We start from the raw sequence: 57370 nt of genomic DNA, 5'->3' as shown, positions 1-57370 counted from the left end.
GTTACCGCCCAAATAAAGACAAACCAGTTTAACGTGATAAAAACAGAGGCTGAAATCATGCCGATTGTTTGCTTTTTACTGGTAAGAAGACGTTTAACCTCTTGTACAAAAAAGCCAATCTGTCCTCTTAACGCTAAGATACCAACCATAAAAACAAGGGACCAAATTATTCTGTAGGCTAATACTTCCCCTGGAGTGACATGTTCAAGCTGTTTCCAGTAGAGAGGTAGGATTCCCCATAATATATAAGCAAAGATCGCGGCTGTAATCCCTATCTTTTGTTCTGAGTGCTGCGTATTAGATTGTTGCACCTTGTCACTGCCTTTCTATAAACATAACAGGTCTGACAAATGCCAGACCTGAATCGTACTTACCCTCTATTAGCTATATGCTTTAAAGGCCCGACATATTGATTAAGTCGGAATGAATGCTTAATAGCTGTGTTAACAAACTCTTTTGCTGTGTGGATCGCTTCTTCTACAGAGCGTCCTTTTGCTAGCTCTGCGGTGATAGCTGCTGCAAATGTACAGCCAGCTCCGTGAGTAAACGTTGTGTCAATCTTTTCTGATTCGAGCAGTGTGAAATCTTTTCCATCAAAGTACACATCGACCGCTTTCTCATGATCAAGTTTGCTTCCGCCTTTTACAACTACATGCTTTGCACCAAGCTCAGAAATGGCGGCAGCAGCTTCTTTCATTTCACCGATCGTTGTAATCGGGCCGTGTCCGCTTAGCTGTGCTGCTTCAAATAAATTTGGTGTTACCACTAATGCTTTTGGTACTAAAACATCACGCAGACAGGCATCCGTTTCTGGATTCAATGCCTCATCTGCTCCCTTACATACCATAACTGGGTCAACAACAAAGTTTGAAATAGTATATTGATCGACTTTCTTAGCTACGAGCTCTATAATTTCTGTTCGCCCAAGCATTCCTGTTTTCGCTGCATCAATGCCAATGCCAGCAAGAACTGTTTCAATTTGCTTTTCAAGCTGTCCCACATCTTGAGGAAACACTTCATGATTCCAATGATTGTGAGGATCCTGCGCTACTACTACCGTTAAGGCATTCATACCGTAAACGCCAAGTTCCTGAAATGTCTTAAGGTCTGCTTGCAGTCCTGCTCCGCCGCTTGTATCTGAACCCGCAATGGTTAACGCTTTTTTCATTGTCATAGATGTACACTCCTTTAGTATGCAACGATTCGATCGTTTTTACTTGTCCTCCATTATAAGGGAAAGTATGAAAGAGATAAATGGGAAATCTAAAACCATAAAGTGTAATGAGCTTTTCTATTGACGAATGAAAAGAATGTTACTATACTTTATTTAGTAAACAAAAAAGTATAGAAAGTTTATAGAGATATAAAAAGGGAGAGATAAACCAATGGCAACTGTATTATTTGTAAAAGGAAATCCAAGAACGAAAGAGGAAGCAGTCAGCGTAAAAATGTACGAGGAATTCCTCACAACTTATAAAGAAGCAAACCCAACTGATGAAGTTATTGAGTTGGATCTATATAAAGAAAATCTTCCTTACCTTGATGCAACAATGCTGAATGGACTGTTTAAGCCTATGCAGCAAATTGCTACAACTCCAGAGGAAGATGCGGCTCGTGAATTAAACGATCGTTACCTAGAGCAGTTCATTAGTGCGGATAAAGTCGTATTTGCTTTCCCACTATGGAACTTCACGATTCCTGCAGCATTACACACGTATGTAGACTACCTAAGCCGTGCTGGCAAAACATTTAAATACACACCAGAAGGTCCTGTAGGATTAATGGGTGACAAGAAAGTTGCGTTATTAAATGCACGTGGCGGTGTGTATTCAAACGGACCAATGGCTCAGCTTGAAATGTCTATGAACTACATGCGTACAGTGATGGGCTTCTGGGGAATTGAGCAGCTTTCAACTGTAATCATCGAAGGCCATAACCAAATGCCGGATGAAGCAGAGAACATTATTGCCAACGGACTTGAGGAAGTACGTAAGACAGCAAAAGCATTTTAATTATGAACAGTAAAAGCGCTGGGAGAGAAAATCTCCCAGCGCTTTTTTGATTACTAAGTGGAGTAATTTAATTATCTTTCAAAAGCAACCTAAAAGAAGGTGCCTCAAACAAGGGATAGCATAGTTGTCGCTTCTGAAATATGCTTCGCTTTCTGCGGTGAGCTGCTGAGCTTCCTCGGGCTTTTGCCCTGTGGGATCTCAGCCCTGCTCTAGGCACCGCAGGAGTCTCCACATATTTCATCCGCTTGGTTACTGCTTTGTGTAATTATTAAGTGGAATGATTTAATTATGGTTCAATGCAAATTATAAAAGTGAGTTCATCTGCTAGAGATCATTTAAAAGCTACTTATAATGGGGGTACTATACAACACCTTGCCTCCGTTGGTTGTAGCGGAAGGCACCGACACCCGGGAAAAGCGAGTACCTGCAGCGGAGATCAACAACTACTGAAAGGGTCGCTTTTTGTGTTCTAACGAGATACCCATACTTTCATTCACATTTAGCTATAATGCTCAACGTACAATTCTCCAAGAACCTTCGCAATTTCTTTCATGCCGAACTTACCGGCCTTTCGTTCTGCGTCAGGATTGTAGTTTGTGTTCGTATTAACGTCATACGTAAAGAGATTCCCCGAAGCATCACGAATAAATTCTATCCCGGCAAAATGAATATCATTAGCAAGCAGGAAAGCCTCATACTTATGAATAATTGGGTCATTAAAGTTTTCAATGATCTTAAACTTCTCTTTTGGCTCTGCGGTCGTTGGACAGAAAGCATCGCCAATCTGACAAGCATCAGCAGGACACAATTCGAAACCCTCTGATGTGTCTACCTCCACAGCATAAAAGAACCTTCCCCCAATAAATTCACAGCGAGTAATCGTTGAATCTGGTGATTGAATATATTGTTGCAAAAGAGTAATCCCATCAATCGGCTCTTCAAAATCCAGTCCTTCCACATACTTTTTAAGTGCGTCTGTATTCTCGAATAGCTGAACGCCAAGTCCTTTTCCTGCTCGATTATGTTTTGTAATAAATGGAGCATCGCCGAATGCTTCAGCCGCATCTATTATATGTTTTTTCCCGACAGCTGCCATTGTTTTCGGCGTTTCAATTTCAAAGGATTCAAGGGCTGTATATTGTGCGACTTTGCTCACTTCAAGCTTAAGGGCACGGCTTGTGTTAAGCACGATACGGCCATGAGCTTCAAGCCAATCAAGCACAGCCCCTGTAAATTCTGGTGCATATCTGTGTTCTCTGGTGTGAGAAGAAGCACTCATGCGATTATAAAAAATTCCTTGTGGAGGTTCTTTTGTGAGATCAATCATTCCTTGGTCCAGATGCCAAGTTTCAAATGGATGACCAAGAGCTTCTAATTCTTTTCGAAGCGGTTCTGTCCACTCCTCATTTTCGTGAATGACATATATTTTTGCAGTCATTAGTCAGCTCTCCTTTTAATCCTTATTATTCTTATATGATATAAAGATTATAACGCATTGGGGCTCTTTATGGTACAAGCTTGCTCAACATTAATAACATAGAAAAATACTAAGAAGTTGCACCGAGCGTCTCTCTGCGATACGATAACGCAGAGAAGAAGCAGGTACGATGCGAAAAAAAGGAGTTGTCTGTATAATGTCTGATCGTGATAAACAATTACGTGAAGCCGCTTATCAGGAAGTTGAAACACATAAATCATTAGTAGAAAGTGATCGTTTTCGCCTAGGGTATCACTTAATGCCGCCAGTCGGCTTGTTAAATGATCCGAATGGGTTTATTCAATACAAGGGTGTCTACCATCTGTTTTATCAATGGAATCCGTTTAAAACAGAACATGGCGCAAAATTTTGGGGACATTACACCTCGCGTGATCTAGTCAATTGGGAGCACCATGAGATAGCCCTTGCACCTAGTGATTGGTTTGATAAGAATGGCTGTTATTCCGGGAGTGCGATTGAACATAACGGAAAGATGTATTTATTTTATACAGGCAATGTAAAAGATGAACACAATAATCGAGAGAGCTATCAAGTATTAGTAGAATCAGAAGATGGTTTTACGTTTGATAAAAAAGGAGTCGTTGTTGAGCTTCCGGAAGGTTATACAGCTCATTTTCGTGACCCTAAAGTTTGGAAGCGTGATGATTATTTCTATATGGTAGTCGGGGCTCAAAGCGAGGACCTTACAGGAAAAGCTGCCCTCTTGCGTTCTAGTGATCTATACAAGTGGGAACATTTAGGGGCAATTGCTGGTGCGCACGTAGGGTCCTTAGAAGATTTCGGCTATATGTGGGAATGTCCAGATTTATTTGAGCTAGACGGCGAAGAAGTTCTAATCCTCTCTCCTCAAGGATTAGAACCTGAGGGAATGTTATATCAAAATATTTATCAAGCAGGCTACTTTATCGGAAAAATGGATTATGAAAACGCTCGGTTTGATCACGGTGAGTTTGTGGAAATGGATCGAGGCTTTGAGTTTTATGCTCCGCAAACGACAGAAGATGATCAAGGGCGCCGCCTGCTCTTCGGTTGGTTAGGGCTGCCTGAAGAACGCGAGGAAGACCACCCGACCATTGAATATAAATGGATCCATGCGATGACTTTGCCTCGTGAACTTAGAGTGAAAGATGGCAAGCTCTATCAACTGCCGGTAGAAGAGTTAAAGAAACTTAGACATGATGAAGTCATTTATCATAATGTGGTATTGAATGAAGAAGAGCAAGCTTTCGCAGGGATTGATGGAGAACGTTTAGAATATGAGCTCACGTTTAACGAAAATCCTTCAAGTGAAGTAACGATTCAGATGCGTAATCATGCAACGATTACGTATTCCCCTGAAAAAAAGCGCTTGACGCTGAGCCGAATCAGCTTTGTGGATGGCAAAACGATTGAAGAGCGTCATTGTGAGATCAGCGAGCTGAAAAATCTTCGTGTTTTCTTAGACTCTTCATCAATTGAGATATTTGTAAATGACGGGGCAGAAGTATTTACCGCTCGAATTTACCCGGCTGAAAACGAGAAAAATATTACCTTTAAAACAGGACAACCGACATCTGTTCAACTGCAAGCGTGGATGTTATACTAGGCTAGTATGATTAACAAGTGAACCAAGCCTGCACCTCATCAAGAGGGTGAGTGTGTAGGCTTTTTATTTTCTTAGAATAGCATAATTATACGGTGAGATGATTGATCACTCATCATCACTTTGCAGTCATATTAGATGTGGTTAGTTCGGAGGGATAGTATGGATTCATCTAATCAAGCAGAAAGAAAGAAGCGATTTACCGCTAAACATTATTTAGCATTCATCCTTCCTTCTTTGATTGGTATTTTATTATTTATGACACCGATTGTTATAGACGGAGATATTACGATTCCTGTAGCCTTTTTGGCAGGTATTGTAGAGGGAGCATTTGCTGATGTACTTCCGTTAGCAATGACGATTCTTCTTGTCCTCTCGGTGATTATGACAGTATTTGTTGTAGCAGCAAAGCCTGCCTTTGCGAAAAAAAGCGAGCTGGTCGAAGCCTTATTTGATGTAGGCTGGACGTGGACAATTATTCGAGTGTTTGGAGTGTTGTTTGCTGTTTTAACATTGATGGAGTGGGGGCCAGAGTTTATTTGGTCAGAAGACACGGGTGGTCTTTTACTGTTTGATCTAATCCCTATTTTATTTTCTGTATTTTTATTTGCTGGGTTCTTCTTACCTCTATTAATGAACTTTGGTTTAATGGAGCTTGTTGGATCCATATTAAACCGTATCATGCGTCCATTATTTACTCTGCCGGGACGCTCATCGATTGATTGTATGGCTTCTTGGATGGGTGATGGAACGATCGGGGTTCTGCTTACGAATAAACAATATGAAGATGGCTATTATACAAAACGTGAGGCAGCTGTTATTGGGACCACCTTCTCTGTCGTTTCGATTACGTTTAGTATCGTCATTTTGTCTTATATGAACTTGGAGCACTTATTCTTGCCGTACTACGGCACTATCGTATTAGCAGGGTTTGTAGCAGCGATTATTTTGCCGCGTATCCCTCCTTTGTCTAGAAAAGCAGATACGTATATTACAGATAAGAAATACGATGCAAAGGAAGAACGTCAAAGCATCGGAGCTTCCTTTAAGTCAGGGCTTCGTCAAGCGTTAGAGCGAGCGACAACGAATAACGGCTTCGCTTCAAATGTCAAAGGCGGCATGAAAAATGTTCTTGATATGTGGCTTGGAGTGATACCTGTAGTAATGGCTCTTGGTACAGCGGCACTTGTTGTTGCTGAATATACGCCTGTATTTGAGTGGTTAGGTGCACCATTTATTCCACTTCTTCAAATCATGCAGGTACCAGAAGCTGCAGCAGCTGCTCAAACAATGGTAATTGGATTTGCAGATATGTTCTTGCCGGCAATTATCGGCAGCGGCATTGAAAATGAAATGACGCGTTTCATTATCGCCTGCGTATCTGTTACTCAATTAATTTATATGTCTGAAATTGGCGGACTGCTTCTAGCATCTAAGCTGCCAGTATCGTTTACAGATCTAGTGATTATCTTTATTGAGCGTACGCTAATTACACTGCCGGTTGTTGTTTTAATGGCTCACTTGATTTTTTAATGGTTGAATGGATGAGTATTAAGCTATGCAGCTGAAACGACGCAATAACGTAGGATCTTGATACATTAAGACGCTCAACGCACACAATAAAGATCTCGACTGACGCAGTAGTAATCAATGGATGCATAAAAGGATTGTGGTGACGCAATCCTTTTCGTCTTTAATACAATTAACATGTGAACCAAAGCAAAACGGCTTAAGACTGACCCAATGGCAGCACCGAGCCTTCGAATAAAAACAAAAGCAGGTGAATCCTTATGAAAAAGCAGGTAGTAGCGATTACAGGAGCAAGCAGCGGATTAGGTGCAGCTCTTGCAAAACTTTATGGACTAAAGGGAGCACATGTCTGTTTGCTTGGAAGGTCGAAAGAAAAGCTAGAGTCTTCTTTTAACGGCCAAGAAGGAAGTTATTCAGCTCACGCGCTTAATATTGTGAACAAAGAAGAGGTAGCTTCCGTTTTTCATCAGCTGAGTGAAGAGTTTGGCGAAGTGGATATGCTGATTAATAATGCAGGTGTAGGATATTTTGGATTAGCAGAAGACCTTGGCACAGAAGAGCTTTGTACGATGCTTGATGTAAATGTAAAAGGAACAATCTACCCAACACAAGCGGTCCTTCCTCAAATGAAAAAACGTAACAAAGGAACGATTGTTAATATTGTATCGACTGCAGGGCTTGTAGGAAAAGCGAATGAATCGGGCTATGTGGCAAGTAAGTTTGCTGTTCGTGGATTTACTGAGAGTTTGCAGGCTGAACTCAGTGACACAATGATTCGAATCAGCGGTATTTATATGGGCGGCATGGATACTCCGTTTTGGGATGGCATATTCTCAGATGAAAAGCGTAAAATGTTAATGCAGCCAAAGGATGTGGCAGAAATTATTGTTCACAATCTTGATGAGCGAACGAACCTTTCCGTTGATGAGGTCATCATTCGAAATAAAAAGCCAAAAAAGTAAACAAAGTGTTTGACGGAAACTGTTGAAGCAGTTAAAATGTAAGCGAAAACATCATAAGTGGGATTGTTACTGATTATGCAGGCAAGACCTAAAATGGAGGAACGGGATACGTCTACCCAAATGACGGATTCTGACCATTTTAGGTCTTTTTTTGCATGGATTGGGTATTGAATGGATAAGGATTCTGCTTAGACAAAAACTATAGAGAGCTTAAATAAGGAGGAAATAAAAATGGATACGAAAAAAGTAGCCCATGAGCTTGTCGATCTGCTTGGCGGAGCTGACAACGTTGTAAGTGCCACACATTGTGCAACTCGTCTGCGAATTGTGCTAAATGATGATGACAAGCCGGATAAAAGTCAAATTGAAGAGTTAGACGGGGTAAAAGGAGTTTTTAAAGCATCTGGTCAATACCAAGTCATTTTTGGAACGGGTCTTGTTAATAAGGTGTACGCCGAGTTTGCTGAATTAACAGGACTAGGCACAAAAGATACAGACGGGGGAGAAAAGCAAGTAGATCACGCAGATGCTGCTAAAAAGAAGATGAATCCCCTCGCTAGGATAGCGAGAACTCTCTCTAACATTTTCGTTCCAATCATTCCGGCGATTGTAGCGAGTGGTCTTTTAATGGGTTTATTAGGGATGCTTCAGGCCTTCGAACTTGTTCCGCCTGACAGTCCATGGATTCTATTTTTAGATATGTTCTCAAGTGCCGCATTTATTATTTTACCGATTTTAATTGGTTTTAGTGCTGCCAAAGAATTTGGTGCCAATCCGTATTTAGGGGCAGTACTTGGTGGAATCATGACGCACCCGGCTCTGTTAAATCCTTGGACATTAGCCGATGCTGAACCGGAAACGATTCAATTTCTTGGAATGAATGTCGATCTTCTAGGGTATCAAGGTACGGTTATTCCGATATTATTAGTCGTTTATATTATGAGTAAAATTGAGCGCGGTGTACGTAAAGTCGTGCCAAATGCAATTGATTTACTCGTCACACCGTTTGTGACAGTCATTGTAACTGGTTTTATTGCGATGCTTTTCGTTGGGCCGCTTGGGACGATGATTGGAAATGGTCTAACGTGGGGTCTTGATTATATTTATAACACAGCAGGCATTTTTGCAGGTCTTCTGTTTGGAGGACTTTACTCAACAATTGTTATTACAGGAGTTCATCACAGCTTCCACGCAATTGAAGCGGCTCTGATTGCTGACTTTGGCATGAACTTCTTACTGCCAATCTGGGCAATGGCAAACGTAGCCCAAGGTGGAGCGGGTCTTGCAGTATTCTTCCTGACAAAGAACCCTAAAGTGAAAGAAATTGCGATCCCTGCATCATTCTCTGCATTCCTAGGTATTACCGAACCAGTAATCTTTGGTGTAAACTTACGCTTTATGCGTCCGTTTATCGGAGCTGCTATCGGTGGCGCTCTAGGAGGGGCATACGTTGTATTTACTAATGTTGTAACGAATGCATATGGATTAACAGGAATTCCAATGTTCGCGATTGCGGCACCTTTTGGAACAGCGAATATCATTAATTATGCAATTGGTATTTTAATCGCTGCAGGTGGTGCTTTTGTAGCTACGTTATTACTTGGTTTAAAAGAAGATGCTGAGAAGAAAAAATAATTTCGCATAAAAGAACAGGCCTGCTCATTAGAGCGGGCCTGTTTCGTCTATTTAATAGAGCTAGTTGTATATTCGGCATCCTCTACCGATACAACGCTTGATGATAATTTCAACAGCCCGCTTCCTTGTGCGCGGCGGCTGAAGTTAAGAGAAACGGTGTGTTTGATCAGTTGTGCGAAAATTTCTGGTTCCGTCAACTTTCTTTCAAACTCTTTTTCTCCTTGTTCAATTAACAGGGCTGCCGCACCGGATACATGCGGTGTAGCCATTGAAGTACCGGATAAGACAGCGTAGCCGTTGTTAAGATAAGTTGAAATAATTTCTTCGCCTGGTGCGACAAGGTCAATCGCACAATTTGTATTGCTGAATCTAGAGATCTCGCCTTCTAGATTGACAGAGCCTACTTGAACGACTTCCGGATAAGCTCCAGGGTAGGCATATTCATCTGTGTCATGATTGCCATCCCCTTCATTTCCAGCTGCACATACAACTAAAATATCCTCAGCTACAGCATCTTTTATCGCTTGATGAAGTTCAGGAGTATCAATTCTTCCCCCGAGTGACATAGAAATGACACGAACTCGTTCATTGTTTGGTCCACGCCAATTTATCGCATAACGAACCCCTTCAATGACCCATTTTGTATCTCCGTACCCTTGTCCGCTAAGCACCTTTACAACGAGCAGTTTCGCTTTTGGGGCGGTACCAATGACGCCCTTGTCATTTTCACAGGCAGCAACGGTTCCGCATACGTGAGTACCATGACCGTTAGAATCTTCTACATTATCAGGGTCGCTGTTATCATCTGTAGTAAAGTTACGACCGTCAATAATTTGATCCATAAATTCGATGTGGGTCGTTTCACACCCTGTATCTAGAACAGCTACAACAGTATTACCACCCTTATATCCAGCCTCCCATATGGCTGGTGCTTCAATCATTTCAATACCGGGCGGAATAACCTTTGTGTCATTTAGAACCTTCTCAACTTTGAATGGAATCAGGCTCACTTTACTCAATGCGACTCCCCCTAGTGAATAAGAATTTTTTTGATAAAAAGTGCTAAAATGCTCGACATATATCCCATTTACACTTACAATATAAATACACTTATATTAGATTGAAAATTTTGAAAGTTTGTTGTATAAATTAGTTTATTCGGTATTATACTTTACTCGTAGGCAAAAAAATCTCATATAGGCGATTTCCTCAAGGGAATCGTCTTCTCTTTTTAGGTTTCTTTTTAATCTCTTTTAAATGTTTGATACCTAACATGACGGTAGAGAAGCAAGTGGCAGCAAGTACGGACAACGTCAACAACTGCTCAAGCAACTCCATCACTTTTATCCCCCCCCTTTTTTACAAAAAGAGCCCTACACAGTAGAAGAACGACTGGTAGGACTCGTGTTATAAGAGTCTGCATAGGTGCATTATAAAGTAAGGATAAAACTGGAATATATGTCACTTTTGATTGTACCACAGCTGTAAAAATCTCACAATAATAGTTTGAATATTCGGTTATATTGTCCTGTTTGATCTTATAATTCGACAGGTGTGTCCTAATGCTTTTATACTACTTGTTTAGTGAGACAAAAGCATTTAGTTTGTCCCATGTTATACTACTAAAAAAACTTAGATATAACATGGAGGTAAACAGGTATGAGTATCTTAAAGAATGATTGGAACGAACTGCTTAAAGATCAGTTTGAGCAGCCTTATTATAAAGAGCTCCGCGAATTTTTAAAAAAGGAATACCAAGAGGAAATTGTTTATCCCTCAATGCACCACCTTTTTGAAGCCCTTCAATTAACATCTTACCGTGATACAAAAGTGGTCATTCTTGGACAGGATCCCTACCACGGACCTAATCAAGCACATGGACTAAGCTTTTCAGTGAGGCCTGATGTGCGCATCCCGCCATCTCTTCAAAATATGTTTAAAGAATTAAAAGAAGATCTCGGCGCTTCGGTTCCTAATAACGGATATCTTGTTCCCTGGGCAGAGCAAGGTGTTCTTTTATTAAATACCGTTCTATCGGTAAGGGGAGGACAAGCAGCTTCACATAAAGGTCGCGGCTGGGAGCTTTTTACCGATCGGGTGATTGACCTTCTGAATGAAAGAGAAAAGCCTGTCATTTTTGTGCTTTGGGGTAAGCATGCAGAAGCAAAAAGCAAGCGAATTACAAATGACCATCATTATATCATTACAGCTCCGCATCCGAGTCCCCTGTCAGCTCATCGTGGATTTTTTGGAAGCAGACCATTTTCAAAAATCAATAGGATATTAACAGAAATGGGCGAGGAACCAATCGAATGGCAGCTCCCCAATCGTTAAAAGACTAGGATGTAACGAAAAGGTTTAACTTAGAAGACGAACGAATCGCTAAATAATGTAACTCCCTTAGAAAAAGTTGATCTGAAGGGAGTTTTTCCTGCGCCCTTATAGTGGTTGTTGATCTCCGCTGCAGGCACACGCTTTCCACTGGCGTCACGGCAGCATTCTCATCGTCTTCACTCATAACAGAAATAAATACACTGGAAAATGGGTCCCCTTGCAGTAATTGTTGATCTCCACTACAGGTACTCGCTCACCGCGGAAAGCGAAGCATATTTCAGGAGCGGCAATTCTCCTCTAACATATATTTGTTTTCAAACGATTTTTGCCCCAGTTGCTCTTCTTTATTACTAGTTTGGTACGTTTGTTATGGGAATATTTTTAAAAATGAGCAAATGCCTTCAAATGGAATTTGTAAAAAGGTAGAATGGAGTAGATTGTACATACTATTTATTCGAACAGATCACAAATGACAGACCACAATAGAAAGGCTAAAAGCAAGATGATAAATAAACTAATTGGCATACTCATTGTTTTACATGTATTTATAATGACAGGCTGTACTAACCCAAATGATGAAGATGAACCGTTATATATTGCAGCTGCATCTGATTTGTATCATGCATTGACGGAGGCGGGGGAGGAATTTACAAATGAGACGGGGATTCCTCTTGAGTTTACGTTTGGTTCTACTGGATTGATTACTCAGCAAATCAACGAGGGTGCGCCTTATGATTTGTTTTTAGCTGCACATGAATCGTATATTGATGAGTTGATTGAGCAAGAAGCAATACTGGCTGGTTCAAAACACTATTATGCTATTGGCCGTAATGTATTGATGTATGAAGAGGAAAGTCTCTTATTAGAAAGCGGGCAAGCGCAGCAATATCTTTTAAGCGATGAGGTAGGGACCATTGCGATTGCTAACCCTGAACACGCGCCTTACGGAAAGGCAGCTAAAGAGACATTAGAGTCATGGGGAATTTGGGAGCAGATAGAAGAAAAGCTCGTCTATGCGGAAAATATTAGACAAGCCTATCAATATGTTGAGTCAGGTAATGCTGATGTTGGTATGGTAGCCTTGGCTTTAGTAAGTGATACAGATTATGAGTATCAACTTGTTGATGAGGCTGCACATGAGCCGATTATTCAGGCACTGGGAATTCCAGCTGTTTCATCAAAGCAGGAAGAAAGTAAGCAATTCATCGAGTATTTAACAGGAAAACGCGGACAAGAAATTTTAGTGAAATACGGGTTTGACCTGCCGTAATGGAGACGATCTTAACACCTTTACTGTTATCGCTTCGAATATCAATGATCGCCACCGCGTTTGCGTTCGTCATTGGAATGTTGCTTGCTTGGTGGTTTGCTTTTCATAAAAACAGGCTTACAAGACTGCTTTCTGTGTTAGTTACGATTCCTTTAATCGTTCCTCCAACCGTCCTTGGATACTATTTACTTATCTCGCTTGGCCGGAACAGCTTCATAGGTCAGTGGGTAGAAGGGTTAACAGGGGAACCGATTGTTTTTACATGGAAAGCGGCGGTTATTGCAGCTGCTATTGCGGCCCTTCCGCTCTTAATCCGCCCGATACAGGCATCGTTTGAGTCCATTTCCACATCGGTACTTGATGCGGCAAAACTAGACGGTGCTCATGGCCTTCAATTACTACGGTATATTATTGCACCGCTCGCTTATAAAGGGATTTTAGCAGGTCTTGTATTAGGGTTTGCGAGGGCGATGGGGGAATTTGGTGCGACGATTATGGTCGCAGGGAATATCCCCGGAAAGACGCAAACCTTGTCCATTGCCATTTATGATGCTGTTCAAGCGAACCGAATGATGGATGCCCATTTAATGGTTCTCGCATTAAGCGTTACAACGATCATTTTTTTAATTCTCCTGTCCAAATGGTATAAATCTTAGTTGAGAATAATTAATTTAAAAAGGAGCTGATAGTTATGAATGCAAGTACAGCGTACGCAACACTCAATAATGGAGTGAAAATGCCTTGGCTTGGTCTAGGGGTGTACAAAGCTGAAGACGGAGCTGAAGTAGAACAAGCAGTTATTAAAGCGATTGAAGCAGGGTATCGAAGCATTGATACGGCAGCTGTTTATTATAATGAAGAAGGTGTTGGCAGCGCCATTAAGAAAAGCGGAGTGGCGAGAGAAGAGCTTTTCATTACGACTAAAGTGTGGAATGACGATCAAGGATATGAGTCTGCTCTTCGTGCATTCGATCAAAGCATGAACAAGCTCGGGCTCGATGTACTGGATCTTTATTTAGTACACTGGCCGGTTGAGGGTAAATTTAAGGATACGTGGAAAGCGCTTGAGACGTTGTATAAAGCAGGAAAAGTTCGTGCGATCGGTGTAAGTAACTTTAATGTAACTCATTTAGAAGAGCTGCTAAAAACAGCTGAAATCAAGCCTATGGTGAATCAAATTGAGTTTCATCCCTATTTATTGCAAGAAGATCTAAGGAAGTATTGTAAGGAGCAAGGGATTCAAGTTGAGGCTTGGCGGCCATTGACAAAAGGCGACATCTTCTCTAATCCAACTGTCCAAGAGATAGCGAATGCTCATAACAAAACCCCTGCACAGGTCTTATTGCGCTGGAATATCGAACATGAAGTCGTAACGATCCCAAAATCTGTAACAGAGTCACGGATTATCGAGAACAGCCAGATCTTTGATTTTGAATTGACACAAGAAGAAATTAGAAAGCTTGATGAGTTAAATGAAGATAAGCGTTATGGTCCGGACCCGGAGACCTTTGACTTTTAATAGGACAGAAGCCTTCAATTAATGTGGATTGAAGGCTTTTCATCGTTAATTATATAAGGAGCGGTTTGCATGCTGCAAAAAGCAACTTTTCTTATCATTGCAGCCCTTGTTGGAGCTGCTTTTTCTTACTTGAATGTTCCTGCAGGGTGGCTATTAGGTTCATTAGTGACAGGTATTGTTAGTGCGTTTTATATTAAAAAACTATTCTTTTCAGATTCGCTTTTTAAAGTATCCTTAGCGCTAATAGGCGGAAATATTGGATTTATGGTGGTCCCCGAACAATTTCTTACTTACCACATGTTAATCGGGCCATTTTTGATTACCCTTATTTTAACGATTGTGGGCGGTATTCTTTTAGGGAGATTTTTATTGAAATATACAGGCATGCACCCCAACACGGCTTTCTTTTGCTGTATGCCTGGAGGGGCTTCAGAGGTGATTGCTCTGAGTAAGGAATATGGAGCGGACCAGCGGCTTGTGGCAGCTTTTCATACAACAAGAATTACTTTGTTTGTCTTCATTATTCCGTTTATAGTCGGTTTGAGTCATCCAGTGGTAAATTCCGGTCTTTCCGCAAACGGTGTATCGTTAACAAGCGGAAGTACAGCGATCGCTGCATTAATCGTTATTGTGATTATGACGTTATGGTTAGGTGCCAGAGTGAGGTTTCCGGGTTCTGCTTTGTTTTTTGCCATAGCTCTTGGTTTTTCAGTGCATCAATGGGTGATTCCCACGTCTGAGATGCCATTTTTTGTGACGGGTCTCGCACAAGCATTAATGGGCGCCATTATTGGGATGCGGTTTGATCGTGAAACCTTTCAGGAAATAAAACGGGTAGGCGGGGCAAGTGCTCTAACACTCGCTTTATACTTTTTGATGAGCTTTGGGCTTGCTGCGATCTTCTTTTTCCTCACTCCTATCAACTATTCGACAAGCCTCTTAAGCATAGTTCCTGCAGGAGCCGCTGAAATGGCTTCAACAGCTACAATGCTTGCTATTGAACCGACAATGGTCGCCACCTTGCAAATGCTTAGAGTTCTAGCCTTATTTCTTGTACTGCCTTTTTTGATCAAGTGGTTTGCCGAGAAACCTAAAACAAACCCGTAGTGAATTCTCACTACGGGTTTGTTTTATTGCATGAAAGGTTGTTGCTGTTGCTGCGTTTGATTTTCGCCGCTATTTGGCATTTGCGGCGGTGCGGTTGTTTTAGCATAAGCTTGTGTCATTGTTTGCATATCTTGCTGCTTTAACTGAGGTACTTGATAATATCCGTGTTTATTTTGGTATAAAAACACTTCATAAGCCATCTCAATCATATTTGGAACTGTATCTGCTAAAATCCTGCGCAGTACAGGGTTCGTCATCTCCACTGAAGTCATTGTCATTGTAGAGGCGGTTGTCTTAAGAAGTCCTAACATATGTGCAGATAAGCCAGCTTCTTTAATTTCTGAAATGGAGCGGTTAGGCTTTTTCGGCTGCGTTGGGCTGATACCGAATACGACATCATTGGATTGAGTCATTTTATATACATCTGTCGATCCGCCTTGTGGCTTCGATCCCATAGAAAATGCATCTACGATTAAATTATATTGACTCTCAATAAAAGCGTACTGGCGATCAAGAATGTCAATTAACTCTTGGTCCTTCATAAATGAACGGAACATCATATATTGATCAAGGACGTTAATCATTTCTGCGATAATCTCATGCGCATCAAATACTTCGTGGCCTCCGTGGCTCATGTTTTGCGGTAATTGATTTGACTGCAATTGGTTTGACTGCATTTGAGATTGATTCATCATTTGCTGTTGTTGGTTTAATTGATTTGGCTGGTTCATCATAAAACCTCCCTGTCTCTTTAGAGGAAGACGAAAATCCCCCTTTGTTACTCTTTCTCTAATCACATTTTTCATTCTGGTACTTTTAGTAAAATGACTGAAACCCCAATGTATTAAGCGTTTTCATGGTTGTGAGGGTAAACAGAAACCATGTCAGCTTATCTTACAAGACAGTAGATTCTGAATATTCAAAACGTATAATAGGACTTAACAACAGATGTTAGCTTACATGACGAACAGAGTAAGCAGCTTCAAAAACAAAGGGGGAGTCAGAAGATGGATGAATTATTTTTGATGAATAACCTGTGGGTAATGGTTTGTGCGGTGCTTGTCATGTTAATGCAAGGTGGGTTTATCTTGCTTGAAGCAGGTTCAACCAGAATGAAGAATGCAGGGCATATTGCAGGGAAAACCATTTTTACAATTGGGATTGCATCACTCGTATTCTGGGCAGTAGGTTATGGATTTATATATGGCGAAGGGAATTTATTTATTGGACTAAGTGATTTCTTCTTCGGAGATTTCACCACGATGTTTGATGGCTTAGCAGGATCGATTGATTTCTTTTTCCAGCTGGCATTTGCAGCTATTGCTTTAACGATTGCCTTCGGAGGATTTGCTGAGCGTGCGAAATTATCTGCATATATCGTATTTGCCGTATTATTCTCGGCATTTGTGTATCCAATTGTTGCGCACTGGATTTGGGGTGACGGCTGGTTAGCTGAGCTTGGTAAGCAAGATTTCGCAGGTTCAACGGTTGTTCATTTAACAGGTGCAATGGCGGCCCTTGCAGCAACGATTCTATTGAAGCCTCGTCTTGGAAAGTTCAATAAAGATGGTTCAGTAAATGATTTAGCAGGGCATAACCAGGTGTATACAGCATTAGGGGTTTTAATTTTATGGGTTGGTTGGTTCGGATTTAACGCAGGTAGTACATTAGGTGTAGACGGGGCATTCTTCGGATATGTTGCATTAAACACTCAGCTTGCAGCAGCTGCTGGTGCAGTAGCCGCTCTATTTATTGCCTGGGCAATTCTCGGTAAATCAGATGTTCCGACGATGTTAAACGGGGCATTGGCAGGTCTTGTAGCCATTACAGCATCTTGTGCATTCGTTGCTCCTTGGGCAGCAGTTATTATCGGCCTTATTGGCGGACTAATCGTATTCTTCAGTATGAAATTCTTTGATAAAGCAAAAATTGACGATCCAATCTTTGCGCTGTCTGTACACGGTGTTGCTGGTGTTTGGGGTACAATCTCAACTGGATTCTTTGCTACACCAGAACTAGCAGCATTAAATGGCGGAAGTGCCGGTTTATTTTATGGCGGTGGATTTTCTCAATTAGGTGTTCAAGCATTGAGCGTAGTCGTTTGCGGAGCATTTGCTTTTATAGCATCTTATGTATTGTTGTTAGTGACAAAAGCGATTGTCGGAGGCCTGCGTGTATCTGAAGAAGAAGAAATTCTTGGTCTTGATTTAAGTGAACACGGAAGCTATGGATATCCTGAAAGCATGCCGGAAAAAGAAGAAAAAGCAGGAGCATAGGATGTCTGTTTCCAAGAAGGTCTCTTTTATCGAAGATGAGCACCGTGATGAAGATTTAAGGCAATCAGCATTGAATGAAGTAAAACCGAGCAAGCTGCAAGATATTCATGAACGAATGATGGAGCATGCAGTGTGCCGGGCATTGAAAACTGTTGAAAGTGAGTGGGGAAGTCCTCCTGCTCACTTTGCTTTCTTTGTAATGGGAAGTGCAGGCAGGCTTGAGCAGTCTTATTATAGTGACCAAGATCATGGAATCGTCTATGACGATGACTCTAATGAATTTGAAGATTATTTTATGAGGCTTGGCGGTGAAATTACCTCAGAGCTGAAGGCAGCCGGCTATGAAGAGTGTGACGGTAAAGTAATGGCTTCAACAAAACGCTGGTGTAAGTCGAGGGCTGCGTGGCAAAAGCAAATCGATCAGTGGGTAAAAGAGGATACGTGGGAGACGCTTCGTTATGTGTTAACATTAGCTGATGCCAGACATTTTATGGGTGAAGCTGATTATATTATTGAGTTGAAAGAGCGGTTGCAGCATCATTTGAAAGGAAAACCAGATCTTCTTAAACGGTTAACGGAAAACACGGGGAGAGTAAAAAAAGGGATCGGCTTTTTCGGTCAATTATTAACAGAGCCAAAAGGAATTCACCAAGGTAAATTTGATCTCAAGCAAACGGTACTCTTTCCTTACGTGAATGGACTGCGCCTTCTTGCGTTAAAAGAAAACATTATGGCGACCTCTACCCTTGAGAGGATGAAGAAGCTTCCTGCGGCTTATGGTCATATAAAAAGCCATCAGCTTTCTTTTCAAGAATTGCTCACTCACCGGCTCTCTTTTCAACGTGGCCACAAAGAATATGCTGGGATTCACTTTGTTGATGTTGACCGCCTTTCTTCTTCTGACAAACAGCGTCTAAAAGAATGGGTGCGTGAGGGGCACGAGCTGTATCAATATATTGAAAATGTATTAATGAAGGGTTGATCCTCATGGTAATGAACCATATGGTGCAATTGGTTAAACAGCTATCGACTAAATTAAGTCCTAGTATGTATGCTTCTACCTTGCAAAGCTCACAAGCTGAAGGCTTAGCAAGGCTGAGGCAGATTCAAAGAGAATTAAAAAATGATGACGTACTCGATCAGCCTCTTCATTCCCTTTCTTTTATAGTTTTTGATTTAGAAACAAGCGGCTTCTTTCCCGACAAAGGCGACGAAATACTCTCAATAGGGGCCGTGAAGATGAAAGGAGCTGAGGTGCTTTTCGAAGAGAGCTTTTATTCTACAGTGCAATGTAAGAAAGAACCGTCTTCAGATGTATTGTCGCTTACAGGTCTTACGTTAGAAGAGCTCCAATCTTCAAGGCCATTAATAGAGGTATTAAATGATTTTTATGAATTTGTCGGAGGGGGGACCTTAGTTGCTCATCATGCTACTCATGAAAAACGTTTTATGTCCCACATGACGTGGCAGTTAATGAGGATGCCGTTTGCCCACCGAATTATTGATACAACTTTCCTTACAAGGGTGGTTGCTCACGATGAAAATCTTGTAACCTTAGATGAATGCTGCATCTACTACAATATCCCTATCACAACGAGGCATCATGCCCTCTATGATGCGAAAATGACAGCTGAACTTTGGGGGCAGTCCTTAAAGCTTGCACAAGAGAAAGGATTTTCGACGTTACGCGAGATTTATATTTATTTAGCAACATTAAAAAAATAGTTTTAAAAATATAGGGTTGGTAAAGGAGGGGAGGGTGTGGATCCGACGGTTTCTAAAAAGAAAGCCTGTTTTCCGATTCGTGTCGTGATGGAGATGACAAGTCTCACAGCAAGGCAGATCCGTTACTACGAGGAACAAGGATTAATTAAACCGGTGCGAAATGAAGGAAACCAACGAATGTTTTCTTTAGAAGACATTGAAAGATTTAGATTAATTAAATCCTATATTGAACAGGGCATTAATGTAGCCGGTATAAAGACTATTTTGGCAGCCAACGTGCAGGATGTGTAACCTGCGTGATGGTTGTCTTTTTATGTTCTCCATATGATAATATGGGAAGAGAAAAGAGAGGTGTCAGTTATGAATATTTCAGGAAAATCGATCGTCAATCAGATGGAAGAGCAGGTAAGTCGTTTGCGTGAAGCTGTTGATAGGGGCGATGTCTCGGCAATTCGTGAGTATACTGCCGTGATTGAATCTCATTGCCAGCTCATTAAAAGCGGAACCTCTGCCAAGCAGACAGAAATACCTGCGGCTTCATATGCACATACACCAGTTCAAGCTACTTATCCAAACGAGACAAAAATTATTTCAACTTCCGTGCAGCAAAATGAGCCAGCTCCGCCCAAAGATAATCTACTCGACTTTTAGTCAAACCTGCTCCAAGAAGAATGGGGCGGGTTTTATTTTGTATATAAAGGATTTATTCACCAAATATTGAAAAAAGTGAAACCGACAAGGAGGTTAATGCGTCTATATAGAGAAGCGTGATCTTATAGAGAGGGGAGCAGCCAACATACTATGGCTAAATGGTCTACTTTTCAAATTCTTGTCATCGCAAATGTAATCTTATTTATGTTTATGTTAGAGAGAATGGTGAGCTCTCGTACCATCCAGCCGCCTACTGCTGGTGAGCCAGCTGTTAACAGCAGCTTTTCTACTCTCATTGTCTACATAATTATTTTAATCGGTGTTTATTTATTATTTCTATTTGAAGCCAAAAAGAATAGAGACATTTTTCGTCATAAAGCATGGCTGAAAATGCCTCAAGTATCCTTTGTGATTGCAATTGCATCTACTGTTCTTTTTCTTGTGATGGCCACAATCGGCCCTTTATTTGCCTGGGTAGAACAATTTCGTTTTCTTCTCTACTTATTAGGCAGTGTGTTTTTGTTTATGACATACTTGTTTATCTTTTCACTGATCCATAAGAGCCGTTTTGATGAAAAGCGTGTGGAAGGAGCCGTTCACTGGTCGTTAATCTGGACAACCGTGTTATTTGCAGGAACATTTTATCTTTTTCCTAGCCTATGATTATAGTTTATTTTGCCATTCAACTAAAACCGCGTAGTCAAGAGACTCATCATCATCTAAATAATTCGGCAGAGCTTGCAGAGGAGTCAGACCTTGTTTGATCATGAACGATAAAACAAGGTCATGAATCTCGCCTGAATGTACCTTTTTAATGTAGGAATCAATATCTAAGTGCTGAGCATATTCATGATAATTAGGAACTCTGCAGCCAGCTAAGAATCGGGTGAGTTCAAGCTCTTCCACAACCTCTTTTCTTGCTTCGTACAGGGCACCTGCAATCCCTCGGCCACGGTAGCTAGGTCTTACACAGACATCAATTCCGTATAAGCTGTCCCCGTGTGGATTATGGTTGCGGCGAATAAAGCCATTGTCACTTACCTCATCCCAGGTGTGCGGCTCGCCAGTATATTGAATAATAAGGGAGGTAGCTGACCCGACGATTACTCCATCAATCTCAGCGACAAGAGCTCCCTTTGGAAATGTTTCCACATGCGATCTTATTTGTTCCTTGCTCCACCACAATTCCTCAGGAAAAGGCGGCGGGAATGCTTCTTTCTGAACATCAAGCAACCCTTCATAATCCTCTAATGTATATGGGCGAATGTTCAATTTACTCATCTAACTCCTCCTATTACTTCTTTTCTGTCAGTTTATCTGATTTTTCCAAATGTTTCACATGAAAAAACTTAGAAAATGGCAATTTGTTTAATTTTCACTTTGAAATTTTGTTTTAGACATTAGTATGCTATTCTTAAAACAACATTAGATTGTAATGGTAAGGAGTGTAAAGATGGCTAAACTATTCATTTTACTAGGCAGTATTGTGATGGCATTGTCTGTAGCGATTGGAGCATTTGGGGCACATGGACTTGAGCCGCGTTTATCAGAGCGTATGATGAAAAATTACCAAACAGGCGTGCAATATCATATGATACATGGGATTGGATTATTAATTGTTGGGATCGTAGCACTGAAACTGACTTCATCAAGCATGTTAAACGGGGCAGGCTGGAGTTTTCTTATTGGAATTATTTTATTCTCAGGAAGCTTGTATGCCATGGCGTTAACAGGCATTACTAAACTTGGAGCGATTACACCGATTGGCGGATTAGCATTTATTGTCGGCTGGGTGCTCTTAGGGGTTGCCGCTGTTAGAGGCTTGTAATAAATAGTTGATAGATGTATATACCTCATAAATAAAAACGCGCTAAGCTGCGCGTTTTTATTTATGTTTCATTAAGGCATAACGTTTCACTAAAATATATGCCAAGGAAAGGAACAGGGAAAGAGTAAGAAACATGATATAGGTGTTTAGGTTAAAATAGAGCTTATTTGTATGCACAGAGAGCAAAGAAGAAGTGATCTGCTCAATGTAATACCAATCAACATAGCCCCATTCCTTTTGATACGCCTCAGCCAAGACTTCACGATAATTATCAAATGCAGTACGTTGATAAGTTAATCCAACTAACCAATGAAGGAGTAGCGCCATCATCGTGATCGTAACTGCACGAATACTAACTCTAAAATGTTCGATGACCTTTATCATTGAAAAAATGAAACCAACGAAAAGAATAACTAAAATAGGTATAAGTAAAAGCATAGGATTTCTGTTTCCTGACACAGAACCAGGGGGAGGGGTGGATAGATTAAAGATATAAAAGAATAAACCGCTCATTAGAATGCTAATAAACAATAAAATAAAGTGTCTTTTCATTGCAGAACCTCATATCTTTGTATATTCATGTGACTATTAAATACTTCTTACAGTTTAGCATTTAATTCCAAATTTTGCGCGTATTTACAAAGTTAATAAAAAAAGACGCCTTCTTCAAAGCGTCTCGTTGTCTATTATTCTGGTCTTGGCGAATATTGTGCTAACTGGGCACCTTGGCCGCTGTTAAATGGATATTCATATTCAATCGGCTCATCAAAGGTTACATAATCTAAATTAACCATTAACAGTAAATAGTACATGCCTGTATCTGGGTCGCTGATCACAATATGATCACGGCCTGCTTCTTCTACACGCCCTCTAAAGATCATGGCATTCCACTCGGAATTATTTTCAAAGGTCATATAAAAAGTACCAATTTTTCCTCGGTTTAAACGTAGAATATTTTCTATAAATGATTGCTCAAGCGGCAGCATTCCCGTACCTCCAAATTGCTGCTGAACAAAACCAGGTACTTGATAGTTTTGAGCAGAGAAAAACTGTCCTGCTTGCGGCTGCATCGTTGGCTGTTGTTGCTGCATCATCGGTTGCTGTTGCTGCATTTGAGCTCCTTGCATTTGCTGGGTAAAAGCCTGTTGATTAATGAAGTCTTTATTATCTGGTTGCTGCTGTGGTGATTGTTGATTCCATGATTGATACACTATTTATCGCCCCTTTTCTCTTTACGTGCCTAGCTTTGGCTCCTTGCCTTGCGGGAAATAACGGTGCATCGAATGATGACAAAAAGCGTCTTCATATCGCTGCCCTAAGTTTTCGAATGCCAGAACATGCCCCTCCGCTTTTAATGTCTAGCTTCAGGGTTCAGGTAATCGGTGGCTTCACTTTGCCAAACGAAGCAAAGAGCGCTTCTCATTGTCAAAGCTCCATCCCCCTCATACCTAAACGAACCCCTCCGCTCTTCTCATTAATACGTTGAGTATACTTCTGGGCATTCAGATGCTAGTGGTGTATAGAAGCAATGTGCTTTGTAGCGTCCGGAGTTCCATTGACCCCACCACTGTGCTGGGCAGGCGCCGTCTGGCCTGAAGAACCATAATGCAAACTCTGCAGGATGTGTGCGTTCTCCTGCGACTGCGCGTCTTGCAAGACGTTTATCCCGTTCTCTCGCATGTTGATAGAAATAGCTTTTTTGTACCGCTTCAAAGCCACCTGGCGACTGAAAGGCCATTTGGGGGACTGAGGTAACATCTGTAAAGTCGAGACAGCCAACCCTCACCCTGTTAACCATGACATTTCCTGCTGCCATCATACCGATTTCTCCTTCACCTTCGGCCTCTGCACGCATCAGCCGAGCGAGCATATCAATATCGCTTGAAGACGTCTTTATCACTGCCATTTCTCCACCTCCATTCAAAGTTGATGTATGTCTTTTGAGGTTTTACTTCACTTCGAGGAGCGTTTTGTTGTGCCTCTATGTAGCAGAGAACACGACGATTGGCGAGGCCATTACCGTTACTTGACTATATGAAGCGTCATATGGGCTTATTCCAAAAACAACGAAAATAAAAAACACATTGACTATGAGTCAATGTGTTTTATTCGTCCAAACCTATTCAGTTACTGGAACTTGCTGTTTAGGCTGCTGCTTTAGCACCTTCTCTTTAGAAGGCTCTTCTCTTCTTCTAGCAATTTCGTTTTTAAAGTAGCTGATTACTCGTGCCGTAACGGCTATCGAGAGAACCGATGCGATACCGCGTAAGAATCCAACTGTATAAAAGCTTGTTAAAACAACCATGAAATCAAAGGCAAATGTCGTTTTGCCCGGGTCAATATTCCAGCGTTTCTGAAGGAACAATGCTAAAATGTTGGCTCCACCAAGAGATGACCCATTCATAAATAAAAGAGATAGACCAATACCAATTATAAATCCGCCGACAACCGCACCTACCCAGATCGGTACAGTGAAAGCAGGCAAAAAGTAGTCAAACCCTGTGACAACCGATAATAAGCTTACAGAAATAATGGTGGTAAACGTGAAATTCCAGCCCATTCTCATCATTGAGAAAATATAAAATGGAATATTAATTAAGAAGAACGTCACCCCGAATGGCAGGCTTAATAAGTATGCCACACTTAATGAAAGACCTGCTGTTCCGCCCGTAACAATATTTGCATGCTTCAAAAGAATAACACCTATACTTGTGATAACAATCGCAAGCAAGATCATCAGCCATTTCTTCATCTAATCACACCTTCCTCAATATAAATCCGCACTATATCATATTTTTAATTTTAATCGTTGATTGGACGTTTTTGCATAGTATAATGAAGGAATAAAACTTGTTTATCCTTCATTTAGAATAGATTGATAGTTGTTTTATATCAAAGTGTAAAGGGGAGATTGTGATGGACAAAATAGATATCAAAATACTCGAACTAGTGCAGCAAAATGCTCGGATAACAATCAGCGAATTATCAAAAGAGCTGGCCCTCAGCCGTCCGAGTGTGTCTGAAAGGCTGCAACGATTGCATGAAAAGGGAATCATTGAAGAATATTCGGCTCGTATTTCTTTTGAGGCTGTAGGGAGAGAAATTCTGCTAATTATTCTCGTAAGCGGGCTGAAGGTTCCGCTGCAAGAGTTTGAGGAAATGGTGAAAAGAGAAGAGAAAATCATTGAGTGCCATCGTGTGACAGGGGAAGTTAGTTATTTTCTAAAAGCAGCCGTACCTACGATGAATAGTATGAGAATCTTAATCGACACCTTAATTCCATATGGCAATATTAATACTTCAACGGTCATAGGTTCGCCTGTACCTTATCGCTCAATTCTGCCGATTAAAGAGAGTAAAGAATAAAAAAGAACGGCTTATCTCCGCCGTTTCTTTTTGTTTAATTCAATTAAAAAAAGGTATCTCATTAAATAAGTGTTGGTAGTGACGTGCAACGTCTGTTGGATTCAGGGGTGGGTGAAAAAGAAAGCCTTGGCCGATATGGCATTGATGTTCATTTAGAAAATCAGCTTGGGAAGGTTCTTCAATTCCCTCGGCAATAATTTTAAAATCAAGATTATGTCCTAAATCAATAATTGTCTTGGCGATCGCTGCCTTATTAGGGTTTGTCAAAATATGTTTAATGAATGAGCGGTCGATTTTTAAGATATCAATGGGAAGCTGGTCTAGAGCGCTCAAAGAAGAGTACCCAGTCCCAAAATCATCAATGGCTACTTTAATACCGTATTGCTTTATCAGCTGAAGCTTTTCAACTGTGTGCACAAAATGGTGAGTGGTGCTTTCTGTTAATTCAATTTCTAGGTACTGAGGGTGAAGCTTGGATTCTTTTAGTACATTCAATACGTTCCATACAAATTCTGGGTCTCTGAACTGCTGGGAAGAAACATTAATAGAAACAGGAACTCTGACAAATCCTTGTTCCTGCCATGCTTTGTTCTGGCGGCAGGCCTCTTTAAGTACCCAGGTTCCTATATCGGTGATTATTCCCGTTTCTTCGGCGATAGGGATAAATTCCTCAGGGCTTATCAAACCAAGTTCAGGGTTATTCCATCTGATTAAAGCTTCAAACCCTCTAAGTTCGTGGGAATTCAGATGAACTTGAGGTTGATAGTTCAAGATAAACTCCTTGTTTTTTAGGGCTGTTCTTAATTTGTTTTCAAGCAGGTGTCTTCTGCTTAAAAGACTGCTTGGTTCGCTTGAATAAAATTGAAAGTTATTTTTACCGCGCTCTTTAGCCATATACATCGCCGTATCGGCGTTCTTCATCATACTCTCAATATCATTTCCATCTTTAGGGAACATGCTGATGCCGATACTAGGTGAAATGAAAAACTCCTTTCCTGCATAAACGAAGGGGTAGGAAAGACAATCAAGAATACGTCCTGCAATCGCTCTGACTTCCTCTTCATTCATGTCCTCTAGTACAATGAGAAATTCATCGCCGCCCTGTCTGCCAATCATCCCGTTTTCACAAATCGTCTGAGAAAGCTTTTCTGCTACTTCCTTTAACAAAAGGTCCCCAACTTGATGACCGAGTAAATCATTCACAAGTTTAAAGCGGTCTAGGTCTAGATACAGAAGTGTGAGGGAAGAGTTGTTTACTTTGGCGTACTCAATTGAACGCTTTAAATATTCTTCAATATGATAACGGTTAGGCAGTCCTGTCAACGCATCGTGATAGGCTTGGTGTTCAATCCGTTTCCGTGCTTGATTAATTCGTATGTTCATTTCATTAAATTGAGTCATTAACTGCCTGATTTCTGGATAGGCAGCCATGCTTTCATCAATCGATTGTCCAAGATCATCATGAATTGTCGTTTGAGATGGAGTGTGGTGATGATCTAGTAACTTTCGATTCGAGTTTGCTAGTTGGTCTAAGGAACGTTTTAACAACTCTTCTGTACATTTTCGTTCGGTAATGTCTGTTCGGATCGAAACATACTGATAAGGCTTGCCGCGGCTGTCGAGAAAAGGAACGATGGTTGTGTGTACCCAATAAAAGCTGCCGTCTTTTGCTTTATTTTTTACCTCGCCTCTCCATACTTTTCCTCGGCTGATTGTTCGCCATAAATGTACAAAGAAATCACTTGAATGATAACTAGACTTGAGCATTCGATGGTTTTGTCCTAGCAATTCATCCCTGTCATACTTTGAAATTTTGCAAAACATATCGTTTACAAACGTAATCGTCCCTTTGTTGTCGGTAATGGCAATGATAGATGCCTCATTTAAGGCATGTAAAATATGCGATGTTAATGACAAGTCTCTTACCGGTAATACACTATTCAATCTGCACCCCTCCTTAATTCGTGTGTATATGAGTAATAAGTCCTAAATTATATTATGTGGGCAGTAATATCATGGTTATTTATTCACATGTTAACACAATTTGTACGATTTTCCTTCAATGAAAAAACAATTTGTTGTAGAAAAATGACAGAGGAATAAAAAAGCACTAGACCTCATCTGGTCTAGTGCTTGTGCCTTCTTAAATATTGAAGAAGCTTTGCAGGTTTTCTTCTGTTAAGATGTTTCCAACATAGAACGATCCAAACTCACCGAAACGTGCGGATACTTCATCAAAGCGCATTTCATAAACAAGTTTCTTAAACTGAAGCACGTCATCAGCGAATAATGTTACGCCCCATTCCCAATCATCAAAGCCAACAGAGCCTGTGATTACTTGTTTTACTTTGCCAGCATAACTGCGGCCGATCATCCCATGGCTGCGCATCATTTCACGACGAGAGTCCATCGGCAGCATGTACCAGTTATCATCGCCATCACGGCGCTTGTCCATTGGATAGAAGCAAATATGCTTTGCTTTCGGAAGCTCTGGGTACAGACGAGCACGAACATGCGGGTTTTGATATGGGTCTTCATCGCTGTCGCCTGCCATGTAGTTACTTAGCTCAACTACAGAAACGTAAGAATAGGTAGGAATCGTGAACTCAGCAAAACGAGTTTTGTTAAAAGCGTTCTCAATTTCATTTAGCTCTTCCATAGTTGGGCGAAGCAGCATGAACATGATATCCGCTTTTTGACCTACAACTGTATAAACAGCATGGCTGCCGTTTCCTGCTTTTTCTGTTGTATTCCAATCTTCAAGCATCGTAATATATTCATTTAAAATTTCTTGGCGGTCTTCAGCAGGAAGCATTTTCCAAGCGGGCCAATTAATCGTACGGAAATCATGCAGGCAGTACCAGCCGTCTAGCGTTTTAGCAGCTTCATTCATTTTATAAAACACTCCTTTAGCGATATATGTAACGTATCTTAAGTATTCCTTATCACTCGTTACTATACCATAAATAAGGCGGTTCCAAAAATAACAAACACCCCAGAGGCGAGTCCGGGGTGTGAAATGTCATGCTCTGTTCACAAACTGAGCAACTGCATATTTATGTTCTTTTGTGGCACCCGCAATGCGTTGTGTTTCTACTTCCATTTCAAGTACTTCTTCTAAGCTCTTATCAAAGCCTTTACGGAAGTTTTTCTTCATTAAACCAAATGCAGCTGGAGAAACCGTTTTCAAATGTGCGATCAATGGTTCCGGGGTGCCGACTTGATTAATGAGGTTAATTCTTTCTGCTTCTTCTGCAGAGATGATTTCACCTAGCGCAAGCTCAGTCGCTTTTCCTAAGCCAACTAATCTTGGCAGGAAGTAGGAAGCACCGGCATCTGGAACTAAGCCGATTTTCATAAAGCCAAGCCCGATTTTCGCGTCTCTATGTGCGACACGGAAGTCACATGCAAGCGCAATGCTCAAGCCAGCTCCAACGGCAATGCCGTTCAGATGGGCAACAATGGGCTTTTCAATATTCATCAATTGCAGAACTAGCTTGTTGTATGTTTCACGTAAATACGTACCGTAATCAACAGAATCAACCTCTTCTTCTGCGAAGCTCTTTAAGTCAGCGCCTGCACTAAACGCACCGTCACGCCCCTCAAGAACAATAACGCGTACATTCTCATCCTTATTCGCTTCGTTAAATGCGCTATATAACGCCGTATGCATCTCTACATTTAGTGCATTCTTTACATGGGGACGATTAAGAGTAATCGTCGCTACGTGATCATGTACCTCATATAAAACGACTTCTTGGTTCATTGGTTCACTCTCCTAAAAAGTTTCTTCTTTCATACCACTACTTCTTTTACTTTCGACACATACTTGAATTTTCCTGTGGAAATCCTAAGAGAATTGAAAGCGTTTCACCTCAGGCAGGGATGGGAATAGGGCTTAAACCCTTGAAATGCGTGAGATTTTTTGAAAAATTTCTACTTTAATTATCTTGTGCTGACCGGTTCCTTTTTGGGTATAAGAGGAGTATTCTTGTTCTATAGACAAAGTGACGGATGCAAAGAAGGAGGAATAAATCATGAGTGATTTATTTAAAGAAATTACAGAAAAGGTTGAGAAACATCAGCCGACGATCGTACTTCCTGAAGGGACAGATGAGCGTATTTTAGAAGCGGCAGCACAGCTTGGAGCAGATCAAGTCGTTAAACCAATCTTAGTTGGAAATAAAGAAGAGATTACAGCTAAAGCAAGCGAGCAAGGCATTGTTTTAGGTGAAAACGTTCAGATTCTTGACCCGAATAATTACGATGAAATGGATGCAATGGTAGAAGCATTTGTCGAACGTCGTAAAGGGAAAGAAACAGAAGAGAGCGCACGTACAAAATTAGTTGATGTAAACTACTTCGGAACAATGCTTGTCTACATGGGCAAAGCAGATGGACTTGTGAGCGGAGCGGCTCATTCAACAGGTGATACGGTTCGTCCGGCACTTCAAATTATCAAAACACAGCCAGGAATTAAACGTACATCTGGTGTGTTCGTGATGGTGAAAGAAGAACAAAAATTTGTATTTGGTGACTGTGCCATCAATATTGCGCCAAACAGCGAAGAGTTGGCGGAAATTGCGATTGCTACAGCTGAAACAGCAAAAGTTTTCGGCCTTGATCCTAAAGTAGCAATGCTTAGCTTCTCTACAAAAGGTTCAGCATCTTCAATGGAAACGAAGAAAGTATCAGAAGCAACTAAATTAGCACAAGAGTCACGCCCAGACTTAGTGATTGACGGGGAGTTTCAATTTGACGCAGCATTTGTTCCAGCTGTTGCACAAAAGAAAGCACCGGATTCACCACTTCAAGGCCAAGCAAATGTATTTATTTTCCCAAGTCTTGAGTCAGGAAACTTAGGATACAAAATTGCGCAGCGTCTTGGCGGATATGATGCAATCGGACCAATCCTTCAAGGGTTAAACAAACCGGTAAACGATCTATCCCGCGGCTGTAACGCAGCGGATGTTTATAAGCTGTCATTAATTACAGCGATGCAAGCAATTAATCAAAAAGCGACAACTGAAGCATAATTGAAGCGTAATTGAAGCGTAATCACGAAAAGTACCTTAGGAGCTCCTAGGGTTCTTTTTTGTTATGATGTTCTAATGCAAGCATAATCAATTAATTTCTTTGAAACGTAAAAAAGCCAAGCGAATATCGCTTGGCTTCTGCTAAACAATGATTAGTCTTCTAATGCTTCAATCACTTTTCTTGCAGTGCTTTCACTAGACATTGGGTTTTGGCCGGTTACAAGGTTGCCGTCGCGGATGGAGAAATCTGTCCATTTGTCACCCGCTATAAATTCACCGCCGCGTTCACGGAGCATTTCCTCTAACATAAACGGCATATGGTCTTCAAGCTGCATTTCTTTTTCTTCTTCATCGGTAAATCCATTTACTTTTTTACCGTTAACAAGCGGCGTTCCGTCTTTGTACGTCACATTTACTAATCCGCTTGGCCCGTGGCAGACAGCACCGATTACTTTTTGCTCTTCAGCGAGTGTTTGAATCACAGATTGCAGCGTTTCATTATCCGGGAAGTCAAACATCGTACCGTGACCGCCAGGCAGGAAAATCGCGTCGGCTCCATTAGCATGATCAACGGAAAGCTTTTTCGTCTCACGCAGAATATCTTTTGCCTTTTTCCATTCCGGCTTATCTGCGTCTTCTAAGCTGTTCGGATCAAGAGGGACATCACCGCCGCGAATGCTTGTTACTTCAACGTCATAGCCTTTTTCTTTAAAAAGGTTATAAGGCACAGCAAACTCCTCTAACCATAATCCTGTTTTTTGACCGTTTGATATTGTCGTATGGTTCGTTACAACCATCAGTACTTTTTTAGACATCGATTATTCCTCCTTCATCAAAAACACTACAACAATACTTTTCCCGTAATAAGCAAATTAAAACGTAGACGAAAAAACAACCGATGCCTACTCTATATGTAGACATCGGTTGTTACGCTGGGTTACACGGACCATATTTTTCTCATACAAATCCATCTCTTCACCTGTAAATCCATCCATTGAAAGCACTGCACCCATGCGCTGCATGGACTGCAATGTTTTCATCATGACCTCTGAGACCGTAAGTGAGGTATTGAGGAGTTCAGATAAAGAGGCCATCGTTTCTGGCTCAATCTTTGGGTAATCAAATTTTGCCGACGAGCCTTGAACGGCATGGCGATAAAATTCGCGAATCATTTCTGCGCGCTTCGCTCCGCTTCCGGTAATACATAAATATATTTGTACAGCTACTCCGCCGCGGATTCTGCGTTGCGATATACCGGCAAATTTCTTGCCGCCTATGCTTAGATCAAAGCTGCCTGGACAGTAGGAGCCGACGATTTCATATGCTTCGATTTCCTTGCCGTATGGCTTAAACACATCTTTAATCAGTTCAAACATCATTTCGTATCCGGCATCAATCGAGATTTTCTTGTCTTCTTTCATAATAAGAGAAAGGTTCAAGACACCTTTATCAAGCACTACGGCTAAGCCGCCTGAATTTCGGACGATCACATGATAGCCTTGTTCTTTTAAATAAGTAATCCCGTCTTCAATATGCGGCAGGCGGCTGTCTTGAGTACCGAGCACAACCGTTTGATGATGAACCCAGCTTCTGAGCGTAGACATCCCGTCCTCACCGGCCGTTTTACAGATTGTGTCATCATAGGCAAAGGATTGAAGGGCATCAAAGGCAGGACCCAATGTCGAGTGATCTATAAATCTCCATTTATTAGTAAAAGTCAGTAGGTTTTGGCTCATAGGTAATGACTCCTTAACATGCATTAATAACAGTTATTATAGCATGTGATAGAGGAATAATGAGAAATCAAATAGGTGTTAAATCAGTTATTAATGATTGCTGTCTCCTCAGAGTGTGATATACTAGTGGATAGTCCGTGTCTTTTTTGGACATCCTGCTTACACATAAAACTTTAGTGAATAAAAATAGATAATTAGTATAGAAAGGAAAATGGAGATGGCTAATGAATTTCGCATTTGTGATGAATGCCAAGCGACGAATATTAAAACGCTCGTGCCTCGCTTGAAAAAAGTCGATCCAGATGCATCGATTGATATCCGCTGCCAGTCCTACTGCGGACCAGGCCGGAAAAAATCTTTTGTATTCGTAAATAACCGCCCAGTTGCAGCACCTGATGAGGATCAAGTTATTGATAAAGTAGAGAAAAAGTTGAAAAAATAATGATCCTGGCTTATTCTTTTAGTCAGGATTTCTTTTGGAATTTGGCGAAAATTGTCGAATCCCATAATCTTTCACTTCAAAAATCGGTTTGCAATCGGATACAATAGGGAAAGGGTTAGGGCTTAGAAAAAAATTCTCAAAAATAAGACAATAGTAAGAAAACAACAGAATAGGCAAGTGACATCATAGATTGGCAGCAAAGAGAGAGGAGATGGTTTATTATGAGCTTAACAAAAAAGATTATTATTGCCCTCATTTTGGGTGTGGGGGTAGGTCTTGCATTTAATGCATGGGCGCCAGAAGCTTTTGTAACAGTAGATGCATATTTCTTAACACCACTCGGGCAGCTTTTTCTTAAATTAATTACAATGCTCGTTGTGCCGCTTGTATTTTTCTCGATTGTTCTCGGTACAGCGGGAATGGGAGATCCTAAAAAGCTAGGTCGGATTGGTGGTAAGACTGTCGGCTATTATTTATTAACTACTACGATTGCTCTTGTGATCGGTTTATCAGTCGCGTTTATTATCCAGCCTGGTGACCCAGGATTGATGGGAGAAGCTGGTGAGGAATTTTCAGCAGAAGAACCACCTCCTGTTATGGATACATTATTAAATATTATTCCTTCAAACCCTATCGAAGCGCTTGCTTCAGGTGAAATGCTTCAAATCATTGCTTTTGCATTGTTGGTTGGTATTGCAATGGCAAGTCTTGGTGATAAGACGCGTGGTGTGATGAAGTTAATGGAGCAGGGTAATGAAATTATGATGTACCTAGTTACTCTTGCAATGAAACTGGCTCCATACGGTGCTTTTGCGTTGATTGCGTCTGCTTTAGGTAAGCAAGGCTTTGATGTGCTGGCTTCTATGGTTATGTATATGTTAGCTGTTATACTAGGTTTGGTTATTCACTCAATTATTACGTATGGTGGATTTGTAGCCTTACTAGGAAAACAAAGCCCTATTCAATTCTTTAAAAACTTCTTCCCTGCAATGACAGTTGCTTTTAGTACATCAAGTAGTAGCGCAACTCTCCCTATTTCGATGAAAACAGCCCAGGAGAAGTTAGGAGTATCTAAGCCTGTTTCAAGTTTCGTTCAGCCGCTTGGAGCGACAATTAACATGGATGGTACAGCTATTATGCAAGCTGTGGCGACTGTGTTTATTGCTCAGGTGTATGCGGTGCAGCTGTCAATGGGTGACTTGTTAACAGTTGTTCTTACGGCAACACTTGCAAGTATCGGTACGGCTGGTGTGCCTGGTGTAGGTATGATCATGCTTGCGATGGTATTAACATCTGTCGGCCTTCCTGTTGAAGGTATTGCGCTTGTATTAGCTGTTGACCGTATCCTTGATATGCTGCGAACAGCAGTAAATATTACAGGTGATGCTTCTTGTGCGGTTGTTGTTGATCGTACAGAACAAAAGCATCAGACTGTTCAAAAAGAGTCTAGTGTGGAAGCATAACATAGGTACAAAGAGATTAATCAAAAAAAATACGCGGCCCGATGCTGCGTACTTTTTTGGTGTTTTAAACATGAAAATAAGGGTATTGGATAAGGATTTAGAAAAAGGGTTAAGTCCCCTTGTGCTTCTGTTAAATTGGTGTAAATCCTCTCTAGAGAAGAGACATTGCATAGTTCTTTCGTTATAATAGAGGCACTATACATGAGTGATTGGGAGAGGTTCAAACCATGACGACACCATACTACGGACAGCTTGAAGAGGAAAAAGTGTTCAAAGACCCTGTACATCGCTACATCCATGTGCGAGATGAATTGATTTGGGCTTTAATTGGCACGAAAGAATTTCAAAGGCTTAGAAGAATTCGCCAGTTAGGAACGACTTATGTGACGTTTCACGGGGCTGAGCACACACGGTTTAATCATTCTCTGGGTGTATATGAGATTACAAGAAGGATTCTAGAGGTATTTCATGGACGGCCACATTGGAAAGACGAAGACCGTCTCTTAACGCTGTCAGCCGCACTCCTTCATGATGTAGGCCACGGCCCTTTTTCACACTCCTTTGAAAAGGTCTTTGACATGGATCATGAAGAATGGACGCGAGAAATTATTTTAGGCGATACTGAAATTAATGAAGTGCTCACAAATGTTAGTGCTGATTTTCCGCAAGCTGTGGCCGATGTCATCGAAAAAACATACTCAAACAAGCTAATTACGAGTATCATCTCCAGCCAGATTGATGCCGATCGGATGGATTATTTGCAGAGGGATGCGTATTATACAGGTGTCAGCTACGGTCATTTTGATATGGAGCGAATCCTTAGGGTCATGCGTCCAATGGAAGATCAGGTGGTGATCAAACAAAGCGGGATGCATGCGGTAGAAGACTATATTATGAGTCGTTACCAAATGTATTGGCAAGTGTATTTTCACCCGGTTACTCGCAGTGCGGAAGTAATTTTGAGTAAAATTTTTAAGCGTGCGAAGGAGCTTCATCTCAGTGGCTACGAGTTTAAGCAGAAGCCTGAACATTTTTATTCTTTCTTTCATGGAAAAGGGAGCTTGGACGATTATTTACGATTAGATGAGGCGATAACCCTTTATTATTTTCAAATTTGGCAGGAAGAAGAGGATCGCATTTTACGTGATCTTTGTGTAAGATTCCTAAATAGACGTCTGTTCAAATATGTCGAATTCGATCCTAATCAACGGATGAATGATTGGCCGGAACTGCAAGAGCTGTTTAGAAAAGCAGATCTTAACCCGGAATATTATTTAGTTGTTGATTCCTCCTCTGACCTTCCATATGACTTCTATCGTCCTGGAGAAGAAGAGGAGAGACTGCCGATCCATCTCGTTTTGCCAAATGGAAAGATCCGTGAGCTTTCTCGGGAGTCAGATGTAGTCGAAGCCATTTCCGGCAAAAAACGAACGGATCATAAATTGTATTTTCCGCTCGACTGCTTAGAGGACGTGCGTGAACATAAAGAAGTAAAAGAGCGGATTCTTAGGATTTTAAAGAAATAAGGGGGGCGTGACGGTTGTTACAAGACCACGCGAAAGTCATGGCGGTCTTTTTGCAAGCTGGTGAAGTAGTCGGACGGAAAAAGCTGCAAAAGATTATTTATATTGCAAAGAAGATGAACATCCCATTCTCAGAACGTTATAAATTTCATATGTTCGGACCCTATTCAGAGGAGCTTTCTCTTCGAATGGAGGAGCTTTGCAACCTTGGCTTTGTTGCCGAAACAAAAGAAGACAAAGGTAATTATTATCAATACCGTTATGCCCTGTCTTCGCGCGGGGAGAAGTTTCTGAGTATGTATCAATTTGACTTGCCGGATGTGAAACCAGTATTTGAAAGTTTAAACGAGCAAAGTGCACGTTTTCTAGAACTGGTTTCTACCTTACTGTATTTTGATGAGTTAACACGTGAGGAAGTAAAAGAAAAGGTTCAAACGTTAAAACGTAAGCAAAATTACACAGATGAAGATTTTGAGCAAGCTTATACGTATATCCAAGGGCTAAAAAAGGTCATAAAGCAATAGCATAATCAGCCAGGCAGCAGGAAATGTACGATAGAAAAAAAGTCTGAACACCTTATCAACAGGTGATTCAGACCTTTTTATTATTGATCGGAAAGACGCTTGCCGTTAACAGCAAAATTCGTTGGCTTCATCTCATCGATAATGACAGAGATTCGCTCAGCAGGCGCTCCTGTCGTTTCAGAAACAGCGTCAGTGACTTTCTCGACTAGGGCACGTTTTTGGTCATCAGTACGTCCCTCAAGTAATTGTACGGTTACGATTGGCATATGATTCGCTCCTTTTATGTATACATACTTGTAATGTGTAGATACATTCATTTTAGCAAACATTTTCCGAACAAACGAGGATTGTGTATAATGAGGGTAGAATAATGAACGCAGCAAAAGTAGGATTTTTCTACGAAAGGATGTTGGGTAATGGATTTATTAAATAATGACAATCTCAAAAAGAAAACGGGCGGATTTAATATTTTAAGCGGAGACTCTACTTCTGGTCATGGTGGATACGGGGCTGGGGTCATGAATTTGGACAATGTTTCGCCAATTTTCGTTGATCCTGCTGAAGGTGAAGCTTTTGTAGATATGGGCGCACTTCACGCTCGTTCGGCAGTAGAAAAACGAATCAAATTTCTCCCTGATAAAGAAAAAGTGCCAAATGGGAAACTGTACTGGCTTGTGTGGGTAACAATTCAATATAAAGACAGCAAGCCGTATTATGCAGGAGTAGCGGGCTGTGAGATGACAGTGGATACAGAAATCCGTCGCGGATATAAGAGTCTGCCGGAACATGTAAATAAAATGGATAAGTCATTAAAGGGTAAAATTCTTGTCGATGATATGGATCAAAAATCCAAAAAGATTCTCGCTGATTTCTTGAAATCACATAATGAAGCAATGTGGAATCACTCTGAAAAAGAACTCCATGAGGCGCTGTTAAGCGGAGAAGTATAATATCTTCCTTGTAAATAGTAAATTTAGATGAAGTATGAACGATTTTTGAACACTGAACTGCCCACTTGAGCTTTTTGGAAAGAGGGAGTAAACTTGAGGTAGTATAAAGACACATTTATACTAGGACACGAAAAAGCACGGAGGCAATTTGCCTTCGTGCTTTTTCATTTTCTCCTAGAGGATTCCTTCAACTTATAGCGAATGAAATAAGGATTACATACGTTGGAGGACAAAAGATGCTCGGGCAAAAAACATTACATGATATTAAATTATTGCAAGAAGAAGTGGAGAAACATGATGAGATTAATTTGAAGTTAAATTGGGATATGCTCCAAAAAAGAGAGGGGGATGAGCAGCACGATTTTGTTTATTACGACAAGGATGAGCTGATTGCTTTTGTCGGGACTTATCGTTTCGGGAACAAAGCGGAAGTATGCGGCATGGTCAAACCAATAGAACGTAGAAAAGGCCATGCTACAAGGCTCATCTTAGAAGCGGTGGCTCAATTAAAGGCTGCTGGAATAAATCATGTTTTAGTAAACGCTCCAGCCAAATCCGTGTCCGGACAAAGCTTTGCTAAGAGCCTGCCGACAGCTTACTCGTTTTCTGAACACCAAATGAAATGGCATCCTAACAAGATGAAATCAGCAACGGGTGAGGTGGCTCTATCCGAAGCAAGTGATACGGACCTAGCTTATATTATAAAATTGGACGCTCTAGGTTTTGACATGAGCGAGGCAGAAGCGGGTTCGATGTATAAGTCAGGCGTTGAAGAGGGGACCTACATTATTTATGCGGGTGAAGTTAAGGCTGGTAAACTCCGTATAGTCGATGAACGTAATGAGTCTTGGATTTATGGCTTTGTCGTGACACCAGCTATGCAAGGGAGAGGCATTGGCAGAAGCGTGCTGCAGCAAGTAGTGGAACGGGAACGTGCTAAAGGGCGCGATATTCATCTTGAGGTGGCACTTGAAAATCCACGTGCCCTGAAGCTGTATACGTCTGTTGGGTTCATTGAGACTGGCACACAGGATTATTTTCTGTTTAAAGAATAGAAAGAGTTCCTGTCCCATACTAAATAGGTGTTTAAGTAGCCAGCAGGAAAGGAATACTACTTGTACAATCTATTTAAAGGGGATGTATAGAATGAATGAACAAGAGTTAAAAGACAAAGTTCTCGATGTGTTGAAAAACCAAAAGGTTGGTACGTTAGCGACTGTCAAAAATAATAAGCCACACTCGCGTTATATGTCATTCTTTAACGAAGACTTTACCCTTTTTACACCGACAGACAAAGATACTCATAAAGCGGAAGAAATTGAGGAAAACCCGAATGTGCATATTCTTTTAGGGTATGAAGGAGAAGGGCTAGGAGATAAGTATGTGGAAGTAGAAGGAACAGCTGTGATTCGTGACTCTTCTGAGCTGAAGAAGAAAATATGGAGTGACTCTTTCAGCAGATGGTTTGATGGGCCAGAGGATCCGTCTTATATTGTATTAGAGATCAAGCCTTCTATGATCAGATTAATGAATGCTGGCGAAGAGCCGCAAATATTAGAGCTATAAAATAGACACCGCTTCTAATTAGAGGCGGTGTTTTTTGCCTTACACATTAGTGTTGTTCTACGCTAAAGGGACCCGCTTTCCGCAGGCGGTCCGGGAGCTTGCTCATCGCTTTGCTCCTGTGCGGGCCTATTGGAGCAATACAGATTGAAAAAGTCTCCCCTGCTGCAGTTGTTGATCTACGCTGCAGGGACTCGCTTTCCGCGGGCGGTTCGGAAGCCTCCTCGTCGCTACGCTCCTGTGGGGTCTTCCTTGGCCACGCACATCCCGCAGGAGTCGAGTCCCTTCCGCTTCAATCAACGGTGCGAGAATGAAGTTTAGTTGCTCCCTCATCGTAAGCAGCTGTTCTGACACCTGATCAAATGAGGCGATGGATAACAGCAATGTTAAATTGAAATGATCTGAACCCTAACTAAATCATCCCACTAAATACCTCAACTAAGCAATAATGTAGCGGATGAAATATGTGGAGACTGTGGGGCTTAGAGCAGGAGTGAGATCCCACAGGGCTTAGCCCGAGGAAGCTCACTGGCTCCCCACGAAAAGCGAAGCTTATTTCAGGAGCGGTGAATATGCTATAACCGATGTTTGAGGCACTTTATGTTTTGAATCTATAACTACATCATTCCACTACATTTCCACAAGAAAGAAGGAGTAACCCTAGCGAAGCATATTTCAGCGACGCCTATGCTATAACCCTTGTTTGAGGAACTTTATGTAAAATAACTTTAACATCCTTTTGTCTCAGCCTCTTTCAGTTACTCAATATTTAAACGCTTCATCCGGTATTGCAAGGTTTGCCGGCTAAGTCCGAGTTCAGTTGCCGCATTAGTTTTATGGTATTTATGCTTTTCTAACGCTTTATTAATGTAGTATCTCTCCGCTTCATGTAAGTAATCTTTTAAAATGCGAGGCTCGGCCTGATCGTTGAAATTTTCAATTTCTCGAACAGGTGCTGTCACCGTTTGCTTAAGAAGGTGTGTTTTATTTTTAAGACTGTAAGGCAGGTGGCTAACATCGATCCATTCTTCGTCAATAACTAAATTCATCGCCCCTTCAATGATATGTTCAAGCTCTCGGACATTTCCAGGCCAGTCATATTGTCGAAAAATCTCGTGAACCTCCTCTGTCACTCCTAAAACGTCCATTCGAAATAGCTGGTTATATTTCCCGATAAAAGATTCAACGAGTAATGGAATGTCTTCTTTCCGCTCTTTTAAGGCTGGAATAAAGAGGGAAACCACGCTAAGTCGGTAAAATAAATCTTTACGAAGACGATTCTCAGCAATGGCTTCAATCGGATCCTCGTTGATTGTAGATATGATCCGTACATCTACTTTCCGATCAATCGTATCGCCGATTCTTCTTATTGACTTCTCTTGAATAGCGCGCAGCAGCTTAGCTTGAAGGGTAGGGCTAAGGGAGTTGATCTCATCTAGAAGCAATGTCCCGCCCTCAGCCTGTTCAAACAGACCGATCTTTTCTGTCGCTCCTGTAAATGCTCCCTTACTCGTGCCAAATAATATGCTCTCAATCAGCGTATCAGGCATGGCTGCACAGTTTTGAGAAATAAACGGTCTTTGCGTACGGTCACTGCCGTTATGAATGCTTTGAGCAAACAGCTCCTTTCCTGTTCCCGTTTCACCGACGATCAGAACGGAAGAAGGAGTTCTTGTCGCTCGTTTTGTATGTTCGATCACCTCACTTATAGCCTGACTCCCGCCTATAATGCTGTCAAAGGTGTAGCGTGTATTTCCCTTTTGCTCCATATTTCTTCTGATCAACTGTTCAAGTTTAGTTACATCCTTTGCCACTTCCATCGCTCCAATTATGTTTTCTCCGTCATAGATTGGAAACGTTCTATTCATGGTCGTAATCTCTTTGCCGCCTTTAGTGAAATAGGTTTGCTTTTTTTGGGCAGATACTTTTTGATGGTGCAGCGCCTCAAGCAGGGTGCTTCCTTGCTTGTCTTTAAATTTGAAGATATCTAAAAAGTCTTTATTAAGTACGTCTTCTCTCGAAAGTGATTCTATCTCCATCATTTTGTCATTGTATATAATTGTTTTTCCGTATTCATCAATGACATGAATTCCGGCATCGATTTCATTGATTAATGTTTCATAAATGGTTAGCTGCCTTCTTATTTGCTCGTATTGTTCCAACACGCTCACCTCGTGGAAAAATTCGTTTTTTTATATCTTAAGCGAAAAAGAGTGTATTCAGCAAATTAAATTTTCAATTTTCGATATAAAACGAAAAATTATTTGTCGCTCTTAAGGAAGTTTTTTCACTATTTTTTCAATTAAACAGGGGGGAGTAGGTATTTGTTTCGAGTAATAGAGTTGGCATGATGATTGCAATGAGGTAAGTAAGAGGAATTCAACTAGAGTTGCAATAAAGTATTTTTAATATATTGGTGGGGTGAGATGATTGGGTAAAGTGGAGTCGGCAGCAAGGGTTGTAAAGAAAGATGTATTAGCTTCAACACAGCAGGTCGTTGATCAAGCATTGTCTAATCTAGGTTATGTTGAGGACATGTTTGAATTGCTCAAGGAGCCGCAGCGTATGCTTACCGTACGCATACCAATTAAGCTAGATAATGGTGAAGTTAAAGTGTTCACAGGGTACCGCTCTCAACATAATGATGCGGTAGGGCCTACAAAAGGCGGCGTACGCTTTCATCCGGAAGTGACAGAAAATGAAGTGAAGGCTTTATCCATTTGGATGAGCTTAAAGTGCGGAATTGTTGATGTTCCCTACGGGGGAGGAAAAGGGGGCATTGTTTGTGATCCGCGTACTATGTCGTTTCCTGAGCTTGAAAGATTATCTCGGGGATATGTTCGAGCAATCAGCCAGGTTGTCGGACCAACGAAAGATATCCCAGCGCCAGATGTTTTTACAAACTCACAAATTATGGCATGGATGATGGATGAATACAGCCGTATCCGTGAATTTGATTCCCCTGGATTTATTACAGGAAAACTGTTGGTCCTTGGCGGTTCTCATGGAAGAGAAACGGCCACTGCTATGGGCGTGACGATTTGTATAGAAGAAGCTGCAAAGAAAAATGCTCTTGATCTTGAAGGAGCAAAAGTGATTATACAAGGCTTTGGAAATGCAGGAGGTTTCTTGGCGGAAATTCTTCATCAAAGAGGAGCGATTGTAGTAGGGATCTCCGATGCATATGGAGCTCTTTATGATGAGAATGGATTGGATATTGAGTATTTACTTTCTAAGCGAGATTCCTTTGGTACAGTAACGACATTATTTAAGCGAACAATTACAAACCAAGAGCTGCTTGAACGGGAATGTGATATTTTAGTTCCAGCAGCGATCGCCAATCAAATTACAGAAGAAAATGCGAGTGCAATTAAAGCTAAGATTGTCGTAGAAACAGCAAACGGTCCGACAACGCTCGAGGCAACAGAAATTCTATCAAAAAGAGGAGTTCTTCTCGTACCGGATGTTCTTGCTAGTTCTGGAGGAGTGACTGTCTCCTATTTTGAATGGGTACAAAATAATCTCGGTTACTACTGGTCAGAAGAAGAAGTTTTAGGTAAATTAAAAGATAAAATGGTTAAAGCATTTAACAATGTGCTAGACACAGCCCAAAGACATCAAGTTGATACACGACTTGCTGCATATATGGTAGGGGTAAGAAAGATGGCGGAAGCTTCTAAGTTTAGAGGATGGGTTTAAGAAGTGAAAAAGGAAATGAGCCAAGTGTTCGCTTGGCTTTTTTTCATAAGGGGAGAAATTCGTATGTATACTGGCGAGCTAATCAAGCGAAAGGATCAGACAAAAGAAGTATACCAAGTTAGAAGGTTAACAATGGAAGACTTGAATGAAGTCTTAAAAGTTCAGCAAGTTGTTCTTGATACACTGGAGAACAAAGAGCGCCTGCAGCCTTTAAGTGAGGAAGAGTTCACGTTAATCTTAAAAGGGGACGGGTTGATGCTTGGAGTGTTCGTAAAAGGGTACTTAACAGCCTTTAGAGCATTATGGTTTCCAGGAGAAGACAAAGAAAATCTAGGCCGCGACCTTGGGTTATCGCCTAATGAGCAAATGAAAGTTATCCACCAGGAGATCTCGATTGTCCTTCCTGATTACCGAGGGAATGGACTTCAAAAACGTCTTGCAGTTTTAGTGATGAGGGAGTTGGTAGAGAATACATCAGAGTTTGAGTATGTATGCTGTACGGTTCACCCATTTAATATTCCAAGTTTGAAAGATAAACTTGCTCAAGGTATGTTCATCGTAAAAGTGAAAGAAAAGTATGCAGGGCACCTGCGATACATTTTATTAAAACAATTATCAGTCGAGATTATGGTTGATCATAATACTAAGAAGATCGTACCTTTAGCCGATATTGGCGAACAAAGCAGACTGCTAAATGAAGGGTATTACGGGCTTGAATGGATAGATCAAGAGAGCAAGCAGTCAATAGTCTTTGCTAAACCGAAAGCATCGAACAGCAAGAGCTAAATTTTTTGCACCTCAAATTTGCTTGTGTAAAAGAAGGAGCGGGCATTCGTGTTAAATTTTTTTCGGAAAGAAAAGATTTTTGCCTTACTCCCTCTTTTCTTTTGTGAATGTACTGATTAAATGAATGTTTTAGCATTGGCATGAAGCTTGCAAGTAATAGTTTGATAATTCTAAATAGTGAAGGCTGCACAGCAATTGATGATGCATGATATGAAGAAGCAGGGGGAGTACATATGGAAAAAGAGAGAAAACCGATTTCGTTTGGCTTGGCTGTTATACCGCTAATAATCATGATCACTGCAATGAGTTTTACAATTGTTGTATTTGAAGGAGCACCTCATATCCCGCTTATTCTAGGGACTGTTGTATCCGCTTTCATAGCGTGGCGGGCGGGCTATACATGGAAAGAAGTTGAAGCAAGTATTTATAAAGGGATTCGTCTTGCCCTGCCGGCTGTCGTCATCATCATTATTGTTGGTGTCATTATTGGAGCATGGATTGGCGGCGGGATTATTGCGACGATGGTGTATTACGGCTTAATGCTCATTTCACCAGAAGTGTTTTTAATGACCATGACGATTATCTCAGCCATTGTTGCTTTAGCAATTGGAAGCTCATGGTCAACGATGGGAACGATCGGGGTTGCTGGTATGGGAATTGGCATCAGCATGGGAATCCCTGCGCCGATGATTGCAGGAGCGATTATATCCGGTGCATACTTTGGTGACAAGATGTCTCCGTTATCTGACTCAACCAACCTTGCAGCAGGGGTTGTTGGTGTTGATTTATTTGAACATATTAAGCACATGCTTGCTACAACCATTCCCGGACTTGTCATTGCTTTTAGTAGTTTATTGGTATTTAGGGCGACAATTTTCTGGCTCTGGTGTGATTGATAGCAATGTGGCAGAGGTGATGACAAGCCTTCAGGCTAATTTTGTAATTACGCCTTGGCTGTTACTTGTGCCTGCAGCTGTTATTTTCCTTGTTGCTAGGAAAGTGCCGGCCTTGCCAGCGCTCACAGTCGGGGTTATGTTAGGATTTCTTTCGCATATTTTGATTCAAGGCGGTTCAATTGGGGATGCGGTTAATACATTAAATGACGGCTTTAGCATTGCATCAGGTAATGAGATGATTGACAGCCTGTTTAACCGGGGCGGCATTGAAGCGATGATGTATACCGTCTCGCTTACGATCGTTGCGATGACCTTTGGCGGGGTGCTTGAGAATACAGGGATGTTAAAAGCGATGGTGGACCAAATTCTAAAGCTTGCTAAGACGTCAAAAGGACTGCTGACAACGGCTGTTTCTTCGGCTTTCTTTACAAATGTAACGACAGCTGAGCAGTATATTTCTGTCGTTCTTCCAGGTAGAATGTACGTTCAAAGCTTTAAAGAGAAGAAGCTTCATCCGAAAAATCTATCAAGGGCAGTAGAGGACGGCGGGACGTTAACCTCAGTTTTCGTTCCCTGGAATACGTGTGCGATCTTTATTTTTGCGACGCTTGCGGTTCATCCGTTTGAATATGCTCCTTATGCCGTATTGAACTTTGTCGTGCCGATTTTATCAATTATTTATGCGTGGACAGGCTTTACCATTACACGTTTGACAGATGAAGAGGCTCTGCAAATGGAACGAGCTGAACAAGAGAGTGAGCAAAAAGCGATCTAAATAAAGAAGCTTAGGGGATGTCCCCTAAGCTTCTTTCGTTTTGCATAATAGCTTGTAACCACCACTGCAATCAACGAAGCGAGAATGAATGAGGTTAAGTAGCTCCACCCCTTAATCAGTAACCTTAGAAGAAGAAAAGGTGGGAGAAAATAATTATATTTTGAATTGAACTGAACCATAACTAAATCATCCCACTAAATACCTCAACTAAGCAATAATGTAGCGGATGAACTATACGGAGACTTCTACGGGGCCTAGAGTAAAAGTGAGATCCCACAGGGCGTTGCCCGAGGAAGCTCACTAGCTCCCCGTGAAAAGCGTAGTAAAGTTCAGGAGCGGCATACATATTCCAAATCTTTAATGGTTGTTACATATCAATGACCAAACCATTTAAAAAATTTATCTATCAAACGTTCTTCTTCATGTGCTTCTTCATCAATTACATCCGTACCGTCCGCATTCGCTGTTTCCGGGCAGGTTTTTGTTGGTTCTGTTCCAGCGATAAAATACGTCGTTCGGCTTTTTGGACATGTTTCACTTGCCAGGTAGCCGCTTTGCGGATTCATCTCAACAGCAACGACCCCGCGAGGTTTTTGAAATGGCAGCTTCAACTCGTTTTTGAGCGCATCTTCTGTAAAGTTAGCCCAAATTTTCTTAGAAATTTGGCCTTCCGTCCGCTGATCAATCGGTGTTGCTTTATCGTAGCCTACCCACACGCCGGTCACAAGCTGCGGCGTATAGCCGATCATCCAGCTGTCCTGAGGAGTAGATCCGCTTTTTCCAGCTACCGGTCTGTTAACAAGATGTGCTACGGACCCGCCTGTGACTCCTGCATGAGCGTTTAAACTTGGGTCAAACATGCCTGTCATAAGATCGGTCATAATAAAAGCAAGCTTAGGATCCAGCACTTGTTCTTTTTCTGGTTCACTCTCATAGAGCACACGTCCATTTAAGTCGACAACTTTGCGGATAAAGCGCGGCTTTACCTTTTGTCCTCCATTTGCAAAAGGACTGTAGCCATTGACCATTTCAAGTAATGTGACATCGGCAGAACCTAAGGCGAGTGATGCTGTCTCAGGCAGCGGGCTGATAATGCCCACACGTTCAGCGACATCTATTAGTTTCTCTGTTCCAAGGACAAGCAGACTTTTTACAGCATAAATGTTATCAGAGAAGGCAATCGCCTGCAGTAGTGTAATGAAGTCATTCGCGTAATTATTGCCGAAATTACTAGGAGAGTAAATCGCGCGTCCTTCATCAATTTGAAACTGCGTTGGTTCACTTAATAATGTTGATGCAGGTGTCGAACCGTTCTCAAGTGCTGCATAGTAGAGAAATGGCTTAAATGTCGAACCAGCCTGACGGTGAGCATGCGTAGCACGATTATAAGGACTCTCAGAATAATCTCGTCCTCCTACTAACGCTCGTACATCACCGTTCCGAGGATCAATTGCGACAAGAGATGTTTGTAGAATCATGGTGGCCCTCTCAGCATCAGTCAGAGCCTTGTTTTGGGCAGCTGCAGGAACGGGCGGCATCTCACGTGCAACCCACTTCTCCGCTTTTTCCTGCATGTCGGCATCAAGTGTCGTATACACTTTTAATCCTCCAGCCTCAATTCTAGCAGGTTCAATCCCAGCTTCTTCTATTAACTGTGCTTCAACGATATCCTGGAAGTACGGTCCGATCTGCAGCCCGCTTACCAATTCTTTATTTTTGTAAGCGAGGTGCTCGTCCTTTGCGTCTTCCGCCTCTGCGCGGCTCACGCTGCCGACTTCAACCATCGCATCTAAAATAAGTTCCTGTCTTGCCTTAGCGCGGGGTTCGTCAAAGTTTGGCGAATAATAGCTTGGTCCTTTTGGAATCCCTGCAAGCATACTAGCTTCAGCTAAAGTAAGATCTTTTGAATCTTTATCAAAAAAATAGTGAGAAGCGGCTTCAATCCCGTACGCTCCGTGTCCGTAATAAATCGTATTAAGATAGCCTTCTAAAATTTGTTCTTTTTCATAGTTCATCTCAAGACGAAGGGAGTAAATCAGTTCATTCCATTTTCTAACCCATGTTTTATCATGAGATAAATATAAATTACGTGCGTACTGCTGAGTAATCGTACTTGCTCCTTGTGAGCGCGAGCCTGAACGAAGATTTGCGACAATCGCCCCGCCGATCCTTGTCGGGTCAAACCCAAGGTGATCGTAAAATTTCCGATCTTCAATCGCTAATGTCGCATCAACGACATACGGTGAGATCTCGTTAAACGGAACAAAGTAACGGTTCTGTCCGCGGTGGCTTTCACCAATTGTACGGTCATCAACAGCTAGATATTCTGTGGTTTGAGCTACGCTTAACGGAGGCGGCCCTTGCATTTTTGCATAAGACATTAACGCCACTGCTCCGCCAAGTGCCAGGACGAGCCCTAAAAGGAAGAGTCTGAAAAAGAGACGCAGCAGACTTCTTCGTCTTTTATTTCTTCTATTCATGATGACTTCCATCTCGGTCACCTCATTAAAATCCAGATTTAAAATAGCGCGCAAATGTGCGTTTTTTACCATCTTCGGCTCTTTTAAATCGTTTTAAACATGGGGGGTTAGGAGGGGGGTAAATTTTGCTTGCTTTTTTGATTGTTTCCTATATAATTTCATCTGTTATGATGAAAATAAGGAACATGTGGAAGGATATTTACTGCCTTCCATGTTTGTGTGTATCTAAAACAAGGTACGAGTGAAATAGATACAGATGTCAGTCATTTAAACGATGTAAAATATATTAGATGAGGTGAAGCGAAATGGAATTATGGTTCACAGAAAAACAAACAGAGCGCTTTGGTATTACAGCAAAAATTAAACGTACGCTACATAGCGAAAAGACAGATTTTCAACAATTAGACGTTGTTGAAACAGAAGAGTTCGGCAACATGCTTGTTCTTGACGGTATGGTTATGACAACAGAGAAAGATGAATTCGTTTATCACGAAATGGTGGCTCACGTGCCATTATTCACCCACCCTGATCCTAAGCATGTTCTTGTTGTAGGCGGAGGAGACGGCGGGGTAATCCGTGAAGTATTAAAGCACCCATCTGTAGAGCGTGCGACACTTGTCGAAATCGACGGAAAAGTAATCGAGTACTCAAAAAAATACTTACCATCTATTGCAGGCGCTCTTGATGATGCACGCGTGAATGTTCAAGTAGACGACGGCTTCATGCATATTGCTAAAGCTGAAAACGAGTATGATGTGATTATGGTTGACTCAACAGAGCCTGTAGGACCAGCTGTAAAATTATTTGAAAAAGGATTCTACGAAGGAATCTCTCGTGCGCTGAAAGAAGACGGTATTTTCGTTGCACAGACAGATAACCCTTGGTTCCATAAAGACCTTATTACACAAGTTCAACGTGACGTGCGTGAGATCTTCCCGATTACACGTCTATACACTGCAAATATTCCAACATACCCAAGCGGCCTTTGGACATTCACAATCGGTTCGAAAAAGCATGATCCTCTTGAAGCAGCGGATGAGCGTTTCCATGAGATCGAAACAAAGTACTACACAAAAGAACTTCACAAAGCTTCTTTTGCACTTCCGAAATTTGTTAGCGATCTTGTAAAATAAGGAGGAATTTCGATGCGTTTTGATGAAGCTTATTCAGGCAAAGTGTTCATAATGAGCAACCCGAGCTATGAGGATGCAAAAGCGGTAATTTACGGTATGCCAATGGACTGGACCGTATCATTTCGTCCGGGCTCTCGTTTTGGTCCAAACCGTATCCGCGAAGCATCTCTTGGACTTGAAGAGTACAGCCCGTATATGGACAAGCATTTAGAAGAAGTGAACTACTTTGATGCGGGAGACATCCCTCTTCCATTTGGTAATGCCGCGCGCAGCCTAGATATGGTAGAAGAGTATGTCGATAAGCTGTTAGCTGATGGTAAGTTTCCAATCGGGCTTGGCGGAGAGCATCTTTTATCTTGGCCGATTTTCAAGTCAATGAATAAAAAATACGACAACATGGCGATCATCCATATTGATGCTCATGCTGACTTGCGTGAAGAGTATGAAGGCGAGGTGCTTTCACACTCGACGCCAATCCGTAAAGCATGCGGGTTGATTGGCCCAGAGAACGTCTATTCATTTGGAATTCGTTCAGGGATGCGTGAGGAGTTCCAGTTTGCGAAAGAATCAGGCATGCATATGTCTAAATTCGAAGTAGCAGAGCCGTTAAAGAAAGTTCTTCCAACACTTGCCGGCCGCAATGTATATGTAACGATCGATATCGATGTTCTTGACCCGTCATGCGCACCAGGAACAGGAACAGCAGAAGCTGGCGGTATCACATCAAAAGAGCTGCTCGATGCGATTATGGCGATTGCCGACTCAAATATCAACATCATCGGAGCCGACTTGGTAGAAGTAGCTCCAGCGTATGACCCAACCGAACAAACACAAATCACAGCAAGCAAAATGATCAGAGAGATCATCCTAGGATGGGCAGACAGATAGATAGAAGAGCGTAATGACATGTTCTGGCATGCGGTAAAATAAGGGGGAGCGATATGAAGTCGCTTTTTGACTCCATTCGATGCACCGTTTTTACCCGCAGGACAACGAGCAGAAGCTGGACAAAGAAAAGCGTAATGGCTCGTTTAGGTATGAGGAGGGTGGAGGTTTGACAAAAAGAAGCGTTTTTTGCTTCGTTTGACAAAGTGAAGCCGCCGAAGACCTGAGACATGAAGCTGGACAAAGAAAAGCGTACGCGAGTGTTCTGGCATGCGGTATATATAGCGACATCAAGATGAGCGGACGGTAAGACGCTCATCTTTTTCGTTCCTCTTTCTGAAAATCAAATCGACACAGAACAGAGCCTTGCAACGAAGCCTTAAAATCGCTAAACTTGAACAATAGAAGAATGGTTGTTTAGACTTGTCTAAACCCCGCACTTTTAGAAAGGTGTGCGACTGAATGAATAAACCAACGAAGAGAACGGTAAAGATGATCTTCCAAAATAAAATTCAGCATGATGATCATACCGATTCCTATGAGTTCACCACTCGAGGTGAGCTGTATCATAAAGGAAATCAGGATTATCTGCGTTTTGAAGAGGCGTTAACAGAGACAGAATCTGTTCAGACGACGATGAAATGGGATGGACGTGAGCTGATGCTGATCAGGCAAGGGACTGTGCTCATGCGTCAAGCATTTATATCAGGCGAGGAATCACTTGGCCGGTACGTGACACCAGATGCGTCGTGGGAAACGAAGGCAGTGACAGATAAAGTACTAGTGACATGGCCGACGCGTAAACAGCGCGGCAAGATCCACATCAAGTACCGATTTTTATTACAGGGACAAGATGCCGGGCAGCATGAAGTACGCTTAACATTAGAGGAGGATCATTAAAAGATGAACAGTGTTGAACAAATGAAGCAAAAGTTAAAAGAAGAAATAAAAGCAGCCGTGATTTCAGCAGGGCTTGCAACAGAAGATGTGCTTCCTGAAGTAGTTCTTGAAGCGCCAAAAGACAAAGCGCATGGAGATTATGCAACAAATATGGCAATGCAGCTGGCGCGTATTGCAAAGAAAGCGCCGCGTCAAATTGCAGAAGAGCTCACGTCTCAGCTTGACAAAGAAAAAGCATCAATTCAAAAAATCGATATTGCCGGACCAGGGTTCATTAACTTTTTCATGAACAAAAGCTACCTTCGTGAGATTGTACCAGCTGTTTTATCTGCAAAAGAAGCATACGGTGAAACGAATGTTGGCAATGGTGAGAAGATCCAGGTTGAGTTCGTTTCAGCCAATCCAACAGGAAGCCTGCACTTAGGACATGCACGCGGTGCGGCAGTGGGTGATGCGTTGTGTAACGTGTTAAGCAAAGCTGGCTATGATGTTGAGCGTGAGTATTATATTAACGATGCTGGAAATCAAATTAATAACCTTGCGCTGTCACTGGAAGCTCGTTATTTCCAAGCTCTAGGTCAAGATAAAGAAATGCCTGAGGAAGGTTACCGCGGGCAAGATATTGTCGATTTCGGTAAAGCACTTGCAGAAGAGCATGGCGACAAATATGTAAACGTCTCAGAATCTGAGCGTCGTGAGTTTTTCCGTCAATATGGCTTGCAAAAAGAGCTTGATAAAATCAAATCAGACTTAAAAGAGTTCCGTGTTGAATTTGACAACTGGTTCTCTGAAACAAGTCTTTATGAGTCTAATAAAGTCATTGAAGTGCTTGAAACGCTTGATGAAAAAGGGGAAACCTATGAGCAGGACGGTGCAACTTGGTTCCGTTCAACAACATACGGCGATGATAAAGATCGTGTATTAATCAAAAATGACGGCACATACACATATTTAACACCTGATATTGCGTATCACCAAGATAAAATGCAACGCGGCTTTGATAAGCTGATTAACATTTGGGGAGCGGACCATCACGGCTACATCCCTCGTATGAGAGCGGCAATCCAAGCGCTTGGATATTCTCCTGAGCAGTTTGAAGTGCAGATCATTCAGATGGTGAGCTTGTATCAAGGTGGAGAGAAAGTGAAGATGAGCAAGCGTACGGGTAAGGCTGTAACCCTTCGTGATTTAATGGATGAAGTAGGCATTGATGCTGTTCGTTACTTCTTTGCGATGCGTAGTGCAGATTCTCAACTTGATTTTGATATGGACCTTGCTGTATCTAAATCAAATGAGAACCCAGTATTCTATGTACAGTATGCTCATGCTCGTGTATGCAGCATGCTTCGTCAAGGCGAAGAGCTTGGCCTTGATTATGATGAGAATACAGACCTTTCAGCTGTATCGACAGAAAAAGAATACGACCTTCTAAAAGCAATAGGTGATTTCCCGGCAATTGTTGCTGAAGCAGCTGAAAAGAAAATGCCTCACCGTATTACGAATTATGCGCATGACTTAGCTTCTGCACTTCACAGCTTCTACAATGCTGAGCGTGTAATTGATTCTGAAGACCAAGATAAGAGTAAAGCACGTCTTGCTTTAATGAAAGCAACACAAATTACGATTCAAAACGCCCTATCACTTGTAGGCGTATCAGCACCAGAAAAGATGTAACACCTAAGAGCTCCCTTTTCCCTAGAAAGGGAGCTTTTTGATGTGCGGAGATGGCTGGGTAGAGGAAGCTCAGCAGCTCACCGCGGAAAGCGAAGCATATTTCAGGAGCGGCGAGCTGACACTAACCCAGCAGCCTAACCCCAAGATTTGAGAGCACTGTATTTAGAAAGGAGAATATCATGGAAGCTGTTATTTGGATTTTAATTATTGCTTTATTTATTTTAAGTTTTGTTGGATTACTATTTCCGATCGTTCCCTCTGTCCTCGTCTTATGGGCAGGGTTTATCCTTTATATTTTCTTCATCGACGGTGCGGCTCTTTCGGTTTGGTTTTGGATTGGCGCTGGCGTTTTGACTGTTTTATTGTTTGCAGCTGATCTTATTGCCAGTCAGTTTTTTGTGAAGAAATACGGCGGGTCAAAATGGAGTGAGCGGATGGCTGCTGTAGGGGTGATTGTCGGCTCCTTTATCATGCCGCCATTCGGTATTATTCTCGTACCTTTTGCGCTAGTCTTCATTACTGAGTTCATCGCAACAAAGGATGCAAGACAAGCTGTTCTGGTAGCAATAGCCTCTTTCTTTGCTTTTTTAAGCGGAACTGCAGCCAAAGCACTCGTTCAAGCCGTATTAATTATTTGGTTTTTTATTGAAGTCTTTATTTAAAGGCATAATCTAGTCGTAAACACACAAAGTAAGAGAGACATCTCAGAAAGAAGGATGACATCATGCAGGAAATATTACTCGCAATTTTAGCAGGGCTTATTGTAGGATTTGTTTTTGCGCTAGTTAAGCTGCCAATTCCAGCACCACCAGCATTACCGGGAATTATGGGGATTGTCGGTATTTATTTAGGCTACAAATTATATGAAATGATTTGGCCGATGATTATGAAGTAGGGGGTAGGGATGACATGGCGTACGTATCGTATCAAGGCATCAAGATTTTTTATGAAGTGCGTGGAGGCGGCACTCCATTAGTCTTTATTCATCCTCCTGCCATGTCACATCTTACATTCCGATATCAATATGCATTAGCTGATGTAGGGAAAGTCGTTGTGGTAGATCTTCCTGGAGTTGGTCATAGCACAAAAGGGGCTGCTAAAGCTTTTTCAATTGAAGAGTCAGCCGAATGCATCAGAGCGGTATTAAAAAAAATGCGTGCAAAAAAAGCCATTATCGTTGGGTACTCAAACGGTGGTTCTATTGCTCAAGAGTTTGCCTTGAAGTATCCGAACATTACAGCCGGAGTGGTTTTGATTGGGGGGTTTCCGGAAGTAACAAGCTTTCTTTTAGACAAGGAGTTTAAGCTTGGCATGTGGGCTGCCAAAAAGAAATGGATGAATCTGATCAGCTATGTTTTGCCGCATGCGCACTTTAAGAATAAAGAGCATGCGAAGGAAATGCAATCGGTGATCAAAGAAGTAAATCCAGATGTTTTATCTGAAACGTACAGGCTCGGATATGAATACCAGTCGATTGGGCGCCTTAATCAATTAACAGTGCCGTTGCTTTTGATATATGGCAGCCGTGATCTCATCATGCATAACTATATGTACGATTATTTAAAAAGAGCTCATGACGTGGAAGTGGTTTATGTGCAAGGAGTTGCTCATCAAGTACCGACTAAGCGTCAGGATGAATGTAATCAAGCAATACGAGAATGGCTGTTGCGGAGGCAGATCCTATAAGATGCCTTCGCTTATTCTTTATCGATCGGCTGCGGGATAAAGTCATGATACGTATCAATATAGAGCTTTCCATTAGGTGCTAAGACGGCATACATAACCTCCTTTTTTAATACTCCTCGTTTCTCTAGCTGGTCCATAAGCCACTGTTCTTCAATGTTATTTTCTTGGAGATTGCGAGTAATGACCACTCCGTCCATCATTAATTCTATCGGTACGATATGCTTTTCAGGCTGACTAATCAAATTCAAGTTTCCTTTTGTCACCTCCCGAAACTCCTGTTTTTTTAGAGCGGTTAATGTACCATTTGGTTCGATCATGGCAACAAGGACCTCTCTTACATCAAAAATATTATTTTCACGCAGCTGCTGATTCATATAATCCAAGGTATAACGCATTTTACGCATATTCCCCTCAAGCAGTCTTCCATTTTCAATGATTACCGTAGGGTCACCTGCAAAGAATTTACGAGTTTTTCGGTTTTTCATCGAAGTATATTCAACAATGTAGATAATGAATACAAACATCGCAAATGAAATCCATACGCTGTGTATAGGAACGCTCGTATTAAAAGCAAGGTTGGCAGTAATAGAGCCAAGAGTAATAGTTGCGATGAAATCAAAGGTCGTCATTTGTGAAATCGTTTGCTTTCCGAGCAGTTTTGCGCCAAGAAATAGAGATGCAAAGGCAATCAGTGTTCGGATCATAATTTCTAGGTGTTCAGCCACAGTTCTACCTCCCTTTCGTTCTTCTAAAAGGTTTTCCAATTTACATAGAACGTATAAGATGAGATTTACAATTTCTACAAAAACGAATGGTTGACAACAGATGGCAACAGGAGTAAATTAACTCTATGAAAACCGTATATCACACCTTTTAATCGCTTAAACTGACAAGGATTACACCTTTTTAGTGCGGGGGAACCAATGAATTTGGCAAGGATTATATTGTCTTGGGGTGAGTCTTCATAATTGAAGAAGGGATACTCTCAGTTCCTAACCCGACAGCTAACTCCGTAAGCGTTAAATGTAGAAGAGAGAAAGGTCTTACATAACAGGCCATTTCTTTGTGATGGTTTTTTATTTTTTAAGGAGTGGTAAATGGATGGCAAAATCAAAAAAACAATTTGCTGTAATTGGTCTAGGCAGGTTTGGCGGGAGTGTCTGTAAGGAGCTTTACGAAATGGGTCATGAAGTGCTTGCCATAGATAAAGATGAGGACAGAGTGAGCGAATATGTAGCGTATTCCACCCATGCAATGCAGGTAGATACAACCGATGAAAATGCGATGAAACAGATTGGAATTGGAAATTTTGAACATGTTGTTGTCGCTATTGGAGATAATATCCAAGCAAGTATACTGACAACATTAGTGCTTAAAGAAATGAACGTGCCTACTGTGTGGGTTAAGGCTCAGAATAATTATCACCATAAAGTGTTGGAAAAAATCGGTGCCGACCTTGTTGTCCACCCAGAGTCCGATATGGGACGCAGGATTGCTCATAATTTAGCGTCTGAGAAAGTCATCGATTTTATTGATTTATCTGATGAGTACAGTATTGTTGAACTTCGAGCAACAGGAAAGGTTGATCAAAAAACGCTTGTTGATTTAAACGTTCGTGCTAAATACGGTGTAACAATCCTTGCGATGAAGCGAGGAGAAGAGATGAACATTTCTCCGATGCCAGACGATTTAATCCACCAAGGAGATATGCTCGTTGTAATGGGCCATAAATTAGATATCAACCGTTTTGAAAATGAGGGACTCTAAGGTGGGAAGTACGCGGCGAAAAGTCATTAATATGTCTTCGCCCCAAGTATTAGCTTTAGGGTTTCTTGGGACTTTATTGTTGCTTCTTCCTATTGCAACAACCATTCCAATTACATTTATTGATGCCTTGTTTACAGCTACATCTGCTACAACAGTGACAGGGCTAGTTGTTCTAGATACGGGGAGCGATTTTACTGTAATTTTACAGGATAATGGTCTGAGTTATAGGTGATTTGCAGGTGAGTCTCCTTCATAAGCTAATTAACATAGAGTGCATCAGAGGAGGGGTTATAGCAAGCTTGCCGCTTCTGAAATATGCTTCGCTTTCCGCGGTGAGCTTCCTCGGGCTTTAGCCCTGTTGTTAGATAACTGTCCAACAATAGGGATGCAGTTCACAAGGCGACGAGGAGGCTCCCGGACCGCCCGCGAAAGCGAGTGCCTGCAGCGGAGATCAACAACCACTGTATAGGGGGATATTTTTCAATCTTTTTGAGATATAATCACTTAAAATTGCAAGGTTGAGTATCCAGCCCTTCACAGGAGTCCAGAGATCAGCGTGGCGAATTTCTCTTTGCCACGTTGAATAAGAGGACGTGATTCCCAGCTCTCTAGAGTCATCCTTTGCGAGATATAGATATCGTGTTCAAGTTCATCCAGAACAACTTTGACCATTGATTCATCATATAAAAGACAATTTATCTCATGATTAATATGAAAACTGCGCTTATCAAAATTCGCTGTGCCGACATCAGCCATTTGTGTATCAATCACAATCGCTTTTGCATGAAAGAAGCCCCGGTAATATTGATAAACATGAATACCTGCTTCAAGCAAATCTTTAAAGTAAGGAAAAGCGGCCTCTTTCACAAAAGGATGATCACCTTTTTTCGGCAAAATTAACCGTATATCAACCCCTCTTCTAGCAGTTTCAATTAAAGCTTGCTGTAAAGGTTTTCCTGGAATGTAGTAAGGTGTTCCAATTGTGATGGATTCTTTCGCTTGTCCAATTAGTGAAATAAACGTTTCTTCTAAATAGCTGCCATCTGTCGGTAAGATTCTCAACGGATGCGGCCCTTTTCGCAGGTATGGGTATAGCTCCTCTTCTTTCACAAACTTTTGCTTTGCTGTCTGCCAGTCCTCTAAAAACTGCTCTTGTAAATCCTGAACGCCGTCTCCGACTAAACGAAGATGAAAATCACGCCAGGGACCAAACTTAGGATCGCGTCCTAAATATTCATCACCTACATTAAAACCGCCAATATAGCCGACACGTCCATCAACAATAACGAGCTTACGGTGGTTTCTTCTATTTAAGGTGAAGAAAATATAGGGGAAGCTGACAGGGTGAGAAAAAGCAAATCGCACACCATTTTTTTTAAGTTGTTTTATAGTTTTTCGTGAGAGCTTACACCCGAAACGATCCACAAGGAGACGAACGGTTACACCTTCTTTGGCTTTATCCTCTAAAATTTTCAATGCTTTTTGTCCGATGTGGTCTTCTTTAAAAATATAGAACAAAAGGTGGATATGATGTTCGGCTTGATTGAGATCGGCAAAAAGCGCTTCAAAAAATTCATCACCGTTTCCTAAAAAACTTACATCACTATGACGAGTGATTTGATCATGCCTAGTCGCTTCACGACGCTGCTTTTTCTGTCCCGCTACAAAATCGAGGCGCAGCCATGTAAAGAGTACAATAAAAATTAACAGTGTAATCCATAACCAGTTCATCTCATGACCTCCCTTCAGGTGACATTCTTTTGTAGCATACCCAGTCATAAAGCGTAATATGATGAGAGTGTGGTTTTCTTATATGAGCAAAAACCTAGATAAAACAAGCGTTTCCAATCAATAGAAAAAATTTTTTTATCTTTTTCGTCGACTGAATGCTCATTCATTGAAATTTGTGCTATAATGACCGTAATAATTTATTATTTTCAAAACATTCAAATTTGACGTAGCAGCTTAAGAAGAACTCTCACATACTAGCTAGGTCGAAAAGGGGGACGTTTGTGATGGGAGCGTTAACATGGGTTAATCTTGCCGCCTTTCTACTCGTAACAGGATATGCAGTTTACTTATTCGCTACTCTTGTTATGACACGTGTCGAGTATATCAAGCTTGGTAAAAAAGCAGAATTTGATCACTCGATGAAAG

Annotated in this window: 58 protein-coding genes, 2 pseudogenes and 1 riboswitch (2 of these 61 cut by a window edge); of the genes and pseudogenes, 39 read left to right on the top strand and 21 right to left on the bottom strand. The window is 41.5% G+C overall.

Features of this window, described 5'->3' with window-relative positions; all coding sequences use genetic code 11:
• Nucleotides 1-311, bottom strand: partial view of an EamA family transporter RarD gene (rarD, locus tag BPOF4_RS18615; RefSeq protein ID WP_012960806.1) — the 5' portion only. 643 nt of this gene lie to the left of the window's left edge; the window shows 311 of its 954 coding nt (coding positions 1-311); the start codon lies at nt 309-311; the stop codon falls past the left edge of the window.
• A 59-nt stretch (nt 312-370) separates the two neighbouring features.
• Nucleotides 371-1174, bottom strand: coding sequence for a pyridoxine/pyridoxal/pyridoxamine kinase (pdxK, locus tag BPOF4_RS18610; protein WP_012960805.1), 804 nt, complete (start codon nt 1172-1174; stop codon nt 371-373).
• A 211-nt stretch (nt 1175-1385) separates the two neighbouring features.
• On the opposite strand from pdxK, the gene BPOF4_RS18605 reads away from it, so the two are divergent.
• Nucleotides 1386-2012 carry an FMN-dependent NADH-azoreductase gene (locus tag BPOF4_RS18605; protein ID WP_012960804.1) on the top strand — a complete coding sequence of 209 codons (627 nt, stop codon included), beginning with the start codon at nt 1386-1388 and terminating at the stop codon, nt 2010-2012.
• Nucleotides 2013-2511: 499 nt separating this feature from the next.
• On the opposite strand, the gene BPOF4_RS18600 is transcribed toward BPOF4_RS18605, so the two are convergent.
• Nucleotides 2512-3450, bottom strand: a complete 939-nt coding sequence (locus tag BPOF4_RS18600) for an ATP-grasp domain-containing protein (protein ID WP_012960803.1) — start codon at nt 3448-3450, stop codon at nt 2512-2514.
• Nucleotides 3451-3646: 196 nt separating this feature from the next.
• Between BPOF4_RS18600 and BPOF4_RS18595 the strand changes: the two genes are divergently transcribed.
• The 4 genes from BPOF4_RS18595 to BPOF4_RS18580 all read left to right on the top strand — a co-directional run bounded on the left by BPOF4_RS18595 (nt 3647) and on the right by BPOF4_RS18580 (nt 9219).
• The gene (locus BPOF4_RS18595; protein WP_012960802.1) at nt 3647-5095 is read left to right on the top strand and encodes a glycoside hydrolase family 32 protein; all 1449 of its coding nucleotides are present in this window, start codon (nt 3647-3649) and stop codon (nt 5093-5095) included.
• 159 nt (nt 5096-5254) lie between these two features.
• Nucleotides 5255-6625, top strand: a complete 1371-nt coding sequence (locus tag BPOF4_RS18590) for a YjiH family protein (RefSeq protein ID WP_012960801.1) — start codon at nt 5255-5257, stop codon at nt 6623-6625.
• Nucleotides 6626-6882: 257 nt separating this feature from the next.
• A complete protein-coding gene (locus BPOF4_RS18585) occupies nt 6883-7584 on the top strand; it encodes an SDR family oxidoreductase (RefSeq protein WP_012960800.1) in 702 nt (233 codons plus the stop codon).
• A gap of 231 nt (nt 7585-7815) precedes the next feature.
• Nucleotides 7816-9219, top strand: coding sequence for a sucrose-specific PTS transporter subunit IIBC (locus tag BPOF4_RS18580; protein ID WP_012960799.1), 1404 nt, complete (start codon nt 7816-7818; stop codon nt 9217-9219).
• A gap of 47 nt (nt 9220-9266) precedes the next feature.
• Here BPOF4_RS18580 and BPOF4_RS18575 read toward each other — a convergent pair whose 3' ends face one another.
• Both BPOF4_RS18575 and BPOF4_RS22835 read right to left on the bottom strand, forming a co-directional pair.
• On the bottom strand, nt 9267-10238 hold the full coding sequence (locus BPOF4_RS18575) for a S8 family peptidase (protein ID WP_012960798.1): 972 nt from the start codon (nt 10236-10238) through the stop codon (nt 9267-9269).
• Between the two features lie 190 nt (nt 10239-10428).
• Complete coding sequence (locus tag BPOF4_RS22835; protein WP_012960797.1) at nt 10429-10560, bottom strand: hypothetical protein; 132 nt, start codon at nt 10558-10560, stop codon at nt 10429-10431.
• Between the two features lie 318 nt (nt 10561-10878).
• Between BPOF4_RS22835 and BPOF4_RS18570 the strand changes: the two genes are divergently transcribed.
• The 5 genes from BPOF4_RS18570 (at nt 10879) to BPOF4_RS18550 (ending at nt 15449) form a co-directional block, all read left to right on the top strand.
• Nucleotides 10879-11553 carry a uracil-DNA glycosylase gene (locus tag BPOF4_RS18570; protein ID WP_012960796.1) on the top strand — a complete coding sequence of 225 codons (675 nt, stop codon included), beginning with the start codon at nt 10879-10881 and terminating at the stop codon, nt 11551-11553.
• Between the two features lie 502 nt (nt 11554-12055).
• Nucleotides 12056-12823: a molybdate ABC transporter substrate-binding protein gene (modA, locus tag BPOF4_RS18565; RefSeq protein WP_012960795.1), complete on the top strand. Its 768-nt coding sequence runs from the start codon at nt 12056-12058 to the stop codon at nt 12821-12823.
• Nucleotides 12823-13479: a molybdate ABC transporter permease subunit gene (modB, locus tag BPOF4_RS18560; RefSeq protein WP_012960793.1), complete on the top strand. Its 657-nt coding sequence runs from the start codon at nt 12823-12825 to the stop codon at nt 13477-13479. The genes modA and modB overlap by 1 nt, the downstream gene beginning before the upstream one ends.
• A gap of 35 nt (nt 13480-13514) precedes the next feature.
• A complete protein-coding gene (locus BPOF4_RS18555; protein WP_012960792.1) occupies nt 13515-14342 on the top strand; it encodes an aldo/keto reductase in 828 nt (275 codons plus the stop codon).
• Between the two features lie 69 nt (nt 14343-14411).
• Nucleotides 14412-15449, top strand: a complete 1038-nt coding sequence (locus tag BPOF4_RS18550) for an AbrB family transcriptional regulator (RefSeq protein ID WP_012960791.1) — start codon at nt 14412-14414, stop codon at nt 15447-15449.
• Nucleotides 15450-15472: 23 nt separating this feature from the next.
• On the opposite strand, the gene BPOF4_RS18545 is transcribed toward BPOF4_RS18550, so the two are convergent.
• Nucleotides 15473-16141 carry a spore coat protein gene (locus BPOF4_RS18545; RefSeq protein ID WP_041823094.1) on the bottom strand — a complete coding sequence of 223 codons (669 nt, stop codon included), beginning with the start codon at nt 16139-16141 and terminating at the stop codon, nt 15473-15475.
• Between the two features lie 315 nt (nt 16142-16456).
• On the opposite strand from BPOF4_RS18545, the gene BPOF4_RS18540 reads away from it, so the two are divergent.
• From BPOF4_RS18540 to BPOF4_RS18515, 6 genes are all read left to right on the top strand, one after another.
• Complete coding sequence (locus tag BPOF4_RS18540) at nt 16457-17725, top strand: ammonium transporter (RefSeq protein ID WP_012960789.1); 1269 nt, start codon at nt 16457-16459, stop codon at nt 17723-17725.
• Between the two features lies 1 nt (nt 17726).
• Nucleotides 17727-18707, top strand: a complete 981-nt coding sequence (locus BPOF4_RS18535; protein ID WP_012960788.1) for a DUF294 nucleotidyltransferase-like domain-containing protein — start codon at nt 17727-17729, stop codon at nt 18705-18707.
• Nucleotides 18708-18712: 5 nt separating this feature from the next.
• Nucleotides 18713-19450 (top strand): 3'-5' exonuclease, encoded by a 738-nt coding sequence (locus BPOF4_RS18530; protein WP_012960787.1) that lies wholly within the window; start codon nt 18713-18715, stop codon nt 19448-19450.
• Nucleotides 19451-19486: 36 nt separating this feature from the next.
• Nucleotides 19487-19741, top strand: coding sequence for a MerR family transcriptional regulator (locus tag BPOF4_RS18525; protein ID WP_012960786.1), 255 nt, complete (start codon nt 19487-19489; stop codon nt 19739-19741).
• A 69-nt stretch (nt 19742-19810) separates the two neighbouring features.
• On the top strand, nt 19811-20101 hold the full coding sequence (locus BPOF4_RS18520; protein WP_012960785.1) for a YwdI family protein: 291 nt from the start codon (nt 19811-19813) through the stop codon (nt 20099-20101).
• Between the two features lie 150 nt (nt 20102-20251).
• Nucleotides 20252-20764 (top strand): hypothetical protein, encoded by a 513-nt coding sequence (locus BPOF4_RS18515; RefSeq protein ID WP_012960784.1) that lies wholly within the window; start codon nt 20252-20254, stop codon nt 20762-20764.
• On the opposite strand, the gene BPOF4_RS18510 is transcribed toward BPOF4_RS18515, so the two are convergent.
• Nucleotides 20765-21382, bottom strand: coding sequence for a GNAT family N-acetyltransferase (locus tag BPOF4_RS18510; protein ID WP_012960783.1), 618 nt, complete (start codon nt 21380-21382; stop codon nt 20765-20767). It abuts the gene before it with no gap.
• A gap of 172 nt (nt 21383-21554) precedes the next feature.
• Here BPOF4_RS18510 and BPOF4_RS18505 point away from each other — a divergent pair, with 172 nt between their 5' ends.
• Complete coding sequence (locus tag BPOF4_RS18505; RefSeq protein ID WP_012960782.1) at nt 21555-21929, top strand: DUF423 domain-containing protein; 375 nt, start codon at nt 21555-21557, stop codon at nt 21927-21929.
• A gap of 57 nt (nt 21930-21986) precedes the next feature.
• Here the strand turns inward: BPOF4_RS18505 and BPOF4_RS18500 are convergent, their stop codons facing one another.
• From BPOF4_RS18500 to BPOF4_RS18485, 4 genes are all read right to left on the bottom strand, one after another.
• The gene (locus BPOF4_RS18500) at nt 21987-22481 is read right to left on the bottom strand and encodes a hypothetical protein (protein ID WP_012960781.1); all 495 of its coding nucleotides are present in this window, start codon (nt 22479-22481) and stop codon (nt 21987-21989) included.
• A gap of 134 nt (nt 22482-22615) precedes the next feature.
• Nucleotides 22616-23140 (bottom strand): spore coat protein GerQ, encoded by a 525-nt coding sequence (gene gerQ / locus BPOF4_RS18495; RefSeq protein ID WP_012960780.1) that lies wholly within the window; start codon nt 23138-23140, stop codon nt 22616-22618.
• A gap of 263 nt (nt 23141-23403) precedes the next feature.
• On the bottom strand, nt 23404-23835 hold the full coding sequence (locus BPOF4_RS18490) for a cell wall hydrolase (protein WP_012960779.1): 432 nt from the start codon (nt 23833-23835) through the stop codon (nt 23404-23406).
• A 213-nt stretch (nt 23836-24048) separates the two neighbouring features.
• Nucleotides 24049-24681, bottom strand: a complete 633-nt coding sequence (locus BPOF4_RS18485) for a YitT family protein (RefSeq protein WP_012960778.1) — start codon at nt 24679-24681, stop codon at nt 24049-24051.
• Between the two features lie 164 nt (nt 24682-24845).
• Between BPOF4_RS18485 and BPOF4_RS18480 the strand changes: the two genes are divergently transcribed.
• Nucleotides 24846-25295 (top strand): Lrp/AsnC family transcriptional regulator, encoded by a 450-nt coding sequence (locus BPOF4_RS18480; RefSeq protein WP_012960777.1) that lies wholly within the window; start codon nt 24846-24848, stop codon nt 25293-25295.
• A gap of 39 nt (nt 25296-25334) precedes the next feature.
• Here the strand turns inward: BPOF4_RS18480 and BPOF4_RS18475 are convergent, their stop codons facing one another.
• The 3 genes from BPOF4_RS18475 to BPOF4_RS18465 all read right to left on the bottom strand — a co-directional run bounded on the left by BPOF4_RS18475 (nt 25335) and on the right by BPOF4_RS18465 (nt 29061).
• The gene (locus BPOF4_RS18475; protein WP_012960776.1) at nt 25335-27239 is read right to left on the bottom strand and encodes a sensor domain-containing protein; all 1905 of its coding nucleotides are present in this window, start codon (nt 27237-27239) and stop codon (nt 25335-25337) included.
• A gap of 199 nt (nt 27240-27438) precedes the next feature.
• Entirely contained in the window at nt 27439-28188 is a 750-nt protein-coding gene (gene hemQ / locus BPOF4_RS18470) for a hydrogen peroxide-dependent heme synthase (protein WP_012960775.1), read from the bottom strand.
• Between the two features lie 129 nt (nt 28189-28317).
• Nucleotides 28318-29061 carry an enoyl-CoA hydratase/isomerase family protein gene (locus BPOF4_RS18465; protein WP_012960774.1) on the bottom strand — a complete coding sequence of 248 codons (744 nt, stop codon included), beginning with the start codon at nt 29059-29061 and terminating at the stop codon, nt 28318-28320.
• Between the two features lie 271 nt (nt 29062-29332).
• Here BPOF4_RS18465 and pta point away from each other — a divergent pair, with 271 nt between their 5' ends.
• Nucleotides 29333-30331, top strand: a complete 999-nt coding sequence (gene pta / locus BPOF4_RS18460; RefSeq protein ID WP_012960773.1) for a phosphate acetyltransferase — start codon at nt 29333-29335, stop codon at nt 30329-30331.
• A 152-nt stretch (nt 30332-30483) separates the two neighbouring features.
• On the opposite strand, the gene BPOF4_RS18455 is transcribed toward pta, so the two are convergent.
• Together BPOF4_RS18455 and lipL are read right to left on the bottom strand one after the other, a co-directional pair.
• The gene (locus BPOF4_RS18455) at nt 30484-31146 is read right to left on the bottom strand and encodes a type 1 glutamine amidotransferase domain-containing protein (protein WP_012960772.1); all 663 of its coding nucleotides are present in this window, start codon (nt 31144-31146) and stop codon (nt 30484-30486) included.
• Between the two features lie 87 nt (nt 31147-31233).
• On the bottom strand, nt 31234-32091 hold the full coding sequence (lipL, locus tag BPOF4_RS18450; protein ID WP_148229547.1) for an octanoyl-[GcvH]:protein N-octanoyltransferase: 858 nt from the start codon (nt 32089-32091) through the stop codon (nt 31234-31236).
• A 193-nt stretch (nt 32092-32284) separates the two neighbouring features.
• Between lipL and BPOF4_RS18445 the strand changes: the two genes are divergently transcribed.
• From BPOF4_RS18445 to BPOF4_RS18430, 4 genes are all read left to right on the top strand, one after another.
• Nucleotides 32285-32509 (top strand): YuzB family protein, encoded by a 225-nt coding sequence (locus BPOF4_RS18445; RefSeq protein ID WP_012960770.1) that lies wholly within the window; start codon nt 32285-32287, stop codon nt 32507-32509.
• A 221-nt stretch (nt 32510-32730) separates the two neighbouring features.
• Nucleotides 32731-33972, top strand: a complete 1242-nt coding sequence (locus tag BPOF4_RS18440; protein WP_012960769.1) for a dicarboxylate/amino acid:cation symporter — start codon at nt 32731-32733, stop codon at nt 33970-33972.
• Between the two features lie 227 nt (nt 33973-34199).
• Entirely contained in the window at nt 34200-35498 is a 1299-nt protein-coding gene (locus tag BPOF4_RS18435; protein ID WP_012960768.1) for an HD domain-containing protein, read from the top strand.
• Between the two features lie 14 nt (nt 35499-35512).
• On the top strand, nt 35513-36019 hold the full coding sequence (locus BPOF4_RS18430; protein ID WP_012960767.1) for a YwgA family protein: 507 nt from the start codon (nt 35513-35515) through the stop codon (nt 36017-36019).
• 80 nt (nt 36020-36099) lie between these two features.
• Here the strand turns inward: BPOF4_RS18430 and BPOF4_RS18425 are convergent, their stop codons facing one another.
• Complete coding sequence (locus BPOF4_RS18425; protein ID WP_148229546.1) at nt 36100-36336, bottom strand: 2-hydroxymuconate tautomerase; 237 nt, start codon at nt 36334-36336, stop codon at nt 36100-36102.
• A 99-nt stretch (nt 36337-36435) separates the two neighbouring features.
• On the opposite strand from BPOF4_RS18425, the gene BPOF4_RS18420 reads away from it, so the two are divergent.
• From BPOF4_RS18420 to BPOF4_RS18410, 3 genes are all read left to right on the top strand, one after another.
• Nucleotides 36436-36969 (top strand): YwhD family protein, encoded by a 534-nt coding sequence (locus tag BPOF4_RS18420; RefSeq protein ID WP_012960765.1) that lies wholly within the window; start codon nt 36436-36438, stop codon nt 36967-36969.
• Between the two features lie 236 nt (nt 36970-37205).
• On the top strand, nt 37206-38024 hold the full coding sequence (locus tag BPOF4_RS18415; protein ID WP_012960764.1) for a GNAT family N-acetyltransferase: 819 nt from the start codon (nt 37206-37208) through the stop codon (nt 38022-38024).
• Nucleotides 38025-38115: 91 nt separating this feature from the next.
• Nucleotides 38116-38535, top strand: a complete 420-nt coding sequence (locus tag BPOF4_RS18410; RefSeq protein ID WP_012960763.1) for a pyridoxamine 5'-phosphate oxidase family protein — start codon at nt 38116-38118, stop codon at nt 38533-38535.
• A gap of 755 nt (nt 38536-39290) precedes the next feature.
• Here BPOF4_RS18410 and BPOF4_RS18405 read toward each other — a convergent pair.
• Nucleotides 39291-40694 (bottom strand): sigma-54 interaction domain-containing protein, encoded by a 1404-nt coding sequence (locus BPOF4_RS18405; protein ID WP_012960762.1) that lies wholly within the window; start codon nt 40692-40694, stop codon nt 39291-39293.
• A gap of 268 nt (nt 40695-40962) precedes the next feature.
• Between BPOF4_RS18405 and BPOF4_RS18400 the strand changes: the two genes are divergently transcribed.
• The 3 genes and pseudogenes from BPOF4_RS18400 to nhaC all read left to right on the top strand — a co-directional run bounded on the left by BPOF4_RS18400 (nt 40963) and on the right by nhaC (nt 44688).
• Complete coding sequence (locus BPOF4_RS18400; protein WP_012960761.1) at nt 40963-42231, top strand: Glu/Leu/Phe/Val family dehydrogenase; 1269 nt, start codon at nt 40963-40965, stop codon at nt 42229-42231.
• Between the two features lie 63 nt (nt 42232-42294).
• Nucleotides 42295-43017 carry a hypothetical protein gene (locus BPOF4_RS18395; RefSeq protein ID WP_012960760.1) on the top strand — a complete coding sequence of 241 codons (723 nt, stop codon included), beginning with the start codon at nt 42295-42297 and terminating at the stop codon, nt 43015-43017.
• A gap of 233 nt (nt 43018-43250) precedes the next feature.
• Nucleotides 43251-44688 (top strand): annotated as a pseudogene (nhaC, locus tag BPOF4_RS18390) (Na+/H+ antiporter NhaC).
• A gap of 374 nt (nt 44689-45062) precedes the next feature.
• On the opposite strand, the gene BPOF4_RS18385 reads toward nhaC, so the two are convergent.
• On the bottom strand, nt 45063-47180 hold the full coding sequence (locus BPOF4_RS18385; RefSeq protein ID WP_012960757.1) for a transglycosylase domain-containing protein: 2118 nt from the start codon (nt 47178-47180) through the stop codon (nt 45063-45065).
• Nucleotides 47181-47473: 293 nt separating this feature from the next.
• Here BPOF4_RS18385 and speE point away from each other — a divergent pair, with 293 nt between their 5' ends.
• From speE to BPOF4_RS18350, 7 genes are all read left to right on the top strand, one after another.
• Nucleotides 47474-48301 (top strand): polyamine aminopropyltransferase, encoded by an 828-nt coding sequence (gene speE / locus BPOF4_RS18380; protein WP_012960756.1) that lies wholly within the window; start codon nt 47474-47476, stop codon nt 48299-48301.
• 12 nt (nt 48302-48313) lie between these two features.
• Nucleotides 48314-49189, top strand: a complete 876-nt coding sequence (gene speB, locus BPOF4_RS18375) for an agmatinase (protein WP_012960755.1) — start codon at nt 48314-48316, stop codon at nt 49187-49189.
• A gap of 459 nt (nt 49190-49648) precedes the next feature.
• Nucleotides 49649-50086 carry a YwiB family protein gene (locus tag BPOF4_RS18370; RefSeq protein ID WP_012960754.1) on the top strand — a complete coding sequence of 146 codons (438 nt, stop codon included), beginning with the start codon at nt 49649-49651 and terminating at the stop codon, nt 50084-50086.
• Nucleotides 50087-50089: 3 nt separating this feature from the next.
• Complete coding sequence (gene argS, locus BPOF4_RS18365; protein ID WP_012960753.1) at nt 50090-51760, top strand: arginine--tRNA ligase; 1671 nt, start codon at nt 50090-50092, stop codon at nt 51758-51760.
• A 179-nt stretch (nt 51761-51939) separates the two neighbouring features.
• The gene (locus tag BPOF4_RS18360) at nt 51940-52422 is read left to right on the top strand and encodes a DUF456 domain-containing protein (protein ID WP_012960751.1); all 483 of its coding nucleotides are present in this window, start codon (nt 51940-51942) and stop codon (nt 52420-52422) included.
• A 62-nt stretch (nt 52423-52484) separates the two neighbouring features.
• Nucleotides 52485-52655 carry a XapX domain-containing protein gene (locus BPOF4_RS18355; RefSeq protein ID WP_012960750.1) on the top strand — a complete coding sequence of 57 codons (171 nt, stop codon included), beginning with the start codon at nt 52485-52487 and terminating at the stop codon, nt 52653-52655.
• 14 nt (nt 52656-52669) lie between these two features.
• Nucleotides 52670-53446: an alpha/beta fold hydrolase gene (locus BPOF4_RS18350; protein WP_012960749.1), complete on the top strand. Its 777-nt coding sequence runs from the start codon at nt 52670-52672 to the stop codon at nt 53444-53446.
• An 11-nt stretch (nt 53447-53457) separates the two neighbouring features.
• Here BPOF4_RS18350 and BPOF4_RS18345 read toward each other — a convergent pair whose 3' ends face one another.
• Nucleotides 53458-54150, bottom strand: a complete 693-nt coding sequence (locus BPOF4_RS18345; protein WP_148229604.1) for a DUF421 domain-containing protein — start codon at nt 54148-54150, stop codon at nt 53458-53460.
• A 164-nt stretch (nt 54151-54314) separates the two neighbouring features.
• Nucleotides 54315-54480, top strand: a riboswitch (cyclic di-AMP (ydaO/yuaA leader).
• 67 nt (nt 54481-54547) lie between these two features.
• Here BPOF4_RS18345 and BPOF4_RS18340 point away from each other — a divergent pair.
• Both BPOF4_RS18340 and BPOF4_RS18335 read left to right on the top strand, forming a co-directional pair.
• Nucleotides 54548-55213 (top strand): potassium channel family protein, encoded by a 666-nt coding sequence (locus BPOF4_RS18340; RefSeq protein ID WP_012960747.1) that lies wholly within the window; start codon nt 54548-54550, stop codon nt 55211-55213.
• Nucleotides 55200-55421: pseudogene (locus BPOF4_RS18335) on the top strand (hypothetical protein); the annotation flags it as partial. The gene BPOF4_RS18340 and the pseudogene BPOF4_RS18335, both read left to right, overlap by 14 nt.
• Nucleotides 55422-55747: 326 nt before the next feature.
• On the opposite strand, the gene cls reads toward BPOF4_RS18335, so the two are convergent.
• Nucleotides 55748-56944, bottom strand: a complete 1197-nt coding sequence (gene cls, locus BPOF4_RS18330; protein ID WP_012960745.1) for a cardiolipin synthase — start codon at nt 56942-56944, stop codon at nt 55748-55750.
• A 284-nt stretch (nt 56945-57228) separates the two neighbouring features.
• On the opposite strand from cls, the gene BPOF4_RS18325 reads away from it, so the two are divergent.
• A protein-coding gene (locus BPOF4_RS18325; RefSeq protein ID WP_012960744.1) for a (Fe-S)-binding protein crosses the window boundary here: on the top strand, nt 57229-57370 show its 5' end (the start). The gene runs 1961 nt beyond the window's last position; only the first 142 of its 2103 coding nucleotides appear in the window; it begins with the start codon at nt 57229-57231; its stop codon lies beyond the right edge, outside the window.

The organism is Alkalihalophilus pseudofirmus OF4 (assembly GCF_000005825.2).
Taxonomy (GTDB): domain Bacteria; phylum Bacillota; class Bacilli; order Bacillales; family Bacillaceae_D; genus Alkalihalophilus; species Alkalihalophilus pseudofirmus.
Note: the sequence above shows the minus strand (reverse complement) of the source record. Positions and strands in the feature narration are given on the sequence as shown.

Bases quoted from the DNA above. Each gene is read 5' to 3' on its own strand.
- pdxK (WP_012960805.1), bottom strand. From the start codon at position 1,174: ATGACAATGAAAAAAGCGTTAACCATTGCGGGTTCAGATACAAGCGGC.
- BPOF4_RS18605 (WP_012960804.1), top strand. From the start codon at position 1,386: ATGGCAACTGTATTATTTGTAAAAGGAAATCCAAGAACGAAAGAGGAA.
- BPOF4_RS18600 (WP_012960803.1), bottom strand. From the start codon at position 3,450: ATGACTGCAAAAATATATGTCATTCACGAAAATGAGGAGTGGACAGAA.
- BPOF4_RS18595 (WP_012960802.1), top strand. From the start codon at position 3,647: ATGTCTGATCGTGATAAACAATTACGTGAAGCCGCTTATCAGGAAGTT.
- BPOF4_RS18590 (WP_012960801.1), top strand. From the start codon at position 5,255: ATGGATTCATCTAATCAAGCAGAAAGAAAGAAGCGATTTACCGCTAAA.
- BPOF4_RS18585 (WP_012960800.1), top strand. From the start codon at position 6,883: ATGAAAAAGCAGGTAGTAGCGATTACAGGAGCAAGCAGCGGATTAGGT.
- BPOF4_RS18580 (WP_012960799.1), top strand. From the start codon at position 7,816: ATGGATACGAAAAAAGTAGCCCATGAGCTTGTCGATCTGCTTGGCGGA.
- BPOF4_RS18570 (WP_012960796.1), top strand. From the start codon at position 10,879: ATGAGTATCTTAAAGAATGATTGGAACGAACTGCTTAAAGATCAGTTT.
- modA (WP_012960795.1), top strand. From the start codon at position 12,056: ATGATAAATAAACTAATTGGCATACTCATTGTTTTACATGTATTTATA.
- modB (WP_012960793.1), top strand. From the start codon at position 12,823: ATGGAGACGATCTTAACACCTTTACTGTTATCGCTTCGAATATCAATG.
- BPOF4_RS18555 (WP_012960792.1), top strand. From the start codon at position 13,515: ATGAATGCAAGTACAGCGTACGCAACACTCAATAATGGAGTGAAAATG.
- BPOF4_RS18550 (WP_012960791.1), top strand. From the start codon at position 14,412: ATGCTGCAAAAAGCAACTTTTCTTATCATTGCAGCCCTTGTTGGAGCT.
- BPOF4_RS18545 (WP_041823094.1), bottom strand. From the start codon at position 16,141: ATGAATCAATCTCAAATGCAGTCAAACCAATTGCAGTCAAATCAATTA.
- BPOF4_RS18540 (WP_012960789.1), top strand. From the start codon at position 16,457: ATGGATGAATTATTTTTGATGAATAACCTGTGGGTAATGGTTTGTGCG.
- BPOF4_RS18535 (WP_012960788.1), top strand. From the start codon at position 17,727: ATGTCTGTTTCCAAGAAGGTCTCTTTTATCGAAGATGAGCACCGTGAT.
- BPOF4_RS18530 (WP_012960787.1), top strand. From the start codon at position 18,713: ATGGTAATGAACCATATGGTGCAATTGGTTAAACAGCTATCGACTAAA.
- BPOF4_RS18520 (WP_012960785.1), top strand. From the start codon at position 19,811: ATGAATATTTCAGGAAAATCGATCGTCAATCAGATGGAAGAGCAGGTA.
- BPOF4_RS18515 (WP_012960784.1), top strand. From the start codon at position 20,252: ATGGCTAAATGGTCTACTTTTCAAATTCTTGTCATCGCAAATGTAATC.
- BPOF4_RS18510 (WP_012960783.1), bottom strand. From the start codon at position 21,382: ATGAGTAAATTGAACATTCGCCCATATACATTAGAGGATTATGAAGGG.
- BPOF4_RS18505 (WP_012960782.1), top strand. From the start codon at position 21,555: ATGGCTAAACTATTCATTTTACTAGGCAGTATTGTGATGGCATTGTCT.
- BPOF4_RS18500 (WP_012960781.1), bottom strand. From the start codon at position 22,481: ATGAAAAGACACTTTATTTTATTGTTTATTAGCATTCTAATGAGCGGT.
- BPOF4_RS18490 (WP_012960779.1), bottom strand. From the start codon at position 23,835: ATGGCAGTGATAAAGACGTCTTCAAGCGATATTGATATGCTCGCTCGG.
- BPOF4_RS18485 (WP_012960778.1), bottom strand. From the start codon at position 24,681: ATGAAGAAATGGCTGATGATCTTGCTTGCGATTGTTATCACAAGTATA.
- BPOF4_RS18480 (WP_012960777.1), top strand. From the start codon at position 24,846: ATGGACAAAATAGATATCAAAATACTCGAACTAGTGCAGCAAAATGCT.
- hemQ (WP_012960775.1), bottom strand. From the start codon at position 28,188: ATGAATGAAGCTGCTAAAACGCTAGACGGCTGGTACTGCCTGCATGAT.
- BPOF4_RS18465 (WP_012960774.1), bottom strand. From the start codon at position 29,061: ATGAACCAAGAAGTCGTTTTATATGAGGTACATGATCACGTAGCGACG.
- pta (WP_012960773.1), top strand. From the start codon at position 29,333: ATGAGTGATTTATTTAAAGAAATTACAGAAAAGGTTGAGAAACATCAG.
- BPOF4_RS18455 (WP_012960772.1), bottom strand. From the start codon at position 31,146: ATGTCTAAAAAAGTACTGATGGTTGTAACGAACCATACGACAATATCA.
- lipL (WP_148229547.1), bottom strand. From the start codon at position 32,091: ATGCATGTTAAGGAGTCATTACCTATGAGCCAAAACCTACTGACTTTT.
- BPOF4_RS18445 (WP_012960770.1), top strand. From the start codon at position 32,285: ATGGCTAATGAATTTCGCATTTGTGATGAATGCCAAGCGACGAATATT.
- BPOF4_RS18440 (WP_012960769.1), top strand. From the start codon at position 32,731: ATGAGCTTAACAAAAAAGATTATTATTGCCCTCATTTTGGGTGTGGGG.
- BPOF4_RS18435 (WP_012960768.1), top strand. From the start codon at position 34,200: ATGACGACACCATACTACGGACAGCTTGAAGAGGAAAAAGTGTTCAAA.
- BPOF4_RS18425 (WP_148229546.1), bottom strand. From the start codon at position 36,336: ATGAATGTATCTACACATTACAAGTATGTATACATAAAAGGAGCGAAT.
- BPOF4_RS18420 (WP_012960765.1), top strand. From the start codon at position 36,436: ATGGATTTATTAAATAATGACAATCTCAAAAAGAAAACGGGCGGATTT.
- BPOF4_RS18415 (WP_012960764.1), top strand. From the start codon at position 37,206: ATGCTCGGGCAAAAAACATTACATGATATTAAATTATTGCAAGAAGAA.
- BPOF4_RS18410 (WP_012960763.1), top strand. From the start codon at position 38,116: ATGAATGAACAAGAGTTAAAAGACAAAGTTCTCGATGTGTTGAAAAAC.
- BPOF4_RS18395 (WP_012960760.1), top strand. From the start codon at position 42,295: ATGTATACTGGCGAGCTAATCAAGCGAAAGGATCAGACAAAAGAAGTA.
- BPOF4_RS18385 (WP_012960757.1), bottom strand. From the start codon at position 47,180: ATGGAAGTCATCATGAATAGAAGAAATAAAAGACGAAGAAGTCTGCTG.
- speE (WP_012960756.1), top strand. From the start codon at position 47,474: ATGGAATTATGGTTCACAGAAAAACAAACAGAGCGCTTTGGTATTACA.
- speB (WP_012960755.1), top strand. From the start codon at position 48,314: ATGCGTTTTGATGAAGCTTATTCAGGCAAAGTGTTCATAATGAGCAAC.
- BPOF4_RS18370 (WP_012960754.1), top strand. From the start codon at position 49,649: ATGAATAAACCAACGAAGAGAACGGTAAAGATGATCTTCCAAAATAAA.
- argS (WP_012960753.1), top strand. From the start codon at position 50,090: ATGAACAGTGTTGAACAAATGAAGCAAAAGTTAAAAGAAGAAATAAAA.
- BPOF4_RS18360 (WP_012960751.1), top strand. From the start codon at position 51,940: ATGGAAGCTGTTATTTGGATTTTAATTATTGCTTTATTTATTTTAAGT.
- BPOF4_RS18355 (WP_012960750.1), top strand. From the start codon at position 52,485: ATGCAGGAAATATTACTCGCAATTTTAGCAGGGCTTATTGTAGGATTT.
- BPOF4_RS18350 (WP_012960749.1), top strand. From the start codon at position 52,670: ATGGCGTACGTATCGTATCAAGGCATCAAGATTTTTTATGAAGTGCGT.
- BPOF4_RS18345 (WP_148229604.1), bottom strand. From the start codon at position 54,150: ATGATCCGAACACTGATTGCCTTTGCATCTCTATTTCTTGGCGCAAAA.
- BPOF4_RS18340 (WP_012960747.1), top strand. From the start codon at position 54,548: ATGGCAAAATCAAAAAAACAATTTGCTGTAATTGGTCTAGGCAGGTTT.
- cls (WP_012960745.1), bottom strand. From the start codon at position 56,944: ATGAACTGGTTATGGATTACACTGTTAATTTTTATTGTACTCTTTACA.